The sequence below is a fragment of the Brevundimonas sp. NIBR11 genome, from assembly GCF_027912535.1.
Taxonomy (GTDB): Bacteria; Pseudomonadota; Alphaproteobacteria; order Caulobacterales; family Caulobacteraceae; genus Brevundimonas.
Window position 1 is genome coordinate 101124 of sequence record NZ_CP115465.1, and the last position, 56588, is coordinate 157711.

Consider the following 56588-nt stretch of genomic DNA (forward strand, 5'->3'; position numbering starts at 1 on the left):
GGGACGAGGAGGCGCGGGAGATCTTCGAACAGATGCTGAGCCGCCGGACCCATGCGGGTCTGCTCAGCGAAGACATCTCTCTCGGCGACAACGAACTGTGGGGCAACTACCCCCAGACCTACTCGCTGGTCGGCATCATCAACTGCGCCATCCTGCTCAGCCGTTCGTGGACGGATGTTCGCTGAATGGGAGCCGATGACGGATCGGACGGCGTCAACCCCGTAGAGCTTCACGATGTTGCGTTGCAGCTAAACCCGGGGCTCGGCGTTTTGGGGCAGATGTCTCGACTGATCGTTGTGTCCAACCGTGTTTCGGCGCCCGCCGATCCGGCCGCCGGCTCGGCCGGTGGTCTGGCCATGGCGCTGTCCGCCGCTCTCAGAAAGTACGACGGCCTTTGGTTCGGCTGGTCGGGCGAGACCGTCAGCCAGTTTACCGGGGAACTCAAGATCGAGGATCGGGCCGGCGTCACCGTCGCCTTGGTCGATCTCGAGGCCCAGGACGTCGACGAATACTACAACGGCTACGCCAACAAGACCCTGTGGCCCCTGTTCCACCATCGTGTCGACCTGACCGCCTATGAACGGTCCTACGGCGAGGGCTATGAGCGGGTGAACCGGCGGTTCGCCGAGGTGCTGGCGCCCCTGATCGAGCCGGACGACATCATCTGGATCCACGACTACCACCTGATCCCGATCGCGCGGGACCTGCGGCGGCTCGGGATCAGGAACCGGATCGGCTTCTTCCTGCATACGCCGTGGCCGGCGCGGCAGCTCTTGGTGACCCTGCCGCACCATAGGCGGCTGGTGGAAAGCCTGTTCGCCTACGATCTGATCGGCTTCCAGACCCAGGAATGGCTGGACCTGTTCCGCGACTATGTGATCTCGGAGGCGCGGGGCGAACTGGCAGGCTACGGAGGGTTGGAAGCCTTTGGACGCACAGTGCGCATCGGCACCTTCCCCATCGGCATCGATGTCGAGGGCTTCCTCCAGGCTCGAAACTCGCGCGAGGGCAATCGCACCTACGACCGGATGGCGGCCTCGTCGGCCTTCCGCTCGATGATGGTCGGGGTCGACCGGCTCGACTACTCCAAGGGACTGGAGGAGCGGATGGTCGGCTACGAACAGTTCCTGCACGACAACGCCGAAATGCGCGGCGACGTCTTCCTCGTCCAGGTGACCCCGATCTCGCGCGACGACGTGGACACCTATCAGGACATCCGGGCGCGGCTGGACGCCCTGGCCGGCCGCATCAACGGCGAGTTCGCCGATATGGACTGGCAGCCGATCCGCTATCTGAACCGGTCCTACCGTCGCGATCAGTTGGCCGGCATCTATCGCGCGGCGAGGGTCGGTCTGGTGACGCCGTTGCGTGACGGCATGAACCTGGTGGCCAAGGAGTACGTCGCCGCTCAGAACCCGGACGATCCCGGCGTCCTGATCCTGTCTCGCTTCGCGGGAGCGGCCGAGCAGATGGGCGAGGCCCTGCTGGTCAACCCCTTCAGTCGCGAAGAGGTGGCCGAGGCCATCAAGAAGGCGCTGACCATGCCCAAGGCCGAGCGCGTCCGGAAGTGGCAGGCTCTGATGAAGGTGGTGAAAGACACCGACGTGGGCGTCTGGCGCGACGACTTCGTCGGCGCCCTGAAGGCGGTCGAGATCGTCGGCGACGGCGACGCGCCCTTTCATCAGGGCCACGCCGACGCCGCCTGACGGTCGCTAGGCCGCTTCCAGCACCGCGCTCTCGGCGTCCCTGGCGTCGGCCCGGATGCGGGCCGGCCGCGCGGCCAGCCGTTCGGCATAGCTGTCCAGCAGAGGACTGTCTGGGAGGGCGAACCGCGCCCAGGCCAAAGACGAACCGATCATCACATCAGCCACGGTGAACTGTTCGCCCATCAGCCAGGGCCCTTCCCAGAGCGCTTCCAGAAGCCGGCCTACGGCGGCGTCGTAGCGAGCTTCGGCGGCGGGATCGCGATCCGTCTCGCCGGTCATCTTGCTCCAGATCGCGGGCTCCAGTTCGCCGGCGGCCCAAGCCAGCCAGGTCAACAGCGGTCCGCGCTCCGGGGAGCCGGGCAGGGCGCCGAGACCCGCCTCAGGATGCAGGTCGGCCAGATAGAGCGCCACCGCGGCCGATTCCGTCACCAGCGCTCCGTCGTGGATCAGGGCCGGGACCTTGCCGTCCGGATGGGGGTTCTTCGGGTCCGGTTCCCCAACCTTTCGGCCGTTGCGATAGGCGATCGCGCAGTACTCGATCGTCGCCTCGGCCCCCAACTCCTCGATCAGCCAGACGATGCGCGAGGAGCGCGACTGTGGGGCGTGAAACAGGGTCAGCATCATTTTCTCTCCCATCCGGTGGGTCGGGCGGTGCGCCCTGACCGTGTGAGATTGACTACCGCCACCCTGCTGCCAGCATGCTGTCAGCATCGGTACGCTAGGGTTCCCTTCATGAGACGCGCAGACCGCCTGTTCCAGATCGTCCAGCTCCTGCGGCGCAGTTCACAGCCGGTGACGGCGGAGGCCATCGCGATCGAGCTGGAGACGTCCAAGCGCAGCGTCTATCGCGACATCGCCGCCCTTATGGCTCAGCGCGTTCCGGTCCGGGGCGAGGCGGGCATTGGCTATGTGCTGGATAGCGGCTTCGACATGCCGCCTCTGATGTTGACCTCCGACGAAGTGGAGGCCGCGGTTCTGGGCGCCCAGTGGGTGGCGGGCAGGGGAGACCCGGCCCTGGCCCGAGCCGCACGCGACCTGATCGCCAAGATCGCCGCGACCGTGCCTGAACGGCTGCGTCCGGTGGTGCTTGAACCGGCGTTGGGCGCGCCGAAAAGCTGGAACGTCCTGCCGGAGACCTTGGACATGGCCGCGATGCGTGGGGCCATTCATTCCGCGCGGAAGGTCGCGCTTCATTACAAGGACGAGAAGGACGCCGAAACACGCCGGACCATCTGGCCTTTCCAGGTCGCCTATCGCGAGACGACCCGCATCGTCATCGCCTGGTGCGAGACCCGCGACGACTTCCGCATGTTCCGCACCGACCGGGTGATCGTCGCGGAGGTGCTTGAGGACCGTTATCCGGCCCGGCCAGCTGCGCTACGCGCCAAATGGCGGGCGTATCTGCGGGAGCAGTACGGCGTCGAGGAGCACTGACTCGCCGACGCCTCTTTAGTCTCAGTAAATCTCGAACAGACCGGCCGCGCCTTGCCCGCCGCCGATGCACATGGTCACCACGCCGTATTTCGCGCCGCGACGCTTGCCTTCGATCAGGACGTGACCGGTCATCCGGGCGCCCGACATGCCGTAGGGGTGGCCGATGGAGATGGCGCCGCCGTTCACGTTCAGACGGTCCATGGGGATGCCGAGTTTATCTGCGCAGTAGAGCACCTGCACGGCGAAGGCTTCGTTGAGCTCCCAGATGCCGATATCGTCCATGGTCAGGCCGTGGCGCTTCAGCAGCTTCGGCACGGCGTAGACCGGGCCGATGCCCATCTCGTCGGGCTCGCAGCCCGCGACGACCATGCCGCGATAGGCGCCGAGCGGCTGCAGGCCGTGACGGACGGCTTCACCCGCCTCCATGATCACCGAGGCCGAGGCCCCGTCCGACAGCTGCGACGCATTTCCGGCGGTGATGTATTCGCCCTGCTGGATTTCCTCGCCGCCGCCGAAGACGGGCTTGAGCGATTTCAGGCCCTCCAGCGTCGTGTCGGCGCGGTTGCCCTCGTCCTTCGACAGGGTCACTTCCTTGGCGGAAACCTGGCCGGTGGCCTTGTCCATGACCTGCATGGTCGTGGTCATCGGCACGATCTCGGCGTCGAAGCGGCCGGCTTCCTGGGCGGCGGCGGTGCGCTGCTGCGATTGTAGGGCGTATTCGTCCTGCCGATCACGCGAGATGCCGTAGCGTTTGGCCACCACCTCGGCCGTTTCCAGCATCGACATGTAGATGTGGGGAGAGAGCTTCAGCAGCGCTTCGTCCTTCATCCGATAGAGGTTCATGTGCTGGTTCTGGACCAGCGAGATCGATTCCAGACCGCCGCCGACAGCGACCTTCTGCTGGTCGAACACCACCTGCTTGGCGGCGGTGGCGATGCCCATCAGGCCCGAGGCGCACTGGCGGTCGATGGTCATCCCGGCGACCGAGGCCGGCAGGCCGGCGGCGAGCGCGATCTGACGCGCGACATTGGTCCCGGTGGAACCCTGTTGCAGGGCCGCGCCCAGAACCACGTCCTCCACCTCGGCCGGGTCGATGCCGGCGCGGGCGACGGCGTGTTTCACCGCATGGGCGCCCAGCTGCTGCGCCTGGGTGTCGTTGAACGCCCCACGATAGGCGCGCCCGATCGGGGTCCGGGCGGTCGAGACGATGACGGCTTCACGCATGGTGTTCTCCCTTTGGCGACCTTGGTGTCATCGGTCGCTCGGATTGGTCGGATCTTGGTCAATCTGGCCTACGCGCCTGTCGCCGCGTCAAGGCAAGCGCCCGACGCGGCATTCAGGATCAGGCGTGGGCTTTCTGAGCCTTGGTCAGCTCGATCATGCCCTGGGCCGCGCCCATCTCCGGGACGATCTCGCCGGTGCGGTTGGAGATCGCCTCGAACTGCGCCTGGACCTGTTCGGGGGCGTCGTCGCCGACGATGTGGACTCCCTGCGTCAGGGTCACATAGGCCCGCTCGAAGCCGCCGGCGCCTGCGCCGAGGATGCATCGCGTCGGCGCGTCCTGGCTGACCAGATACAACAGACCCGGCGTCACCAGCTCCGGCCCCAGGGCTTCCAGAGGCAGGGCCGCTCCCAGATCCTCGGTCATGCGGGTGTGGGCGGTCGGCGCCAGGCAGTTGACCCGGATGTCGTTCTTGGCCCCCTCGATGGCCAAGGTCTGCATGAAGCCGACCAAGGCCATCTTGGCCGCGCCGTAGTTGGCCTGGCCGAAGTTCCCATAGAGACCCGAAGACGACGTGGTCATGACGATCCGGCCGTAGTTCCGCTCTCGCATTCCGTCCCACACCGCCTTGGTGCAGTTCACCGCGCCCATGAGATGGACGTCCAAAACGAACTGGAAGTCGGCGATCTCCATCTTGGCGAAGGACTTGTCGCGCAGGACCCCGGCGTTGTTGACCAGAATGTCGACCGAACCCCATTTGGCGGCGGCTTCGGCCACCATGGCCTTCACCGCCTCGAAGTCGGTGACGGACGCCGCATTGGCGATGGCCTCGCCGCCCGCCGCCACGATCTCGGCGACCACGGCCTCGGCCGCGCTGGACGAGGCGCCGGAGCCGTCGCGCGCGCCGCCCAGATCGTTGACCACCACCTTCGCGCCTCGGGCCGCGAGGGCTATCGCGTGCTCTCTACCGAGCCCTCCGCCCGCGCCCGTGACGATCGCCACCTTGCCGTCGAACCGCATTGCCATTGAGGCCTCCCTTATCGCTGTTCACCCTGATAACAGGCTCGGGCGGTTCGCCAAGAGGGGGATATGTGTTGAAACGGCGCCACAGTCGCCGTATTGCGAACCGAAATAAGGAACTCGGGCCCAACTATGCCGTTCGGCCCGGTGAGCGTCGCGTGTAAGCGTGGCCTTTGGGCATTCAAAAATTATGAGGACTGACATGAAGCTGAAACTTCTCGCCAGCGTCGCAGCCGCGGGGCTTTTCGCCGCTGGCGCTGCTTCGGCTGAGCCGGACGGCTGGTACGGCGCGATCGACGCCGGCTACCACAAGATCGACGACATCAACCTGGAAGCGACCGGCAACGGCGTGAACTGGAACGCCGAAGTGAACGACGGCTGGGCCGCGTTCGCGCGTCTGGGCTACCGGTTCAACCCGAACTGGCGCGTCGAACTCGAAGGCGGCTACCGCTCGGGCGACATCGGCCGCATCCGTCACTCGACGGGCTCGGTTCCGTCGGGCGTGTGCAACTTCACCCCGGCCACCGGCGCCTGCTACTCGCCGGACGGCGACATCGAATCCGCCACCCTGATGGCCAATGTCATCTATGACATCGGCGGCGAGTACTGGGGCGTTCGTCCGTTCGTCGGCCTCGGTGTCGGCGTGAACCGCGTCAACACCGAGTTCGTGGGCACCATCCGCGGCCAGCGCGCCGTCTCGATCGTGGCCGACGATTCGTCGACCAAGTTCGCCGCCCAGGCCATTGCCGGCCTGAGCTACGCGATCGGCGACCGCGCCAACATCGACCTGACGTACCGCTACCTGACGGGCGACATGGAAGCCGCCGTCACGACGAGCTCGGCCCTGGCCGTGAACAACTACGGCACGTTCGAAGGCGACTACGACGAGAGCCACACGGTGACCCTGGGCCTGCGTTACGCCTTCGGCGCCGACTCGGCCCCGCCGCCGCCGCCTCCGCCCCCGCCGCCGCCCCCGCCGCCTCCCCCGCCGCCGCCGCCTCCTCCGCCCCCGCCGCCGCCTCCGCCGGCTCCGGTCGCGCGCGAGTTCGTGGTGTACTTCGACTGGGATCGCTCGGACCTGACGGCCGAAGCCCGCTCGGTGGTGACGCAGGCCGCCAACTACGCCAAGTCGGGTCGTCCGACGCGCGTGCTGGTCGTCGGCTACGCCGACACCTCCGGCTCGGCCGCCTACAACGTGGGCCTGTCGAACCGTCGCTCGCGCACCGTGGCTGACGCCCTGGTCGCCCAAGGCGTCGCCGGCGGCGTGATCGCCCTCGACGGCAAGGGTGAGACCAACCTGGCCCGTCCGACCGCCGACGGCGTTCGCGAGCCTCTGAACCGTCGCGCCACCATCGGCATCAACTTCTAAGACGCCTGGACAAGGGCCCCGACCCCCAAAGGATCGGGGCCCGACCAAGCCGAAAAGAAGACGCCGGGGGGCGTCTACGTCACGGAAGGGCGACCTTCCACAGCACGGCGTTCCCCGACGATGACCGTATGTTGAGCCGCCGGTTCTCCGCTCCAGGAGGCCGGCGGTTTAGCGTTTCTCAGCGGCGTTGCCCGAATGTCTCGCTTCAAGCGTCAGGGCCCGGCCCACGGCCTTTTCGAGCCCCTCACCGGGGATCGGCGGGCCTGGATTTCGTCCGATGTCGCTGGAAGAGTTCGCGAATTCCCGCACACGCCACTCGCTTTTTTGGACAAGTCGGTTGATCCGCACGACAGGGCCAGCGACAAGGGCATCCATGTCAGAGTTCCGACCCTCTTGTCTGGCCTTCGACGGAGTCGCCACGCCATCGCGCGTCGTGCGGCCCGTGTCGAAGCTCCGGGCAGGGAACCCCGATCAGGGCGGAGTTCGCAGCGTTTCCATCCGTCTTGAAGACTTCGCGTGAGCCGGTCCTGAGCATGGCGGACGTCCGCATCACTTCCAGACGCGCCTCGGGCGACGGCGAGGGCCAGGCGGTCCGGCGCGCGCCCTCACGCGTGGTCGAGGCGGCCGCCGCGCCTGCTGCGACGCCGGCCGCGCGTCCGCAACCCGGCCAGTCGCTGGCGGGACGACGCTTCCTGATCGTGACCGCTCCGTTCGGCCCGTTCGGCCGTACCCTGGCCGAGCAACTGACGGCCGAAGGCGCCTCGGTGGCGCGTATGCTGTTCAACGCCGGCGACGCCGCCTACTGGCGTCGGTCCGGCGCCCAGCCCTACACCGGCGACGTCCGCCGCTGGCCCGCCCGTTTGGCCAAGATGGTTCAGGACCAGGGCCTTACCGACCTCATCGTCTTCGGCGAGGGGGGGCCCTACAATCAAGGCGTCCTCTCGCAGGCCAAGAAGCTGAAAGCCGCCGCCGCAGTCGAGACCGGGCGCACCCACCCGTTGCGGGTCTGGGTGCTGGAGAACGGATATTTCCGTCCCGACTGGATCACGGTGGAGGAGAACGGCGTCAATGCGTCCTCGGCCCTGCCGCGCGACCGGAAATCCTACGATCCGCCGATCCCCGAGATGCTGCCGACGCGGCCGGTAGGCAAGATCCTGCCCCACCACGTCATCAACATCAGCCTGTATCACGCCATGCAGCCCTTTGGCCGCCTGGTGTTCCGCCGCTACGTCTACCCCTATACCCAGTCCCCGTGGCTGCAGTTCGTGGGCCATGTGCGGCGCTATCTGTCGCTGACCTTCCGCTCCAAGGCCGATACGGACGCCCAGGTCATCCGCGCGCGCGGCCCCTTCTTCTTGGCCATCCTGCAGCGCGAGGGCGACGCCCAGCTTCTGCGCTACAGCCACTACGCCGACAACACCGCCTTCCTGGCCGAGGTCCTGTCTTCATTCGCCAAGAACGCCCCGGCCGATGCGCGACTGGTGGTCAAGAACCATCCGCTGGATCCCGGCCTCGTGGACCTGGCGCGCATGACCCATGTGCTGGCGGTCGAGCGCGGCATCGCCGACCGGGTCGACTTCATCGATGGGGGCAACCTGGCCGCTCTGTGCCGGGCCTCGTCGGGGATGGTCGTCAACAACTCCTCGGCGGCCCTGTCGGCGATGGGCTTCTCCACCCCGGTCAAGGTGCTGGGCGAGGCCTTCTTCGACATCGAGGGCCTGACCGACCGGCAGTCGATCGACACCTTCTGGACGGATCCCGTGCGGCCTGACGAAGACCTGTTCAAGCGGTTCAAGGCTCACGTGATCAACCGCACCCAGGTCAACGGCAACTATCACGAGCCCAAGGCCCTGAAGCCCACCGCCAAGGCGCTGGCCCGCCGGTTCGCCGCCGCCCGCTGAACCCGGCCGTCGCAGTCCGCTCACAACCAGAGCGGGTCATGCGATTCAGGCCAGGAGCGCCGGAAGCGGCGCGGACGTGAACTGCAAAAGTAAGGCAATCGCCAACGGCCATCCCGGCCGATACCGCAGGCAGAAGCCGCGAAGGCGGCATCAGGGCCGGAGCGTGGCCTCCATGACGTCGCAGACCCGGTCGATGTCGGCGTCAGTCAGACCGCTGCCGGAGGGCAGGCACAGTCCGGTGGCGAACAGAACCTCCGCTACCCTGTCGTTGATCATCAGGGCGTCGCGGAACACCGGCTGGAGGTGCATGGGCTTCCAGACCGGCCGGGCCTCGATGTCGGCAGCCTCGAGCGCGAGCCGCAGGTGCTCGGGGCTGACCGTGGTGATCTCGGGGTCCAGAAGCATGACGGTCAACCAGCGGGTGTGGCGACGGCCCGGCGCCTCGGGGGCGAAGGCGACGCCGTCATGGGATCCCAGGCGATCCTGATAGCGAGCGAAAATGGCGCGCCGACGGGCCACCCGGGCCTCCAGCGTCTCCAACTGTGCCAGGCCCACGGCGGCGGCCAGGCTGAGCATCCGATAGTTGAAGCCGACCTCGGCGTGTTCGTAGTGGACAGCCGGCAGGCGGGCGGCCGCCGCCAGATTGCGGGCGCGAGCGATCAGGTCCGCGTCGTCGGAGGCGAGCATCCCGCCGCCCCCCGTCGTGATGATCTTGTTGCCGTTGAAGGAGAAGGCGGCGGCCTGGGCGCCATGGCCTGCATGACGACCGTTGAAGGTGGCGCCCACGGCCTCGGCGGAATCGAGAATGACCGGGACGCCATGAGCGTCGGCGACGGCGCGAATCGCGGCGATGTCGCAGCACTGGCCATAGAGGTCGGCGGGGACGACGGCGCGGACGGTCAGGCCTTCGGCCCCGGCGCGGTCGAAGGCCTGCTCCAGCAGGACCGGGTTCAGGTTCCAGTCCGAGGCCGCGCAGTCCACGAAGATCGGCCGGGCGCCAGCGTGGACGACAGGACTGACGCCGCCGATGAAGGTCAGGGTCGGGCAGATGACGGCGTCGCCTGGCCTGAGGTCAAGCATCGTCAGAGCGACCTGGAGGGCGGCGGTGCCGGACGACATGGCCGTGGCATGGGCGAAGCCGGTCGCCTCTGCGAAGGCGCGTTCGAAGGCCTCGACCACCGGGCCGGCCGAGGAAACCCAGCCGTCGTCGAAGGTCCGGAGCAAACGCGCGCGCTCGGCGGCGCCCATGTCGGGCGCGGAAAGGGGAATGCGGGCGGCCTGGGTCACCGGAGCAGGAGAGGCCGCGTCGCTGCTTTTCGCAAGCGGGCGATCAGTGGCTCGTGCGGATCAGCAGGGCTTCGGACTGAACGGGCGGGGCCGCGCGACGATCGACCACGGTCTGGCCGATGGCGATGACGACGGTGGCGGTCAGGACGGCGGAGACGAGAGCGGCTGCGACCATCCTTGCGCCCTGCGCCAGATGACCGTCGTCGCGATTCCAGACGTCCTGATCCATGCCGCTCCCCCGAGTCGTCAGCATGTGCAGGGACCACACCACGGTCAGCGACGCAAGTCACTGAACCGTGTGCGGTAAGAAGAACGTCCACGGCGCGCCGGGTTGGCCCGGCGCGCCGTGGGAAGGTCGGAGGATCAGCCGGTGAACGGACGGATCAGGATTTCGACGCGGCGGTTCTGCGCCCGGCCTTCAGGGGTGGCGTTGGAGGCGACCGGGACGCGCGAGGACTGGCCGGCGACGAACAGGCGATCACGCAGCACGCCGCGATTGATCAGGGCGTCGGCGACAGCGAGGGCGCGGCGCTCCGACAGGGGCTGGTTGATCGCGTCGCCGCCCGACGAATCCGTGTGGCCCACGATATCGACGAGCGATCGGTCGTACTCCTGGAGCACTGCGGCCACATCGGACAGCACGGCGTCGAAGCGGGGTTCGATGTTGGACTGGTTGGTGGCGAAGGTCACGTCCGAGGGCATGCGCAGGACCAGGTTGTCGCCCTGGCGTGCGACGCCGACGCCGCTGCCCGAAAGTTCGGCCTCGAGAGCGCGCTGCTGACGGTCCATGTAGTTGCCGACGGCCGCGCCGCCCAGCGCGCCGACGCCGGCGCCGATCAGGGCGTTGCGACGGCCCTGCTCACCGTCCGAGGTGTTGGTCAGGTAGCCGAGGACCGCGCCGCCCAGGGCGCCGTAGATGGCGCCGGTGCCGGTGTTGTTCCGCTGGGGCGTGGAGGAATAGGGGTCCATGGTGGTGCAGGCCGCCGTGCCGAGCATGGCGGCGACGCCGAGACCGGTGACCAAAACGTTGATGCGCATTGAAAATCTCCTTGAGTGTACGGGTCCGTATCGGCCGGAAACGTGGTCTCACGGTGAAGGTTCCTGCCTGACCCGGACATGAACGGGCGCGTCGGCGGGCGTTGCGACGTCAATCTGCCAATTTCCGGCGGCAAGGCGTATGAACGTCTCCCCCGGCCGTCCGACGACCGCCGCGCACGAACCGAAAGGCCCGCACCGTGACCTCCACCCTCGACGCCGCCGCCGCCGATTCCGGCCAGACCAAGGGCATCAGGCCGGTGTCCATGTCGCGTTACGACACGGATTTCCAGGGCTTCAGCGATGACCTGGGCGCGTCGTTCAAACGCTATGGGTTCGCGGTGATCGCGGACCACGGTCTGGACGAGGACGTCATCAAGGCCGCCATCGACGACGCCAAGGCCTTCTTCGCCCTGCCGGAGGAGGTGAAGCGCCAGTATCACCAGCCGGGCACCGGCGGGGCGCGCGGCCTGACGCCGTTCGGGGTCGAGGCGGCCAAGGGCGCCGCGGCCGTGGACCTGAAGGAGTTCTGGCATGTCGGGCGTGAGCTGCCGGAGGGCCACCCCTATCGACACTACATGCGCGACAACCTGTGGCCTTCGGAAGTGCCGGGGTTCAAGGCGCACCTCTACGGGATGTTCGAGGCCCTGGATCGGCTAGGCGCCAAGATCCTCAGGGCCATCGCCCACTATCTCGAGCTCGGCGACGACTATTTCGAGGACAAGGTCCAGCTGGGGAACTCCATTCTGCGGATGCTCCACTATCCCCCGGTCGAGGCGGGCGCGGCCGGCGTGCGCGCCGGCGCGCACGAAGACATCAACGTCATCACCCTGCTGCTGGGCGCAGAGGAGCGCGGGCTGCAACTGAAGGACGCGGATGGAGAGTGGCTGGAAGTCGCGCCGCCGCCCGGGGCCCTGGTGGTGAACATCGGCGACATGCTGCAGCGGCTGACCAACCACGTCCTGCCGTCGACGAGCCACCGGGTGGTCAATCCGGCGCCGGAACGGGCCAGTTTCGCGCGCTATTCGACGCCGTTCTTCCTGCACTTCAACCCGGACTTCGTCATCGAGACGTTGCCGTCGACAATCACGGCCGAGAACCCGGATCGCTATGCGGGCAAGTCGATCATGGCCGAGGACTTTTTGACGGAGCGGCTGAAGGAAATCCGGCTGCTGTGACCGACACCGTCATCCTCGGACTTGATCCGAGGATGACGGAGGCTGCGGGCTCAGGCCGCTTGCGCCCGCGCCGCGCTCGGCCCCTCGGCGAACTGGCCCCCGCGACGGTAGCGCCACAGGTAGGAGGGGGCGATGGCTTCCAGGCCGGTCGCTTCGATGCCCAGGGCCGACAGCCCTTCGGCGCCCTCGGCCACGACGTTGTCCGTCTTCAGCATCAGGACCTGATCGCGCGTCAGCACCGGCGCGATGCCGAGAACGGCCGTGATCTCGGCCACGGAGCCGATGGTCTCGGCGGCGAAGAAGGGCAGGGGCGCCAGGAGGCGGCTACGGCCCGTCTCACGCAGGATGTATTCGAGAATCTGCTTGAACGACCAGACCTCGGGTCCGCCCAGCTCGAAGGTGCGGCCGGCCGCGTCGGTGCGCACCACGGCGCGAGCGACGGCCTCGGCCACGTCGCCGACCCAGACGGGCTGGAACTTCGTCTCGCCGCCGCCGATCAGGGGCAGGGCGGGGCTCATGGTCGCCATAGAGGCGAAGCGGTTCAGGAAGCCGTCGCCGTTTCCGAACACGATGGAGGGGCGGACGATGACGGCGTCGGGCTTGATCTGACGCACGGCGACTTCGGCCTCGCCCTTGGTGCGGGCGTATTCGGCGTCCGAATGCGCGTCGGCGCCGATGGCCGACATCTGCACAAGGCGGTCGACGCCGGCAGCGACGCAGGCCTCGGCGACGTTGCGGCCGCCCTCGACGTGCTGGGCCTTGAAGCCGCGACCGGGGGTCTCGAACAGGATGCCGACCAGGTTCACCGCGGCGCTCGACCCCTTCAGGGCGGCGGCCACGTCGGCGGGTTGGGTGATGTCACAACGGACGGGCTGGATCTGGCCCACATCGCCGAGGATGCGCAGGTCCTGGGCGAGGGCCGGGGTGCGGACCGCGACGCGGACGCGCCAGCCCTTGCGAGCCAGGGCGCGCACGACCTGGGTTCCGACGAAACCGGAGCCGCCGAAGACGGTGACCAGGCCGGGGGTGGATTCGGACATCGGGCGTTCCTTGAGCGGCGTCGTGAAAGCCCCGGAGGGCCTTGCAGCGCGGGGATAGACGATGGCCCGCGCCCTCGCAACGCGGGGCTTTGCACGAAGCTGCGAGAAACCGCCGAAAACCGTGTTGACCCGCTCCGTACACTGCCTTAAGGGTCCGCGCCTTCCGGTGAGGCAAGCGTTTCGGCGCGGACCTTCCGGGGCCCAGGTGGCGGAATTGGTAGACGCGCTGGCTTCAGGTGCCAGTGATAGAAATGTCGTGGAGGTTCGAGTCCTCTCCTGGGCACCAGTTTCGAAAGGCGTCGCATCGCAAGATGCGGCGCCTTTGTCTTTTCCACGCCCTATCGCCTCGCGAGCGGCGCTCAGCTACTTGAGGGGCCATGACCGTTTATCTGCATGAAGGCGACCTGCCCGACGGCCTCGATCTAGGCCCCGAGGTCGCCGTCGATTCCGAGACCATGGGGCTGCGCTTCCGCCGAGACCCGCTGTGCGTGGTCCAGCTGTCGGCCGGGGACGGCGACGCCCATGTCGTGCGGCTGAACCGCCCGGCCTACGACTGCCCGAACCTGAAGCGGCTGATGGCCGATCCGGACGTGCTGAAGATCTTTCACTTCGGCCGGTTCGACATCGGCATGGTCGAGCTGCACCTCGGGGTAGAAACGCGGCCGGTCTATTGCACCAAGATCGCCTCCAAGCTGGCCCGGACCTACACCGACCGGCACGGACTGAAGGACGTGGCGCGCGAGATGGCGGGGATCGACCTGTCCAAGGCGCAGCAGTCGTCCGACTGGGGCGCGCCCGAGCTGACGCAGGCGCAGCTGGAGTACGCGGCCTCCGACGTCCTGCATCTGCACGTCATCATGCGCCGGCTGAACGAGATGCTGGTGCGCGAAGGGCGGATGGAGCTGGCCCAGGCCTGTTTCGACTTTCTGCCCGTCCGCGCCCGCCTCGACCTGGCCGGCTGGGACGAGATGGATATCTTCGCGCACACATGACGTTCGAGCCCGGTCAGGACAGGAGGGCCGCCGACGAGGCGCGGCTGGCCGATCAGGCCGGTCGCTGGCGCTCGCGGTCGCGCCGGGTGCACCTCTATCGCCGCCTGCTGCCGATCCTGATCGTCGTGCTGGCGGGCGGGGCCCTGACCTGGACGGTGTTCCGCACCGTCATGTCGGGCGTCGAGCGCGAGGCCAGCGCGGCCAAGGAAATCCGCCTCGACAACCCCATGTTCCATGGTCAGGACGCCGCCGGGCGGTCCTTCATCATCGGGGCCGAGGGGGCGGTGCGCGACCCGGCGACGGGGCGGTTCCGCCTCAATGGCCCGGTGCTGAGGCTCAATCTCGGGGGCACCAAGGTGACCGAGATGACCGCCGACGCCGGCATCTACAACGAGGCCGAACGTACGGTGACCATCGGCCCCAATGTGCGGATTTCCGACGGGGGATCGGGCTTTACCCTGACGACGCCGGAGGCCGTGGTCGATACGGCGACGGGGGTGGTGACGGGCGACAAGGGCGTCGAGGGGCGCGGCCCCCTTGGAACCATCTCGGCAACGTCCTATGCCATCCATGAACAGGGCCAACGGGTCGTGTTCAGCGGTTCCGGCGATAACAAGGTGCGGGGGACCATCGCCCCCGCTTCCGGTGAATGACATGAAGACCAGCCACCTCATCCTGACCGGCGCGACCATCCTGGCCCTGAGCCTCGGCGGCGTCGCGTTCGCGCAAAACCGGGCCAGCGTCAGCAACCAACCGATCGGCTACGGGGCCGACACGGGAGAGCTGACAAACACGGCGGTGTCCCTGCGCGGACGGGCAGAGATCACGCAAGGGCAGACACGCCTGCGCGCCAACGCCATCGAGGGGGCGCGCGACGCCCAGGGCGGTCTCACCCGGATCGAGGCCTCGGGCGAGGTCTATTACGTCACCCCCAACGAGACGATCCGGGGCGACCGGGCCGTCTACACCGTGGCCAACGCCACCGTGGTGGTGACCGGAGACGTCATCCTGACCCAGGGCCAGAACGTCTTGACCGGCGCCAGCCTGACCTACAACGTCGACACCGGCCAGGCGCGGATCCAGGGCGGCACGGGCGCCAACGGCGGCCGGGTCCGCGGCGTCTTCTATCCCGAAGGGTCGAACTGAGGCGGAATGGCCCGCAAGGAACTCTCCGCCCTCAACCTGGAAGACCGCGAGACCGACAAGGTCGCCGCGCCCGAGGTTGCGCCTGAAAAGGGCCTGCGGGTCCGCAACATCGCCCGGGCCTTCGGCCCTCGTCAGGTGGTGTCCGACGTCTCCCTGACAGTCCAGCGTGGCGAGGTCGCGGGTCTGCTGGGCCCCAACGGCGCCGGCAAGACCACCTGCTTCTACATGATCACCGGCCTGATCCCGGCCGACAGCGGGTCGATCTGGCTGGACGGCGAGGAGATCACCTCCCAGCCCATGTACCAGCGCGCCCGCATGGGGCTGGGCTATCTGGCGCAGGAGGCCTCGATCTTCCGCGGCATGACGGTCGAGCAGAACGTCATGTCGGTCGTCGAACTGAACGAGACCGGCAAGGCGATCGAGGTCGAGACCACGCGGCTGCTGGAAGAACTGCATATCGATCATCTGCGTCACGCGCCGGCGACGGCCCTGTCGGGCGGCGAACGCCGTCGGGTGGAGATCGCGCGGTCCCTGGCCGGCAAGCCCAGCTTCATGCTGCTGGACGAACCGTTCGCCGGCATCGACCCCTTGGCCATCGCCGACATCCGCCAGGTGATCCGCTATCTGGCGGGCGAGGGGATCGGGGTCCTGATCACCGACCACAATGTCCGCGAGACCCTGGACATCATCGACCGCGCCTCGATCATCTCGAACGGCAGCGTGCTGTTCGAGGGCACGGCAGACGAGGTCATCCACGACCCCGAGGTCCGCCGCGTGTATCTGGGCGACCTCTACGGCTGACCACGCTCCGCACGGTGCTCGACAGCGATCTTCTTTCGCCCGCGAATCGGACATACCTTTTTTACCGGGCATTCAGAGCGCGAGCAGCGAGTGAGCGACAATTCCGATAAGGATCGCGAAGCTTCGGAAGCCTCGGAACGCCGGCCGATTCCGCTCCTGCGCTTCACCACCGACGATCTGCCGCCCGAGGACCGCTACCGGGCCTGGCATCTGAGGGACTGGCCGCGCACCCAGCCCATCTATCGCACCGACCCGACAGAGCCGTTCGACACGCGCTGGCTGTCGGGGCAGCTGGGGCCGGTCATGTTCGCCCGCGTGGAGATCACCGGCATGCGCTGGGAGCGGCGGCTGGACGACATCCGTGGCTCGGACTTCGATCCCATCATCATCAGCATGATGAAACGCGGAGAAGCCAAGGGCGATTTCGACGGCCGAGCCTTGCACGAAACGCCGGGAACCTTCCATTTCCATGACCTGGCCCGACCTTCGCTGCATGTTTCGAGCGCCAGTCTGACCTACAATCTAGTGTTGCCGCGCGAGCTGGCGGTCGAGCGGTTCGGACCGATCGGAGACCTGCATGGCCTGGTGGTCGCCGAGAAGGACGCGAAGCTCGCCTTCGCCCTGGCCGACCAGGTCAGCGACATGCTGACGGAGATGGATGCGGATCAGGCCGACAGCCTGGGTCGGATCTTTCTGGAGACCCTGGCGGTCGCCCTGGCGGCGGTAAGACCCACGCAGACGGGCCGGGTCTCCGCCCAGGTCAAGCTGCGGCAAGCCGCCGATAAGCTGATCGACTTCCAATTGGCCTCGCGCGACCTGGGCGCCGATGAGATCGCCCGCAACCTGGGCGTATCGCGCAGGCGGTTGTTCGACGCCTTCCGCGACGAGGGCGGGGTGCGCGCCCACCTGCTGACGCGACGTCTGGAACGCGCTCGCGCGGCCCTGTCCGCTCAGGAGCGCGAGGAGCCGATCGGACTGATGGCCCATCGGTTCGGTTTCGCCGACGCCGCCCACCTCAGCCGCGCATTCCGCGCCCGGTTCGGCATGACCCCCAGCCAGTACCGTCGCATGCTTCGCGCCGACCGCGAGATGCTCGCGCCTGAGGCGTAGGGCGCACGCCGGTTCAATTATTGGGCGCGAAGATACAAGAGATCGTCGGCCTTGCCTTGAGCCGTTCTGGCTAGAGTCTCCTGACTGTTCGCGGACCGGGGCCAGCGCCGATCAGTATGCCGCGCCCGCCGGGCGGGCGCGATCGGGTTCAGAGTGGGCGATGATCCTGATCGGCGCGCTTCACCTGGCGGCGACCCCTTGCCGCCCATGCGGCCTGAAGGATTAACTCAATGAAGCGCTTCGAATGCCTGCGGCCACTGATGGTTGCGCTATCCCTGGTGCTCGGCGGCGGCACGGGGGCGATGGCGCAAAGCATCAGCCAGCCGAACGCATCGTTCGCCCCGACCAATGGCGGCCAAGGGCAGTCGTTCACCGCCCTCGTGACCGGAACGGTCACACAGATACAGGTCCGGCCAAGGACGACCACCGGAGTTTTCCAGCTCCGCTTCTATAACGGACCCAACGGCTCGGGCATTCCCTCAAATGTCGGAACGCCCGCCTACTCTCAGCCCGTGGCCTTGGTGGATCAGAACAGTAACTCGTCGGGATTCCAGACGATCGTACTGACAACGCCCTTTCCGGTGACGGCGGGATCGAAATACAGCTTTGTCTTCGACGTGGGCCAGTTAGCCGCCGCGGCGGACGATCCCTATGCGGGCGGCACGATGATCCTGGAGAGCGGTGCGGCGGCCTCCGCCCTGGACGCCGCGTTCGGCGTGACATTCGCCGCCGCCCCAGCCGCCGCACCTGTGCCGACAATGATGGAATGGACGATGATCCTGTTCGGATTCATGCTGGCGAGCGGGGCCGTCGCCATGGTCCAGCGGCGCAGGCGTGGGGCCTGACGCCGCCGTTCTGGAGCCGGGCGCAGCCGGAGCGTCAAAGTTCAATTCTTTGGCACGGACATTCAAGAAATGACGGGATCCACGACCGCTCCGCCGGGCTAGGATTCGATCTGCGGCCTCCTCGTCGTAGGTCGGAGCCATGGGGGCCACAGTGATCAACTCGTTCCGCGCCGGGCGCGCGATCGTTCCCGCAATCTCGCGTCGCTCCAGTCTGCGCCGGTCGCTGACGTGGGTCGTCGGCCTTCTTGCGCTCGCATGGTCAGGTGTCGCCTTGGCCCAGAACGCCTATGTGGCGGGCGTGAACACCAACGACGTCTCCGTCGTGTCCTCGCTCAGCAACTCGGTGCTCACGACCGTGTCGGTGGGAACCAGTCCCTACGGCGTGGCGGTCTCGCCCGACGGAAGCCGCGCCTATGTCGTCAACAACGGCTCCAATAACGTCTCGGTCATCAACACGACCACGAATGGGGTCGTGGCGACGATCAGCGTCGGCGCGGGTCCGCTGGGCATCGCCATCAGCCCGAACGGCGCGCGGGCCTATGTGACGAACGACCAAGCCGGCGCCGTCTCGGTCATCGACACCGCCAGCAACACGGTCGTCGCCACCGTGCCGGTCGGTTCGGGGCCTTATGGGGTGGCCGTCAGCGCGGACGGCAGCCGCGCCTACGTCTCGAATTTCAACAACGGCACCGTTTCGGTGATCAACACCGCGACGAACAGCGTCATCACGACCATCTCCGTCGGCAGCGGCGCGAGCGACGTGGCGACGAGCTTGGACGGAACGCGGGTCTATGTCGCGAACGCCGGCAACGCTGGGGGCAACAGCGTGTCGGTCATCAACACCGCGACCAACACCGTGGTGTCGACGATCTTGACCGCGAATCCCGTCGCGGTGGCTGTCAGCCCGAACAGCAGCCGGGTGTATGTCGCCAACCAGAGTTCCAATGCCGTTTCAGTATTCAACGCCGCCACGAACGCCTTGGTCGCGACCATTCCGCTAGCCATCAGCTCGGCCCCCTCTGGGCTTTCCCTCACACCTGACGGCCTGCGGCTTTACGTGGTCAATCAGGGCACATCCAAAGTCGATGTCATCGACACCGCGACCAACCTGATCGTCGCGACCGCCACGCTGGCCCCCGGGTCGGGGCCGTCCACTTTCGGCCAGTTCGTTCGACCGGCCGCCCCGACCGTGGCCGTCGCCGTTCCGACCCTGTCGGAATGGGCGATGATCCTGCTGGGTCTGATGCTGGCGGGTGGAGCGGCCTTGATGATCCAGCGCCGCCGGCTCGCCTAGCGGCTCTGCGCCTCCGCGGCTGAGGCGGGCATTAACCTTCGCCGTAAGCGGGGTCTCAATCCTCGGGGCCGAAGCTCCGGGTCATGCTGGCGGTTCTCGACTACTGCATCACCGCGCCCGGGCGGCTGGCCGTCTGGCTGCGCTGGGCGATGCCGACGTCGCGCTATTTCCACGACGACGAGGCCCGGGACGATCCGTGGTGGCGATGGAGTCTGTCGGGGACCTTCTATGCCGGTCTGTACGGCGCGGCGGATGCGGGCCTGTTCGAGGGCCTCTGGGCGCACATCGCTCTGGCGTTCGCCTCGCGTTAACCGCTCCGCGCGATGTTGGCCCCTAGCAAGTTCCGGGCCATGACGGCCCACGGGGGAGCGTCCGGGTGATCGGTCAAAGGCTTGAGGTTCGGCAGGGGCAGGGGCTGGTCATCACGCCCCAGCTGCAGCAGGCGATCAAGCTTCTGCAACTGTCCAACCAGGAGCTGGACGAATACGTCGAGGCCGAGCTCGAGAAAAACCCGCTCCTCCAGCGCGAAGAGGCGGAGGGCGGGGTGGAGGCCACCCGGGATGCGCCCGCGGACGCCGCCGAGCTGAGCTTCTCCGAGGCCGAGGCCTCGGACCGATCCTCCACCGTCGATGCGCGTGAGGACGACGTCTATGGCGACGCCACCCCGGGTGAGCGCACCTCGGATCGGCTGTCCGACGAGGCGGCCGAACAACCGGGGCTGTCGGACTGGTCGGCCGCCGGGAAGGGCGGGTCCTTCAATGACGGCGACGGCGGCGAGCGCCCGGAACGTCATGATCCCACCCTGTGGGAGCATCTGCAGGAACAGGCGTCCTCGGCCGGGTTCTCCGCCACCGACCACGCCATCGCGCTGAGCCTGATCGACGGAGTGGACGAGGGCGGCTATCTGCGCGGCGAACTGGGGGAGATCGCCGACCGTCTGGGCTGCGGTCTGGAGCGGGTCGAGGCGGTGCTGGCCGTCTGTCACGGGTTCGAGCCGACGGGCGTCATGGCGCGGTCGGTGCCGGAGTGTCTGAAGCTGCAGCTGGTCGAGCGGAACCGGTTCGATCCGGCCATGGGAGCCCTGCTCGACAACCTGGATCTGCTGGCCAAACGCGATCTGGCGGGTTTGCGCCAGGTCTGCGGCGTCGACGCCGAGGATCTGGCCGAGATGATCTCCGAGCTGAAGGCCCTGACGCCCCGGCCGGGCGCAGGCTTCGCCGGCGAGATCGCCCAGACCATCATTCCCGACGTGCACGTCCGGCCCGATCCCGCCGGCGGCTGGCGGGTGGAGCTGAACGCCGACACCCTGCCGCGTCTGCTGGTCGACAAACGCTACCACGCCTCGGTTTCGGCCGGCGCGCGGACCGAGACGGAAAAGGCCTTCGTCGCCGACTGCGCGGCCCAGGCCAACTGGTTGGTCAAGTCGCTGGATCAGCGGGCCAAGACCATCCTCAAGGTCGGCTCCGAGATCGTGCGCCAGCAGGACGCCTTCCTGGCCTTCGGGGTGGAATTCCTGCGCCCGCTCAACCTGAAGACCGTGGCCGATGCGATCGGCATGCACGAATCGACGGTCAGCCGGGTGACCTCGAACAAATACGTCTCGACCCCGCGCGGGGTGTTCGAGCTGAAATTCTTCTTCACCGCCGCGATCCAGGCGACCGACGGCGGGGCGACCCACTCCGCCGAGGCCGTCCGTCACCGGATCAAGTCGATGATCGACCACGAAGCCCGCGACGGCGACGTTTTGTCCGACGACCGGATCGTCGAAATCCTCAAGGAAGCCGGCATCGACATCGCCCGGCGCACGGTCGCCAAGTATCGGGAAGCGCTGAGGATTCCGTCCTCCGTCGAGCGTCGCCGGATGCTCAAGACCGCCTGATCGAACAACAAAGCGTGACCGTAAATTTGGTGTTCTCCGTTGACACCTTTCGCGGTCGGTCGCGTTCTATCGACATGCAAGTCCAAGTGAGCGGCAAGCAAGTGGATGTCGGCGAAGCGTTAGGCTCGCGCATCTCCCAGGAACTCGAAGACGGAGTCGGAAAATACTTCGAACGCGGCGGCCAGGACGCCGAGGTCGTGGTGTCGAAGGACGGCCACGGCTTCAAGGTGGACTGTTGGGTCCGCCTCGCGTCGGGCCAGTCCCTCGTGACGACCGGGCTGGGCGGCGACGCCCATGCCGCCTTCACCGACAGTCTCGAAAAGCTCGAGAAGCGGGTGCGTCGCTACAAGCGCCGGCTCAAGGATCACCACATCGGTCCCAAGGGCCTGTCGCCCGAGAAGACCGAGATGGCCGCCGCCTCCGTGGCGCGCAGCATCGTGCTTCGCAATCCCGACGATGATGTCGAGGATTCACTGTTCGACACCGCCGGCGCCGACGACGGCCCGCCTCCGGTCGGGATGGTCATCGCCGAAAGCGTTTCGGAAATCCGCACGATTACGGTCGGTCGCGCGGTGCTGGAACTCGACATGACCGGCTATCCGGTCGTGTTCTTCAAGAACGCGGCGCATGGCGGACTGTCGGTGGTCTATCGCCGGCCGGACGGCAATGTGGGGTGGATCGATCCGGAACGCACCGCGTCGTTGAATGGACACGGTTCTGTAAACGGTTCTGGCGCATAAGACTTCCCAGAGGCGCGCGAACCGTCTAGACGGCGCGCGCCTCTAAAGGGGCCAGCCCACAACCTCGAGTATGAGTCGGGAAGATCATGGATATCGGGGAACTGCTGGTTCGGGACGGGATCGTCCTGAAATCCGGCGCGTCTTCCAAAAGACAGGCGCTGCACGTCGTGGCGAGCGCCGCCGCCCACGCCATGGGCCAGGATGAGATTCGCGTCTTCGACGCCCTGATGGAGCGGGAAGCTCTGGGTTCGACCGGCCTCGGTTCGGGCGTTGCGGTGCCGCATGCGCGCGTGCCCGGTCTGGAGACCGTCAAGGCGGTCTTCGTGCGTCTGGATACGCCGGTGGCCTATGACGCCGTCGACGACCGTCCGGTCGATCTGATGTTCGCCCTGTTCGCCCCGCCCAAGGCTGGAGCCGAACATCTGCGCGCCCTGGCGGCGGTCTCCAGGGCCCTGCGTTCGCCCGAACTGCGCGAGCAACTCCGTCAGGCCCGGACGATCGACGCCATCCACGCCCTGTTCGTCCGCGATGCGGATGTGCCGACGGCAGCCTGAAATCATTGCTCAGTGGTGAGTGACGCGTGGCGAGCCTTCTCGCCGCCACGCATACGCCTGACGCTCATGACCTGACAGGCAAGCGGCGAACCCGCCACTGGCGCCGCGATACTCACCATTCCAGTCAGTGCACCGACACCGGCGCCAGTTCGTGGGCCACGGCGGCGGCGAAGGCTGTCTCGCGATCCATCATCACGGCCAGACGCTCGCCGTCGGCGCCGTGCACCGCATAGAGGGTCTGTTCGGGATCGATGACGAGGCCCTTGGCGTCTTCCAGCGGCGTGTCGGTCAGGGCGTCCGCCATCACGTCGGCGGCGGTGATCTCGCGCACATAAACCAGGTCGGGCGCGCCCAGGCCTGCAAAATCCTTGTTGGTCATGATCGGCGTCATGAAGACCGCCTCCTTCTCAGAGAATGACAACGCCCGGACGCGCCGCGAGTTCGCGACCGCGTCACAGGACGTCCACGTAATTCGAGATCAGCCGACGCTGATGGGGATGCGCCGGATCGGCTCCAGCCTCTCGGGCCGGGTCAGGTCGACATGCAGCAGACCGTGCTCCAGCCGGGCCCCGTCCACTTCCAGACCGTCGGCCAGCACGAAGCTGCGGACGAAGCCGCGCGCCGCGATGCCCCGGTGCAGGAAGGCCTGATCCGGCGCGGCGCCTTCGCGCTTACCGGCAATGGTGAGCTGTCGCCCCTCCAAGGTGATCGCCAGATCGTCGGGCGCGAATCCGGCGACGGCCAGAGAAATGCGCACCGCGCTCTCGCCCAATTGCTCGACGTTGTAGGGTGGATAGCTCTCGGCCGCGGCCTTCGCGGCGCGGTCGATCAAGGCGCGGGTCTGGTCGAAGCCCAAGAGGAAGGGGCTGTCGAACATCACGGTTCGGGTGGTCATGGATTCAGTCCTCGACAAGCGACTGGGTCCGAGAGAGCCCCCCGGGATCGGCGAGGCCTGGACCGGAGGTGGATATGGGCAGGCCGAGCGGTGCGGGCAAGGCCGTCCGCCTATTGCTCCGTGCCCGAGCGCCAGAGGTTTCGCGTCAGAGGCTCGATCAGATACGAAAGGGCGGTCCGCTTTCTCAGCAGCACCACCACCTCCACCGGGAAGCCCGGCCGGATTTCGCGCGCCGCCGCGCCAAGCCGCTCCATCTCCTGCGGCGGGACCGAGATTTCCGCGCGATAGTGGCTGGCGCCCGTGGCCTGGTCGGTGAAGGTGTCGGCCGAGAGCTGTGTCACGCGCCCATGGATGATCGGCGGATCGCGCTCGCGCAGACCGGGGAATTTCACTTCCGTCTCCAGGCCCACGCGAACGTTGTCGATATCGGCCGGGTTGATCCGCGCGACGATGACCTGCGACGCCTGCGCGGGAACCACCTCCATCAGCACCTGGCCGGGCTGGATGACCCCGCCCTGGGTGAAGACGGCCAGACCCACGACCTGGCCCGTGACCGGGCTGCGGATCTGGCTGCGTTCGATCTGGTCCCGCAAGGAGGCGAGCCGGGGCTGGGTCTCGTTCAGTTGCACCTCGATGGCGCGCAGTTGCTCGGAGACGTCCTCGTTCATTCCCGTGCCGATGCTGAGCATCTGCAGGCGGGTCTCGCCGATCTGCTGCTGGGTGCCAGCGACCTCGGCGCGAAGCGAGCCCAGCTGGCCGTCCAGACCGGCCGCATCACGCTCCAGCGCCCTGACGCGGGTCTGGGGCGCATAGCCCTGAGCCGCGAGCGCGCGCAGGCCCTCCAGCTCCTCGCCGATCAGGCGGCGCTGTTCGATGTTGCTTTCGATCTGGCGCGTGTAGCCCTGGATCCGCTCTTCCAGCTGGCCGATGCGCTGGCGCAGGACCCCGACCTCGGTCGAGCGGCCGGCGCTGCGGGCTCCATACTGCAGACGCTGCAGCCGCATGGCCTCGTCGGCCAGGGCGCGGTTCTCCGGCGACAGGGCGGCGAACTCGGCCGGGACCGGGATGGTCGCCAGCTTGTCCCGCTCTGCGATCAGACGGGCGCGCTGAGCCATCAGCGCATAGACCTGACCCGCCAGGCCGCGCTCGGCGGCGGTCAGCTCTCCGGTCGAGAGTTCGACCAGGACCTGACCCTGACGCACGGTGTCGCCCTCGGCGACATGCAGGGCCGTGACCGTGCCGCCCTCGCGGTGCTGGACCGCCTGACGGTTGCCCGTCACCGCAACCTGCCCGGGCGCGTAGGCGCCGGAATCCAGAGGGGCGATCGCCGCCCAGCCTAGGAACAAGACGAAAAACAGAACGATGATGATCCCGCCCAGGATCAGCTCGCGACGCGGCGACGCGGTCTGGGGCTCGACGTGCGCGGCAGCGGTCGCGGGCGGTGCAGTGAGAGGGGCTTCGACGCTCATCCCGCCTTGACCTCGTGCAGGCCGGCCGGACGCGGGCCGCGCAGCCGGGCGAGGACCTCCTCCCTTGGGCCTTCGACCTGGACCATGCCGTCGCGCAGCGCCAGAAGGCGGTCGGCCTTGGCCAGAACACCGGCGCGGTGGGCGATGATGACCACGGCCGCTCCCCGGGCTGCGGCGCCCTCGACCGCAGCGATCAGGGCCGTCTCGCCATCCTGGTCGAGGCTGGCGTTCGGCTCGTCCAGCACCAGCAGGACGGGGTCCCCATAAAGGGCGCGGGCGAGGCCGATGCGCTGCGACTGGCCCGCCGACAAACCGGCCCCCTGCGGGCCGAGCGGGGTATCGTAGCCGCCGGGCAGGCGCTGGATCAGGTCGTGCACCCCCGCAGCCTGGGCCGCGCGCACCGCTGCCGCGTCGACCTCGAGGGAGGGGTCGGCGAAGCGTGAGATGTTTTCCTTGATCGTGCCGGCGAACAGGGTCGGGCTCTGCGGCAGATAGCCGATATGGCGGGCCAGGGCGTCGCTGTCGCGCGCGCCGTAATCCGCTCCGTCCAGGCGCATCGAGCCGGTGTCGGGCGAGAGGGCGCCGGCCATGACCCGCGCCAGGGTGGTCTTGCCCGATCCGCTGGCGCCGATGACGCCCAGCACCTGACCGGGCTCGAGGGTCACCGACACGCCGCGCAGCTGGGGCGTCTGCGTGTTCGGGAGGCGCACGCCGATCGTCTCGGCCGAGACCCGCCCCCGGGGCGCGGGCAGGGCGGTGCGCGGCTGCCCGTGGCCGGCGGTCTTGGTGAAAAGGTCGATCAGCCCCTTCCAGGCGGTCCGCGCCTGAACCAGGGCGGGCCAGGCGCCGACCAGCTGTTCGATCGGCATGACCGCGCGGCTGAGCAGGACCGAGGAGGCTATGATGGAGCCAGGCGACATCTCGCCCTTCACCACCAGGAAGGCGGCCAGACCGAGGGCGGCCGACTGCAGGGCCAGACGGACGAATTTGATCGCCCCGGAATAGCGGCCGCCCGTCAGCTGGGCCTCGGCCTGGGCGTCGGTGGCGGCGTTGCGACCCTGCACCTGGCGGGCGATGATGGCGCGGCGCATGCCCAGGGCCTGAACCACCTCGGACTGGCCTGTCAGGGCCTCCTGGGCGGCGTAGGCCGCGTTGCCGGCCTTTGAGGCGCGACCCAGACGCGGACGGGTGTCGCGCTCGTTCAGCCAGGCCAGGACCGCCAGGATCGCGCCGCCGACGAAGGTCAGCACCCCGATGGCGGGATGCAGCAAGAAGCAGCAGGCCAGATAGATCGGCGTCCACGGCGCATCGAACAGGGCCAGCGTCCCCTGGCCCGAGATCGCGCCGCGCAGGGCGTCGAAGTCGCGCAGGGCCTGAACCCCTTGTGATCGCCCCCCTGCCTCGGTCACCCGCGCCAGGATGGTTCCGGCCAGATCGCGGTCCAGCTGGATTCCCGCGCGGACCAGGATGCGGGTCCGAAGCCAGTCCAGCGCGGCCAGGGACCCCAGAGCGAAGATGGCCACGGCGCTGACCAGGACCAGGGTCGTCAGGCCGGCCGTCGGCACGACCCGGTCATAGACCTGCATCATGTAGAGGGTCGGGGTCAGGTACAGCAGGTTGACCAGGGCGCTGAACAGCGCCGCCCCGACGAAGTGGACGCGGCACTGCCGCAGAGCCGCGAACAGCGGCTCCGATCCCGGGCGTTTGCCTAGAAGGGCGTCCAACACGGCTGATGGTTCTCCCTGACCCGCCGGTGCGACCGGACACGCCGGGCTCAGCTATAGGCTCTAACGCCCCGACGACAAAGGCGATGCTCGGCAAGTGCGAGGCCGAAAAGCAAAGGGGGCCGACAGCGAACTGTCGGCCCCCAGGAATTTGGTGGAGCTTAGCGGAGTCGAACCGCTGACCTCTTGCATGCCATGCAAGCGCTCTACCAGCTGAGCTAAAGCCCCGAACCTTCCGGACGCTGGGTCCTTGGGTCTGGTCCGCCGGGTGTTTGTGCCCCCGGCGAGGCGGCGGAACCTATGTCGGGTCGATTTTCAGATCAACCCGGTTCTGCCATTTATTTTCGCATTCTTTCGTTCAACCCCCGGCGAGCCGAAACTCGCCGGGAAATCAGACGATTAGGGCGATCAATCGTCGTCTTTCGAGCCCTTGGCGATGTCTTCGTCGAAGGCGTCGTCGTCTTCATCCTCGATGAAGGGCACCGAGTCGTCATCGTCGTCGTCGGCCAGGACGTCGTCGTCGTCGCCGTCAGTCGTGCCCATGCCGGCTTCGTCCTCAGGGCCGCCAGGCGCATCGTCTTCGTCGTCGTCGGGCGTCAGGATCGGCTCGTGGCCTTCTTCGTCGATTTCGGGGGTGACGACTTCCTCTTCTTCGTCCTCGTCGCCGTCGACCTTCTTGTCGGGGACCTGATCCTCGGCGTCGTCGGAGGCGTAGCCGCCCGGCCGGCCGCGGCGGCTGCGCAGCTTGATGGCTTCTTCGGGATCGAATTCGGTGTCGCACTTGGGGCAGTGAGCCGGGCGGCGGCCCAGATCGTAGAATTTGGCCTGGCAGTTCGGGCAGACCTGCTTGGCGCCGAGTTTGGGATCAGCCACGGATATGGAGACCTTTGATAGGAGGAGGGGATTTCGGCCGCGTCCCTTGCCACCATGGGGGGCCGCTGTCAAAAGCCGTCTTTGGCGTGGCCGTGGCCCGCACCCTCCCGCACTGCATCCTACGGAGCCGTTCGTGGCCTCCAACGCCTCCCATCTGACCGCGCGTCCCGGCCATCACCTGCGAGGGAGCGTGCGGGCGCCGGGCGACAAATCCATCTCCCACCGCTCGATGATCCTGGGGGCCATGGCCTCCGGCGTGACCGAGGTCGACGGCCTGCTCGAAGGCGACGACGTCCTGGCCACCGCCCGCGCGGCCGAGGCCTTCGGCGCGACGGTCCAGAAGCTGGGCGGCGGCCGCTGGCGGGTGACCGGTCGCGGCGGCTTCCAGACCCCGACAGGCGTCATCGATTGTGGCAACGCCGGCACGGGCGTGCGTCTTCTGATGGGGGCGGCCGCCGGTTATCCGATCTCGGCGACCTTCGACGGCGACCCCTCGCTGCGCAGCCGTCCGATGGGCCGGGTCACTGATCACCTCACGCGGATGGGGGCGAGCTTCGACTGGTCGGGCAAGCCAGGCCTGTTGCCCGCGACCCTGACCGGCGGGACGCTCCAAGCCATCGACCAGGTCCAGACCGTCGCTTCGGCCCAGGTGAAATCGGCGGTTCTGCTGGCCGGACTGAACGCGAAGGGCGTTACCTCCGTCACCGAGCCGGAGAAGAGCCGCGACCACACCGAACGGATGCTGCGGGCCTTCGGGGCCGTGGTGGACGTCGAGGAAGACGGCGAAGGCTGGATCATTCGTCTTCAGGGCGGCCAGCCCCTGACCGGGACCGCCGTCTCCGTGCCGGGCGACCCCTCGTCGGCGGCTTTCCCGCTGGCGGCCGGGCTGATCGTTCCGGGCTCGGAAGTCACCGTCGAAGGCGTGATGCTGAACCCCTTGCGCACCGGCCTGTTCGACACCTGGATCGAGATGGGCGCCGACCTGACCATCGCGAACCGCCGCGTCTCGGGCGGCGAGGAGGTCGGCGACATCACCGCACGCCACTCGGCGCTGAAGGGCGTCCTCGTGCCGGAAAGCCGCGCCGCCTCCATGATCGACGAATATCCGATCCTGGCCGCCACCGCCGCCTTCGCCGAGGGCCGGACCGTGATGCGTGGCGTCGGTGAGATGCGGGTCAAGGAGAGCGACCGCATCCGCCTGATGGTCGACGGCCTGCGCGCCTGCGGCGTGGCAGTCGAAGAGGAGTCCGAGGGTTTCATCGTCACCGGCGGCGCGGTCCCCGGCGGAGCCACGGTCCACACCGCCCACGATCACCGCATCGCCATGAGCCATCTGGTGCTGGGTCTGGCCGCCGCGAACCCTGTCACCGTTGACGAACCCGACATGATCGCCACCTCCTTCCCCGGCTTCGTCGAGATGATGCAGGGGCTGGGCGGAGACGTCGGCGGGTGATCCTGCGGTTCGCGAAGGGGTCCGAGGGCGATCCCATGCGGCTGATCCTCGCCTTGATCGTCACCCCGGTGCTCGGCTGGTGGTTCTACGCGGTCAACGCCGCCGGCGAGATCTCCATTCGCGCGGGCCCCCGAGGGGCGAAGGGCGCCTTCACGGCGGACCGGTTGACGGACCCGGACCAGTTCCATCTGGCCCTCGGCTTCATCGGCCTGCTGTTCCTCGTGTCGTTCGCCGGACTGTTTTCCACCGCATGGGACATTGTGGTCGGGGCCGAACGTGGTAGCGATCAGCCCTGATGACCACGCCGTTCGTTATCGCCGTCGATGGACCCGCCGCCTCGGGCAAGGGGACGATCGCCTCGCGCCTGGCCGCGCACTACGGCCTGCCGTTCCTCGACACGGGCCTGCTGTACCGCGCCGTGGGCCTCGACGTCCTGACCGGCGGTGGTGATCTCGGCGATGCGCAGGCGGCCGAAGCGGCGGCCCGCGCCCTCGATACCGGCCGGCTTTCGGACGACGCGGCCCTGACCTCTGGCGATGCGGGCGAGGCCGCCAGCCGGGTCGCCGGCTATCCCGGCGTGCGCGCGGCCCTTCTGGACCTGCAACAGGCCTTCGCGCGTCAGGCGGGCGGAGCGGTGCTGGACGGGCGCGATATCGGCACCGTCATCGCCCCGGACGCCCAGGCCAAGCTGTTCGTGACCGCCACCCCCGAAACCCGCGCGCGCCGCCGCTGGCTGCAGCTGACGGGGCGGGGCGACACCATCAGCTACGAGGCCATGCTGGCCGATATCCAGCGCCGCGACGAACGCGACGCCGGCCGGGGCGCCGCCCCCATGGTCCAGGCCGCCGACGCCGTCTTGCTGGACACGACCGATATGGATATAGAAGCCGCCTTCGATGCGGCCCGCCGTATCGTCGAGGCTGCGCGAGCTCGCTAAGAGCAAATCCAACGCGTCAATCTCGGCTTCCGCGGGTGCTCTGGCTCAAGATCGCCTCGCTTCGACACGTTTGACTTTCCATCTTCTCCTTCACCTCGCGCGGGGCCATTCGGTCACGCGCCATAGCCCTATCGGACACACCAGAGCTTCATGGCTGACACCCTCAACCCCACCCGCGACGATTTCTCCGCACTGCTCGACGAGCAGCTGCAAGGCCGCGACCTCGGCGAAGGCCAGGTCGTCCACGGCCGCGTCGTCGGCATCGAAAAAGACATCATCATCATCGACGTCGGTCTGAAGACCGAAGGCCGCATCCCCGCCCGCGAGTTCGGTCAGGGCGAAGGCGCCGTCATCCCGAAGGTCGGCGATGACGTCGAAGTCTACCTGGAGCGCGTCGAGAACGCCCTGGGCGAGGCCGTCATCAGCCGCGACAAGGCTCGCCGCGAAGAAGCCTGGACCCGCCTGGAAGTCGTGTTCGCCGAAGGTCACCCGGTCAACGGCGCCATCGTCGGTCGCGTCAAGGGCGGCTTCACCGTCGACCTGGGCGGCGCCTCGGCCTTCCTGCCGGGCTCGCAAGTCGACATCCGTCCGGTCCGCGACGTCGGCCCGCTGATGGGCAAGGAACAGCCGTTCCAGATCCTCAAGATGGACCGCCCGCGCGGCAACATCGTCGTCTCGCGTCGTGCGATCCTGGAAGAAGCCCGCGCCGAACAGCGCACCGAGCTGGTCGGCCAGCTGCAAGAGGGTGAAGTCCGCGACGGCGTCGTCAAGAACATCACCGACTACGGCGCGTTCGTGGACCTGGGCGGCATCGACGGCCTGCTGCACGTCACCGACATGTCGTGGAAGCGCGTTTCCCACCCGTCGCAGGTGCTCGCCGTCGGCGACACCGTCCAGGTGCAGATCGTCAAGATCAACCCGGACACGCAACGCATCTCGCTGGGCATGAAGCAGCTGCAGTCGGACCCGTGGGACGGCGTCGAAGCGAAATACCCGCCGGGCGCCAAATACACGGGCCGCATCACCAACATCACCGACTACGGCGCCTTCGTGGAGCTGGAAGCCGGCGTCGAGGGCCTGGTGCACGTCTCGGAAATGTCCTGGACCAAGAAGAACGTCCACCCCGGCAAAATCGTCTCGACTTCGCAGGAAGTCGACGTGGTCGTGCTGGACGTCGACGCCTCCAAGCGCCGCATCTCGCTGGGCCTGAAGCAGGCTCAGGACAACCCGTGGGACGCCTTCGTGGCCGCTCACCCCGTCGGTTCGACCGTCGAGGGCGAAGTCAAGAACGCCACCGAGTTCGGCCTGTTCATCGGCCTGGACAACGATATCGACGGCATGGTGCACCTGTCCGACCTCGACTGGTCGGTCTCGGGTGAGGAAGCCATCCAGCGCTACCGCAAGGGCGAGATGGTCAAGGCCAAGGTCCTGGACGTCGACGTCGAGAAGGAACGCGTCTCGCTCGGCATCAAGCAGCTGGGCGGCGATCCGGTCGGCGACGGCGACACCTACAAGAAGGGCCAGACCGTCACCCTGACCGTCACGGCCGTCGAGTCGGGCGGCATCGAGGTCAAGTTCGGCGAAGACGACGCGCCCGTCACCTCGTTCGTGCGGAAGTCGGACATCAGCCGCGACCGCAACGAGCAGCGGCCCGAGAAGTTCGCCGTCGGCGACCGCGTCGACGCCCAGATCACCGGCATCGACAAGGCCACGCGCCGCGTCTCGGTCTCGATCAAGGCCCTGGAAATGGCCGACGAGAAGGAAGCCATCGATCAGTTCGGGTCCTCTGACTCGGGCGCCTCGCTGGGCGACATCCTGGGCGCCGCCCTGCGTGAGAAGGCCGGCAAGGAGTAGTTCTTCCGAAGCGGGACGGAGCCTCGAGCCGCGAAGGTCGCTGACCTGAGTGTCGGGCTCCAGCAATGAAGGGCGGCCGGAGCGATCCGGCCGCCCTTTGTCTTGACCGACCGAGGATTTCGACCAGGCTGTTGAAAACGATTACAGACCGGCCGGTATTCGGCGGTCCGTGTACGGTTACGGGCTTTTAACCTCGCTTCCTGACGAAATCTGACAATCAGGCCTTTTTCGCTCGCCGGGCGAAGGCTAAGGTGCCCCCGCAACTGGGTTGAAGTTGCGCCCGTATTTGCTCCAAGCTGAGCAGGAAGAGGGGCGGGGCCTGTCGATGATCAAGTCTGAGCTGATCGAGAAATTGGCGGCTGAAAACACGCATCTGACCCATGCCGAGGTCGAGCGTGTGGTCAACGTCGTGCTCGGGCGAATGACCGAGGCCATGGCCTCCGGCGGTCGTGTCGAGTTGCGCGGCTTCGGCGCCTTTTCGGTGCGCGCGCGTCCTGCCCGGGCCGGACGCAACCCGCGCACGGGCGAGACCGTGGACGTTCCGGCCAAGTCGGTGCCCTTCTTCAAGAGCGGCAAGGAGCTGCGCGAGCGATTGAACGCGTCCGGCGACGCCTGATACGCTTTGGGCCATGCCTGATCCGACGCGCCTTAAGGGAAATGCCGTGGGCCTGCTGACCGAGTTCAAGGAGTTCGCCGCGCGCGGCAACGTCGTCGACTTGGCGGTGGGGGTCATCATCGGCGCCGCCTTCGGCAAGATCGTCACCAGCCTGGTCGAACAGGTGGTGATGCCGCCGATCGGCCTGTTGCTCGGTCGGGTCGACTTTTCCGAGCTGAAGTGGGTTTTGTCGCCCGAGGATCCGACCACGGAAGCGATCGAGGAGGTCGCCATCCAGTATGGGGCCTTTATCAACACCGTGATCCAGTTCCTGATCGTGGCCTTCGTGGTCTTCCTGATGGTCAAGGGCATCAACAAACTGCGTCGCGACCAGGCCGCCGAGCCTGCGCCCGCTGCCCCGCCGGCCCCCACGCCGACCGAGGCCCTGCTGGCCGAGATCAGAGACGAGCTGAAGGCCAGGTCGTAGGGCCTGGTGAATAGGGCTTAGGTCTTAGAAAGACTCCGGCCCATCAGCGACGAAGCTCGAAGCCCTAAGCGCCAAGCCCTCCCGCTACGCCGCCTTCCGCATCCCCGCCGCCACCGGGACGGGCCTCAGGCAGAAGCCGTAGTCGCCATCGAAGGGCGTCGGCGACCAGATGGCGGCGCCGGGCGCGCAGGCGGCGAACTTTACGTGACAGTGACCCCAGCCGCCTTCGTGGTGGGCGCTGTCGGCCAACGGGCCCAGGCGGCGCAGAAGATCAGGGCTGATCGTCTGTATACGGAGCTTGGCCGCGCCCAGACTGCGGGCGTTGGCCAAAAGGGCGCGGATCAGGGTCGGAATGGCATCCTGTTCGCCTTCGAGCGCCACCAGATCGATGATCTCCAGCATGGGCGGTTCGATCGGATTGCCCTTTGACATCATCGCCATGGCGTAGCCGCCGATGGCCTTGCCGCGATTGAAGGTCAGCAGCAGGGGGCGCAGGGTCAGATCGGGGTCGGCCAGTCGCCAGCGCAGGATCGCCGGACTGCGATCCGCCACCAGCCGCCCTTCGCCCTTCAGGGCCTGCCAGAAGTCAGCGAACCGCGAACGATCCGAAAGGTCGGTCAACACCGCCACTCCGGCCGGCAGCTCCAGCCTGTGCGGCTCGTGCAGGCGCGAGTTCAGCAGACGCTCGTGGCGAGCCTGGGTCAGGCGGGGGGCGCGGCGGTCGATCTCGCGCCAGACCCGGCCTTCGGCGCAGGCCAGGGTGTCGACGCGCCAGGACAGTTTGAGATCGTTCGTGCCTTGGGGCCAGGCGACCATGCCATGGCGCTTGTACAGCGGCGCCGAGGTCGGATTGGCGTTGAAGGTGTAGTGGGCGAACATCCCGGGCTGGGCGGTGAACGTGTTCAGCAGCTTGCGGCTGCTGCCCCGCGCCCGGGGCGTGACGATGATCGAAAAGCCGGTGGCTGCATAATGGATCGCGTCGCCTTGGTGGAACCGCTGGACGAAGTTTCCGGTGAAGCCGGCGGGCTCGCCCTCCGGGGTTTCCAGCAGCCATCCGGCCGCCGCCCTCGTCTCCAGCCGCGCCGGATTGTTTTCGAGCCAGGTCCAGCCGGCCTGCGAACGTTCAGGCCAGCCGACGAACCGATGCAGGGCGTTGATCGCGCCGTGATCGTTCGCATCGATGGGTCGAATGGAAATGCTCATCCGTCAGGTTCCAAAGCGATACAGACAACCCCCGCGTCACGCGTCCTTGCACAAGGCGGGCCAGTGACGACACGCATAGGTGGAATTGACTGGGAATCCCTTAAGCGTCGCGATTCCGGTTTGACTCTCTCGAGGCCGGAACAAATAATGAACATGGAGTCTTTTTCAGCCATGTTCGCCCATCCCTCGCCAGAGCCACAGCCTGTCCCGCCGCCTCTCTCTCCCCTGTCCGAGGGGCTGGAGGAGGTATGCGCCAGCCGTGTGCGCGACATGACGGGGGCCTTAGCCTTCGCGCTCGGCCGGGCGGCGACGGGGACGGGTCGTGGCGTGGTCATGAGCGCGACGCGGGCTTGGCTGGGCGAGAACGGCCGTCCCTATGGGCCCGGTCTGGCGGGATTTGGGGCGCGTGACGGCTTTCTTCTGGTCGAGACGAAGACGGAAGGCCTGGCGCTCTGGGTGATGGAGCAGGCGTTGCGATCCGGCGGCGCGGCCCTTGTGATCGGCACGGTCGACGGCGCCGAACTGGCCCAGACCCGTCGGCTGGAATTCGCCGCGCGGGACGGGGGCTGTTCCGGCCTTCTGCTGCGCGCCCGTTGCGGCGACCTCAGTGCGGCGCGACGACGCTGGCGCATCACAACCCTGGCGAGTGACGGAGATGTCTTCGACGAGCGCGCGCCGGGACGGATGACGATCCGTGCCGAAATGACCCGCAGCCGGATGGAGCGGCCGGGCGTCTGGATGTTGGAGCAGGATGATGAGACGCATCGTCTCCGTCTGGCTGATCGACTGGCCGGTGACGGTCTGGGCCCGATCGGTCGGACCCAATACGCCTGATCCGTTCGCCCCCGATGCGGGGCCGCTGGCCCTTATCCTGCGCACGGCGCGGGGACAGATCATCCATGCCCTGAATCCGGCCGCGCGGGCGGCCAACCTGTCGCGCGGCCAGACCCAGGCCGACGCCCTGGCCATGATCCCGCGCCTGACCTGTCATCCTGCCGATCCTGCCGCCGACCAGCGCGCGCTGGAAGCCCTGGCGATCTGGGCAGAGCGCTGGTCGCCCTCGGTGACGATCGATCCGTCCGAAGGGGGGCTGGAGGGGCTGTTCCTGGACCTGACCGGGGCGACCCATCTGTTCGGCGGCGAGGCCGAGACCTTGATCCGCATCCAGTCGCGGCTGAAGGCGGCGGGCATTCGCGCCCGCGCCGCCATGGCCCCGACCCCCGGCGCCGCCTGGGCCTTGGCCCGCTGGGGCGACGCCAAGCGGATCGCCACGGATGCCGACGTGCGCGCGGTCCTGGCCCCCCTGCCGATCGAATCCCTGCGCATCACCGACGCCGCCCTGAAACAGTCCAAGCGGTTCGGGCTGAAGCGGATCGGCGACCTCTATCCCATGCCGCGCGCCGGCCTGGCCCGCCGCTTCCGCGACGGCGCGGGGGTCGGTCTGGTGCGTCGCCTGGATCAGGCGATCGGCGCCGCCAACGAGGCCCTGATCCCCACCCGCGCCCCGCCCCGCTATCGCGGGTGGGAGGCCTATGCCGATCCCTTGGGCGACACCGCCGGGATCGAGGCGCGTTTGCCCGAACTCATGGACCAACTGGCCCAGGCCATGGAGTCGGACAGCCAGGGGGCGCGCGCCCTGACCCTGACCGGCTTTCGCGTCGACGGTCGGACCAGCGCGATCTCCGTTCGCATGGGCCGGGCGCTGCGTGATGTCGGAATCTGGATGCGGCTGTTCCGCGAGGCGGGGATCGAGCGCATCGACCCCGGCTTCGGCATCGACGCCCTGATGCTGACCGCCGACGTCACGGAGCCCGTCGTCGCCCTCCAGGTCGCCATGGGCGACGAGGACCAGGCCCGCCACGCCGAGGGTCTGGCCGCCCTGATCGATCGTCTCTCGGCCCGGCTGGGCGAGGGGGCGGTGCGGGTCGCCGACCCTTACGGCTCATGGTTGCCCGAACGCGCCGAACGCTGGCGGCCGGCTCTGGCCAGACGGCCCCCGCCTGAAGAGGGCGCCGGCGACCCGCACCGCGCCCGTCCCCTGATGTTGCTGGATCCGCCCGAGCCGGTCGAGACGATCGCCGACCTGCCCCATGGTGCGCCGGCCCAGTTCATCTGGCGTCGGGTGCCGCGAAAGGTCGCCCGCGCCGACGGCCCCGAACGTCTGTCCCCGGAATGGTGGCGGCCGCGTCCGGATGACCGCCTGACCCGCACCCGCGACTACTACCGCGTCGAGGACGACCAGGGCCTGCGCTACTGGCTGTTCCGCGAGGGGCTGTACGGATCCGAGTACACCGGCGCGAAGGGCGAACGCCCGCCGTCGTGGTGGATGCACGGGATGTTCCCGTGAGCGCCCGCTCCGACTGGGACGGCGAATACGCCGAGCTCGGCGCCATCACCAATTTCAGCTTCCTGGAGGGCGCGTCGCATCCTTGGGAAATGATGATGCAGGCGAAGGCCCTGGGGTTGGCCGCCGTCGGCGTCGCCGACCGCAACACCCTGGCCGGGATGGTTCGGGCCGCGATGGGGGCGGAGGACTACGACATCCGGCTGGTCGTCGGAGTTCGGCTGGCCTTTCTCGACGGGACCGAATTGATCGTCTTCCCCCGTAACCGCGCCGCCTATGGCCGCCTGTGCCGACTGCTGACGCTCGGCAAGAGCGAGGTGTTGGACGACGACCCGTCACCCTCGCCCCATCCGCATCTCCGCCTCGTCGAGCCGGAACACCAGGAGGACCGGCCCGATCGCATCTCCAAGGGCGAGACCCGCCTGACCTTCTCACAAGCCGCGGCCCACGGAGAAGGGATGATGGCCCTGGCGGTCGCGCCCGAGGTTCCCGACGCGGCCTTCGAGGCCCGCCTTCTGAAGTGGCGTCGCGCCTGGCCCGACGTGCTTTATCTGGCCGTTGCGCCCCTGTGGCGCGGCGACGACCGGGCGCGGCTGAATCGTCTGGCGGCCATGGCCAGCCGCACCGGCGCGCCCATGATCGCGACCAATGCGGCGATGTACCACCACCGCGACCGCCGTGCGATGCAGGACGTCCTGACCTGCATCCGCGAGGGAACCACCGTCGACAAGGCGGGCCTGCGTCTCCAGGCCAACGCCGAACGCCACCTGAAGCCGCCGGCGGAAATGGCTCGCCTGTTCCGGGGGCACGAAGCCGCGCTGTCACGGACGATGGAGGTCGTCAGGGGGTGTTCCTTCTCCCTCAAGGAGTTGCAGTACCAGTACCCCGAAGAGCCGATCCCTCCCGGCTGGACCGCCCAGCGTCGCCTGATCCGTCTGACCTTCAAGGGGATCAGAAAACACTGGCCCGACGGCGTGCCGGCCAAGGTGCTGGACGGGATCGTCGCCGAGCTGAAGCTGATCAAGCAGCTCGACTATCCGAACTATTTTCTGACCGTCCACGACATCGTCCAGCACGCGCGCGACAAGGGTATCCTGTGTCAGGGGCGCGGCTCGGCCGCCAACTCCTCGGTCTGCTTCTGCCTGGGCGTCACTAATGTGAACCCGGCCGAACAGGACGTGCTGATCGAGCGGTTCATCTCCGCCGACCGGTCCGAACCACCCGACATCGACGTCGATTTCGAGCACGAGCGGCGCGAGGAGGTGATGCAGTATGTCTACCGCCGGTACGGTCGCGACCGGGCGGGGATCGTCGCGACCATCATCCATTATCGCCCTCGTTCGGCGATCCGCGATGTGGGCAAGGCCCTGGGCCTCACCGAGGACGTGACGGCGCGTCTGGCCGACACCGTCTGGGGTTCGTGGGGGTCGGAAGTGAAGGACGACCATGTCGATCGCACCGGCGTCAGCCGCGACGACGCCCGCATGGACCTGGCGCTCACGCTGACGAAGGAACTGATCAAGTTCCCCCGCCACCTGTCCCAGCACGTCGGCGGCTATGTGCTCAGTCGCGGGCCTCTGGTGGAGATCGTGCCCGTCGGCAATGCGGCCATGCCGGACCGGACCTTCATCGAGTGGGATAAGGACGACATCGATTTCCTGAAGCTGATGAAGGTCGATGTCCTGGCGCTGGGCATGCTGACGGCGATGCGTCGGGCCTTCGACCTGATCGCCGACAGCTATGGGGACCGGTTCGAACTGCACACGGTCCCGGCCGAGGTCCCGGCCGTCTACGACATGCTGTGCAGGGGCGAATCCCTGGGCGTCTTCCAGGTGGAGAGCCGGGCGCAGATGGCCATGCTGCCGCGTCTGCAGCCCCGCGTCTTCTACGATCTGGTCGTGGAGGTCGCCATCGTCCGCCCCGGCCCGATCCAGGGAGACATGGTCCATCCCTATCTGAAGCGTCGGGCCGAACGCCGCGCCGCCCAGAAGGCGAACCTTCCCTTCGTCATCGACTATCCGCACCCACATCCGGACTTTGGCCCGAAGGACGAACTGAAGCGGGTCCTCGACAAGACCCTGGGCGTCCCGCTGTTTCAGGAGCAGGCGATGAAGATCGCCATGGACGCGGCGAAATTCTCTCCCGCCGAAGCCAACGGCCTGCGGCGCGCCATGGCCACCTTCCGGCACATGGGCACCATCGGAACCTATGAGGAAATTTTCGTCGGCCGGCTGAAGGACCGCGGATACGATCCGGTTTTCGCCCAGAAATGCTTCGATCAGATCAAGGGCTTCGGCGAGTACGGCTTCCCGGAGAGCCACGCCTGTTCGTTCGCCTTCCTCGTCTACATTTCCGCCTGGGTGAAATGCTTCTACCCGGACGCCTTCGCCGCCTGCCTGTTGAACAGCCAGCCGATGGGGTTCTACGCGCCTGCCCAGATCGTCCGGGACGCACAGGAGAACGGCGTCGAGGTCCGACATCCCGATGTGAACGCCAGCGACTGGGACGCCACGCTGGAGCCGGGCCGGGGGCAGGAACGCCGCGCCCTGCGCCTCGGCTTCCGATCCATCGACGGGTTCAAGAAGGACTGGGCGCTGAAGATCGTGCAAGAGCGGGCTCTCGCCCCTTTCCGCGATCTGGAGGACCTTCGGATCCGCGCCGACCTGTCGCCGTCCGCCCTCGACAGGCTGGCCGAGGCCGACGCCTACGGTTCGCTTGATCTCAGTCGCCGTCAGGGCATGTGGGTGGCCAAGGGGGCGGCGCCGGCGTCCAGCGCGCCCCTGTTCGCGGCCATGGGGCTGGACGAGGCGGACGGAGCGCCGCCGGCGGCCCTGCCGCGGCTGACCGAGGCGGAAGAGGTGGTCGGCGACTATCAGACCATCCGCCTGTCGCTGAAGGGTCACCCGGTGTCCTTCCTGCGCGAGCGGCTGACGAAGGCGGGGGCTGTGACGACCGCGGCCTGCAAGACGTTGAAGGACGGGCGTCGCGTGCGGGTCGGCGGGGTCGTGCTGGTGCGCCAGCGCCCGGGCTCGGCCAAGGGCGTGGTGTTCCTGACCATCGAGGACGAGACGGCGGTGGCCAACCTGGTCGTCTGGCCCGATGTGTTCGAGCGGCTGCGCCCCGTCGCCATGGGCGCGCGGATGGTGCTGGCGGTCGGCAAGATTCAGCGGTCGGAGGAGGGGGTGACCCACTTGGTGGTCGAAGACCTGGTCGACTGGACCCCGATGCTCGGCCACCTGTCCACGGACCCGACCCCGGGTTCGGGTCATTCGCCGACGCGCGGACGGCATCCCAGAGATGTGCGAATCCTCCCGGGATCTCGGGATTTTCACTGAAATTCCGACGGGGAATTCGAGGACGGATTTTGAGGACAAAGCGAAGACAAGACAGAGACAGGAAGGACATCCCCGCCAGTTCACCTGCGGTTCATCGCCGCCCTGTGACGGTTCGATTATCCATAAGGCTTGTCCGGTCTTGCCCGGCGTGCTGCTTATGCCGGCTTGAGCGCGCCCTGTTCGGCGCGGCGTTAGGGAGTGGGCGGTTGATCCAGACCGAAAAGGGAGCCGGAAACAGGCTCAGGAAATCACAGGCAACGGGGGCAAACCGATGAATCTCGTCATCATCCTCGGCGTCATCGTCACATTGGTCACCGGCCTGCCGGTGCTGATGCAGATCCTGAAGAACCACCCGAAGGGGCTGATCACCTGCTTCTTCGCCGAGATGTGGGAGCGGTTCTCCTTCTACGGCATGCGCGGACTGCTGATCTTCTACCTGACCCAGCATTTCCTGTTCGACGACAAGTTCGCAACCGGCCAGTACGGCACCTATGGCTCTCTGGTCTACCTGCTGCCGCTGCTCGGCGGCATCGTCGCGGACCGCTACATCGGCACGCGCAAGGCCATCATCTTCGGCGCCGTCCTACTGGTCATGGGCCACGGCCTGATGGCGTACGAAGGCAATCCGGCGCGTCAGACCCTGGCCATCGGCGGCGAGAACTATGCCGTCCAGGTCGAGGGCCGCGGCGCCGAACGGATCACCGAAATCAACATCGGCGGCCAGGAATATGCCTACACCGAGGGAGAAACCGGCCTGAGCATCGCCGGCCTGCCCGCCGATTCCGTCGTCCCGGCGACCGTTCCGACCGGCCAGTACGAAATGCAGATCGAACGCGACCCGATGGGCGTCAACGCCTTCTACCTGGCGCTGTCGCTGATCATCATGGGCGTGGGCTTCCTGAAGCCGAACATCTCCACCCTGGTGGGTCAGCTCTATACCCAAGGCGACCCGCGGCGGGATTCCGGCTTCACCCTCTACTACTACGGCATCAATCTGGGTTCGTTCTGGGCGGCCGTGCTGTGCGGCTATCTGGGCCAGACCTTCGGCTGGGGTTGGGGCTTCGGTCTCGCGGGCCTGGGCATGCTGGCCGGTCTGGTGGTTTTCATCCTCGGCAAGGGCCTGCTTCAGGGCAAGGGCGAGAGCCCCTTCCCCGAGCTGATAAAGAAGCCGGTCGTGGGGCCGATCAACCGCGAATGGCTGGTCTACATCTTCGGCGCCCTGGCGGTGATCCCGATGATGTTCATCGCCCGCAGCCACGAGTTCGTCGGCTGGGGCCTGATCGCCTCGACCCTGGCGGCTCTCGCCTTCGTTCTCTACGTCATCGTGGTCAAACTCCAGCACGACAAGGTGGGCCGCGAGCGCATGATGCTGGCCATGGTGCTGGTGTTCGGTTCGGCGGTCTTCTTCACCCTGTTCGAACAGGCCGGTTCGTCGCTGAACCTGTTCGCGGAGCGGAACGTCGACCTGGCCGTGACCTCATCGGCCGGGACCTTCCTGGGGATCCCCTATGGTTCTCCGGAGCAGCTGGCCGCCGCCGGCATCGTCCCGGGCGCCTGGTGGAGCTGGATCGACACATCCCTGACGGCGTCGCAGACCCAGTCGTTCAACGCGGGCTTCATCCTGATCTTCGCGCCGGTCTTCGCGGCCCTCTGGGTCTTCCTGGCCAAGCGCAAGATGGACCCGAACCCGGTCGTGAAGTTCGGCCTCGGCATCATCCAGGTCGGCCTGGGCTTCCTGGTCGTGGTCTGGGGCGCCAACTCCGGCATGGTCGATGACGCCTTCCGCACGCCTCTGGTGCTCTTGGCCATCCTCTATCTGCTGCACACCCTGGGCGAACTCTTCCTGTCGCCCGTGGGCCTGTCGGAGATCACCAAGCTTTCGGTGCCTTCGATCGTCAGCTTCATGATGGCGGTGTGGTTCATGGCCTCGTCCATCGCCCACTTCGTCGGCGGCATCATCGCCGGCCTCGCCGGCACCGAGACGGTCGGCGGCGAAGTGACCAATCCGGCGGCCGCGCTGCAGAGCTCGCTGGATTCGTTCAACACCATCGGCTGGATCGGCGTCGGCATCGGCGTCGCCTTCATCCTGGTCAGCTTCGTGATCTCGAAATGGTCGAACGGGGTCAACGACCCCAACAACCACCCGGGACCGACCCTCACCGAAGGCGGACACGAGGACGGCAACGTCGCGCGTCCGGAGGCCTCGACGGCCGGCTGATCGCCGATCGTCAGTGAAGAGAAAGGCGGCGTCCGCGGGCGCCGCCTTTTTCGTGTCTCAGAGCGTCTTTCTGAGCTGCAAGAAGACCCAGGGCGTCGCGCTCTGCCCGCGTTCCTCGCGGAACGACAGGGGGGCGACGTTGCGAGGGCCTGAATAGACGAACCGCTCGCGACGTCTTTCGCGATCGGTCGCATTGCCGACATCGACACGCAGCGTCAGGTCCGGGCGCGGCTTCCACTGGGCGTGGACGAGAACGAACGGCTCGTCCTCGACATAGCGCACCTCCCGGATGCGGTACTGGATCGGGTCGTCGACGTTGCAGCCGTGCTCGAAGCCCCAGGACCAGCGGCCGCCGCGAAGGTCCTGATTGAACTCCACACCGCAGCCGAACGGCAGCCGCCCGCCGATGCGGCGTTCCTCTCCGGTCAGAGGATCGGTGACGCGGGACTGGTCGAAGCTGACACGCCCCGAGAGGCGGGCGTTGGACAGGCCCAGCCGGTCCATGGGCAGGGTCAGGACGACCTGCTGCTGGTTCGACCAGCCGTCGCCGATATTGCCGACCGCCTCGAAACCCCCTGTCAAAGGGATGATGTCAATGATGTCTTCCAGCTGATGACGACGCAGGGTCACGGTCAGGGCTCCCTCGCCCCAGAAGCGGCGTTCGTAGACCGCTTCGTAGGTCCAGACCTTGCCGGGCTCCAGCTCCGGATTGCCGCCCTCGACCTGATTCAGATCGACGTCGGCCGAGGCGACGAAGTCGCCGAAGTCCAGCTGACCCACCTCGCGCTCGATCCGCAGGCGCAGCTGGTGGTCGGCGATAGGGGTCCAGGTCAGCTGTACGCGCGGCTTAGGATAGACGAAGGTCTCGGTCAGGTCGCTGTCGCCCGATTGGCTGATCTCGGACACCTCGACACGCAGGGCGGCCTCGACGGTCAGTCGGGGGCTGGGCCGCCAGGTCGTCTGGCCGAAGACCTCGCCGCGCAGTTCCTCCACCTTGACCGAGGCCGAGGGCAGGGGGATGGGTACGCCGTTCTCGGCATAGGTCGTCGTGCTGTCGAGATAGTTGTAGGCCGCCTCGCCGCCGCCCTCGAAGGCCCAGCGGTCCGATCGGCGGAAGCGCAAGACGGCCCGGCCGATCGTCTCGCCCTCGGTCGAATCGCCGCCGAAGACGGTGGTGTTCGGGCCCGAGATCGACCGCGACTGATCGTCGTCGGCCTCATAGCGTTGCAGGGCGGTCAGTTCCAGTTCGGTTCGTTCGCCGAGCGGCCGCGACCAGTTGGCCCCCAGCTCGGCCTCGACCTCCTCGCCGTCATTCTCGGACCGTTCGTCGCGACCCGTCCCGGCGCGAATCAGGGTGTCGATCGAGTTGATGGTCTCGCCCCAGCCCAGCACGCCGTTAACCCTGAGCAGGCCGCCGGCGCGCCGACCCTGCCAGACGGCCGTGCCGCTGACGTTGCGGTATCGGTCGTAGCGGTCGAGCTGTGCATCCTGGATCAGGGCGCCGGCCGCATTGTAGCGGCGGCGATAGCCGTCGCCGGTTCCGTCGGTGCGATCGGTGGTGGCGCTGAACGAGGCCTCGAGCTGGTCCTCGCCTTCGCGACGCGACCATGACGCCCTCAGCAGCGGACCCAGATAGCCGTCGGGATAGGTGTAGACGTTGGCCTCCAGCACCGTCTGGACCTGGACCGTGCGCTTCAGGACGACGTTGGCGACGACCGATCGGCCCCGCATGTCGATGCCGGGCGCGCCGCCTCGGATCAGTTCGATCCGTTCGACGCTGGCCGCCGAGATGCGCTGAAGGATTTGGTCGAGGCTGTCGGACTTGGAGGACGGCCGATCGCCGTCGATCAGGACGTTGCCGGCCGCTCCGGCGAAACCGCGCGTGCTGGAGTTGCCCGTGTCCAGCCCGAAGCCCGGCAGGCGGGCGATCATGTCTAGGGCGGTGTCTGGGCTGGAGCCGGCGAAGAAGACGGGTTCAAAGACGAGGACGCCCTGCTGGGCCGTGTCCACCTCGGGCGCCTGGGTGGCGGGGCCGGTGGCGACGGGCGCCTGCGCCGCCGACGCCGGCGCCGCGCTCTGTGCGGCGGCGGTGAACGGAGCGGCGACGAGGATGGTCGTCGCCAGCAAGAGCGCCTTGGTCATATGGAATTTCCTCTCCCTCAGAGGACCCATAAGGCCGGCTTCGTTCACCGCCAGTTACAAGCCGGACAGGTGGATCGCATCGCCGAAGGATCGCGGCGATGCAGCCCCCCGCTCAGAAGGTCTTGCGGACGCGGATCTGCCAGAAGGTCCGCGGGTCGATGGGGCGGAGCTCCACATAGTCGATCGGACGCGCCGGGGTGCGGTTGGCGAAGACGGTCCGCTCGACCAGGAAGTCGTTCCAGATATTGACCTTGACCATGACCGACAGGGTCGGCGTGGGCTTGTACTCGACGAAGCCCTCGAAATAGTCGCTGCCAGTGAAGCCCGAGGTCTGGTCCGGGTCGTAGGAGAACTGGCGCAGGCTGGCGAGGTAGGTGGCCGACCAGTTGATCTTCCAGCTGGTGATGTCCTGGGAGAGGGTGAAGCCGGGCTGCGACGGGCGGACCTGGGAGATGGGGCGTATCTCGCCGGTGGTCGGGTCGCGGACCTCGGTCTTGTTCCAGGTGTTGCGGAACTGGAACTGGCCGCCGGAGAAGCCGCTCCAGTCCAGCGGCACCACGACATTGACCGCCAGCTGGTCCAGGGTTCCGTCGCCGATGTTGCCGGTCGCCGACAGGTTGCCGGGCAGGGGCAGACGGTCGATCACGTCGATGATCTCGTCGTGGCGATAGCCGATGGAAACGATGCCGTCGCCGAGGAAGCGGCGCTCGTAGACGAGTTCGGAGATCCAGCGCTGTTCCGGCTCCAGGTCGACGTTGCCGCCGAACACCTGGTCGTCGCTGAGCTCGGCGGAGGCGGCGAAGTCGCCGAAATCAAGCTGGCCCAGCTCGCGCTCGAAGCGGAAGCGGACCTGGTTCTGGGGCATGGGGGTCCAGGTGACCTGGACGCGCGGCTTGGCGAAGAAGAAGCTCTTCTCCAGATCGGCGTCGCCGGACTGGCTGATGGTCGAGGCCTCCAGACGCAGGCCCCCTTCGACGGTTAGGTTGGGACGCACGCGCCAGGTGGCCTTGCCGAAGGCCTCGCCGCGCGTCTCCTCGACGGTGATCGAGGCGGACGGAAGCGGCACGTTGACCCCGCCCTGCAGGAAGGCCTGATCGACCGACAGCATGTTGTAGGCGACCTCGCCGCCGGCCTCGACGGTCATCGACGACGACCGCTCCCAGCGCAGGAGCGAGCGCAGGATGGTCTCGGAGGACTCGCCGGTGGATTCGAACCGCTGCTCGGGGCTGATGACGGCGCCGACCCGGTTGTTGGAGATCGAGGCGTTCTCGAACTCGCTCCATTCGTGGATGAAGCGCGTTTCCGAGGTCAGGCCGGTTCGGACCGGGCGGGTGAAGACCGCGCCGAGTTCGCCGCTGGTCCCTTCTTCATCGAAGGAGTTCTCACGCAGGATGTTGGGGCCGTCCTGGCGGCTCCACTGGCTGTAGTCGTTCTGGCCGATGCGGGCGGTCAGGTCGATCTTGCCGCCCAGGAAGGCGTTGGCGTAGTTGCCGCGAATGCCCTGGCCGCCGCCGTGCTGGTCGTTGAAATAGCCTTCGTCGCGCAGGATCGTCCCGTCGGGACGGCGGCGGATGACGCGGCCCACGCCGTTGGCGTCGCTGATCGAGACGCCGTCCGACAGGGTGAAGCCCATGATCCGGTCACCGTCGCGGGCGGTGAACTGGTAGGAGCCGTTCGCTGCGTCGCGGCCGCCCTCGAACAGGAAGGCCGTTCCGGTGACGATCGACTCGCGGCTGGACTGGGTCTTGGTGATGACGTTCACGACCACCGAATAGCCCTGCATGTCGATGCCCGGGGCGCCGCCGCGGACGAGTTCGATGCGCTCGACCTGGGCGACCAGGGTCCGGCCGAGGACCGAGGAGCCGGTGTCGTTCTTGGACGCCGGACGGGCGCCGTTGATCAGGATGTTGCCGACCGCGCCTTCGAAGCCGCGCGAACCGTCCCCGTCCTGAACCGAGAAGCCGGGGACCCGGTTGACCATATCGAGGGCCGTGTTCGGGCGCTGGGCGGCGAAGAAGTCCGGGGTGAAGACCAGGACACCCTGCTGGCTGGCCTCGGCCGTCGGTTGCGGCGCCGGCGCGGTCTGGGCGACAGCCCCGCCGGCGGTGAACAGAATGGCCGTCGTGGCCAGAAGAATGGTCTTGGTCATCGCCTGGGGTTCCCCTCGTTGCTGGTGAGAGGTGTGACGACCCGACGTATTCATCTCCAGTTACAAGCTGGACAGGTGGATTACATCTTCGACAGCATTACAGCGGCGCAATCTTCGTGGCTTATTCCGACGAATACTGAACAGTCGAACTGACGTCATTCACGGGCGCGACGGCTGCACTTCGGGCCTCTTCGGCCTGCAGTTGCTTCCAGCGTTCGGCGCGCTCGGCGGCGTAATCGCGGCGGGGGCCGTCGAAGCCGAAGGAGCGAGAGCCGTCGCCGAGCGGATCGCGAGGCGGCGTCGACCTGGTGACCTCGACGACGCGCGTATCGCTGACCGGGGTGGGCATAGGCATGCGCGGGGTCGGGTCGCCCAGGGATTCGTCGCCGATCCAGGCCGGGGGCGGGAGGGTGTCGTCCATGCGCGTCTCGGGAACCCGCTCCAGCACAGCCCGATCGAAGCCGTCGTTGAGCATCCCGACCTCCATGGTCGAGCCGGGATCGACGGTCGGCTCCACCGGGGGCACGAGGGCGATGGAGAGGGTGTCACCCAAGGCGTGACTGGTCCTGGACCCCCCGAATGCGAAGGCCCCGGCGCCCAGAACGCCGACCGCGGCGACGACGGCGAGGCCGAAACGGACGTCGGTGCGGTTGAACGGGTGGGCCATGTCGGAGACCTTGTGACGGAGGACGTGACGGAAACACAGGGGCATGCGCGCCGGTTCCGCCCTGCCGCCACGGTTGAGCCACATCGCCTTCTGATGGTGGAGTGAGTGGAGAGGGAATCGAACATGCGGACATGGCTGACGGGACTGGCGCTGATCACGGCGCTGGCGGGGACGACCCCGGTCTGGGCCCAGGAGACGCAGGAAGATCGGGTCGAGGATATCGTCGTCACCGCCCGTCGCGCCGGTGCGCCGATGTGGACGGTGGAGCGGGGCTCTTCGACCGTCATCCTCGTGGGGGCGATCCGTGGCGTGCCCGAGGGGACGCCCTGGGATCCGGCCGCGCTGGAGGCCGCCACCGCGCGGTCCCAGCACGTGATGGCCGGCACCGGCGTTCGCGGGTCCGTGAGCGATCTGTTCCGCGTCATCTGGCGGATGCGGAGCCTCACGAGCCTGCCGAACGGGACCACCTCGGCGGACTATCTCGAGCCGGAGTGGCAGGCGCGGCTGGACGCCATCGAAGCGCGCACGGGCAAGGACTACAGCCGCCGAAGCTTCCTTCTGGCGCCCGGTGATCTGCTTCGCGACGCCGCCGGGTTCGGAGAGGACACGACGGACGATCCGACGGCGGTCGTGCGCCGGGCGGCGCGGTCGGCTCGGACGCCCGTGCGCCCAGTGGAGCCCGAGACGCGTGGGAACCAGCTGATCGAAGACCTTCTGAACGCCCCGCCCGCAACGCGGCTCGTCTGCATGCACGCTGCGATCCAGGCGGCGGAGGCCGGGCCGGAGGCGGTGTTGGCGCGAGGGCGAGCCTGGACCCGGCTCCAGGTCGCCGAGGTGATGGCGTCTCCGATCCAGCAGGCGCTGGAACAGTGCTGGCCTTGGGGCGACCCGGCCCTCGGCCCGCCAATGAGAGCGGCCTGGGTCGGGGCCATCGACACGGCGCTCAGCGAGCCCGGGGTGGCCATGGCGGTCGCGCCCTTGGGCCTTCTGGCCGAGCCGGGCGGGGTGCTGGACCAGTTGGAGGCGGATGGGCTGGACGTGCGCGGGCCGGACTGGAAGGCGGAAAACTGAGCGGACCGAAAACTCCGTCCTACCCGGTGAACCTCATCGGATGTCGAAGACTGCAACCCCGGAGCCTGGACGCACGTGGCGTCAGCGTCGGTCACAGGTCGGTCGGCGCTTGCCGAATGATGCGGAGCGGTGTCCGGTTTCGGGCTGAACCCTCACGTCCGCTCTCGACCCATGGTAGACATTGGGCAGGTCTGCTTGCAGGCAGCCTCGACTGATCGCACCTCGCGGAGAGCCGCACAGAGTGGGCGACCCATGCAGTGCAAGGGGCCGACGTGAAAGCCGTCGCCCCCCTCGGACCAGCCTTCGCTCGCCCAGACTAGAGACCTTTGGCTGACAGGCTCGTGCACCAAAGTTTCGAGGCGCAGAACTCTTTCAACTGCTGCTAATCCCGCCTAGTAACGGCGTTTTACTAGGGGGAGTGAGATGGGAAACGGAAGATTCTTGAAGGGGGTGCATCTGGCGAGGAAAAGCCGTGCTTTCATCGCTTTCGGTCTCGCGGCGATGGCCGTGTTTGGTGCCGGTGGAGTGGAGGCACAGACCATCAGTGAGTTCCGCCTCCGCGGACCTGGCGGCGCCAACGACGAGTACGTTCGGGTTTCGAATGAAACAACTACGCCCATTACGGTAGTGGCTTCATCTGGTACCGGCTGGGCGATTGCTGCGTCTGATGGCGTGGTCCGCTGCACCATACCAAACGGTACTGTTCTCCCGGCGGGTGGTTCATTCTTGTGCGCTAATTCGGGTGCGTTCTCTCTCGCCGCAAATCCTTCGGGATCGCCAGATGCGACCTTCACCACGGACATCGTGGACAACGCCGGGATCGCTCTTTTCAACAACGACACTGGCGGTGGAAGCTTTACGTTAGCCAACCGCATGGACGCGGTCGGATCCACGTCAGAAGCGAACACACTGTATCGGGAAGGCGCCGGCTACTCAGCCCTCACGCCGTTCTCGATAGACTATGCCCTTACACGCGACCGCTGCGGTAAGCAGGGTTCGATCACTAGCTTCGCTGCGTGTACGTCTCCCGGTAGAGCCATGGACACCGGCAACAACAGCACCGATTTTATCTTTGTCGACACCAACGGCACCTCAGCCGGTGCAGGGCAACGCTTGGGTGCTCCTGGTCCGTCGAACCTGGCTGCCCCTGTCGCCGCCGGGGCACCGTTTTCCAATGCGCTGATCGACAGCTGCAGCGCTCTGAATGCGTCTCCCAATCTTGTCACTGATCCAACGTCGACGCCTGCCCAAAACTCGACCTTTGGCACGCTGGACATTCGTCGCACATTCACGAACACGTCGGGCCAACCCATCACGCGGCTCCGGTTTCGGGTGATTGATTTGACCACGTTCCCCGCGCCAGCCGGGATCGCTGATCTCCGACCAAGAACATCCAGCGATCTGGTGGTTACCGTCGATCGTGCCCCATGCGGTGCCGGCACTACCAACATTACGGTGTTCGGAACCACACTCGACCAGCCACCATCCCAGCCCAATGGCGGCGGTTTCAACACTACCTTGTCAGTGCCCTCGGTGACTGTGGGGACTCCGCTCGCCCCCGGGGCTTCCATTGACGTCCGCTTCCTCCTCGGAGTTCAACAGTCTGGTGCATCTCGTTTCGCAGTCGTCGCTGAAGGTTTCCCTGCTGGCGGTGGGATTTTCGAGTTCTGCGATGGCGCAGGCTGCGCGGCGCCGACCGTCCCTGCCCCCGTCCCGACCATGACGGAGTGGGCGATGTTCCTGTTCGGTTTGATCCTGGCGGGCGGGGCAGCGCTTCTTATCCAGCGTCGACGCCTCATCGCCTAACAATCTAAACCTGACCTGAGCGGCCCTGCTCGTGACGGCGGGGCCGTTTTTATGTCTGCCTTCCACCCATCTCAGACCCGCGAAGAATCTGCTGTCGAGAATGGGCAGGGGGTCGTTTCAGACCGCCGTGCCGCCGACCGTCAGGCCGCCGATCTTGAGCGAGGGCTGGCCGATGCCGACCGGGACGCCTTGCCCCGCCTTGCCGCAGACGCCCACGCCGGGGTCGAAGGCGAAGTCGTCGCCGATCATGGAGACATTGGTCAGGGCCGTGGCGCCGTCGCCGATCAGGGTCGCGCCACGCACCGGGGCGGTGATCTTGCCGTCCTCGATCAGATAGGCCTCGGTGCACTGGAAGACGAATTTGCCGTTGGTGATGTCCACCTGTCCGCCGCCGAAATTCGCCGCATAGAGGCCGCGCTTCGTCGAGGCGATCATGTCGGCCTTCGAATCCTTGCCGCCCTCCATGAAGGTGTTGGTCATGCGGGGCATGGGCTGGTGGGCGAAGGACTGGCGACGGCCGTTGCCGGTGGCGCGCTGGCCCAGCTGACGCGCCGAGAGACGGTCGTTCATCAGGCCCACCATGATGCCGTCCTCGATCAGGACGGTGCGGGAGGTCGGTGTGCCCTCGTCATCCACGCTGAGCGAGCCTCTGCGGCCGGCGATGGAGCCGTCGTCGACGATGGTGACACCGGGGGCGGCGACGCGCTGGCCCATCATCCCGGTGAAGACGGATGAGCCCTTACGGTGGAAGTCGCCTTCGAAGCCGTGGCCGATGGCTTCGTGCAGCAGGACGCCGGGCCAGCCGGCGGCGAGGACCACGTCCATCTCTCCGGCGGGGCAGTCGACGGCTTCGAGGTTGACCAGGGCGCCGCGCAGGGCCTCGTCCACCTGGGCCTGCCAGCGTTCGGGCTGGATCCAGGTCTCGAACCCGGCCCGGCCGCCGGCGCCCGAGGACATGGTCTCGCGACGGCCGTCCTTCTCCACCGTGATGGAGACATTGAAGCGGACGAGTGGGCGGACGTCCTGAACCTTGAGCGCGTCGGCGCGCAGGATTTCGATGGCGCGGCGCTCGCCGACGATGGAGGCCGAGACCTGGACCACGCGGGGATCGCGGGCGCGGGCCCAGGCGTCGATCTCCTGCAGCAGCGCGATCTTGTCGGAGAAGGCGGGCGAGGCGAGGGGATCGACCGCGTCGTAGAGCTTCTGGTTGGTGGCGCGGGGGCCTTCGGCGGTGACGCCCGCATGGCCGGACTTGGCGAGGGCGGCCGAGTCGGCGGCGCGGCGGAGGGCGGCGGCCGAAATCTCGTTGGCGTGGGCGTAGCCGGCGGTCTCTCCGGCGACGACGCGCAGGCCGAAGCCCTCGGTGGCGTCATAGGCGGCGGATTTCAGGCGGCCGTCGTCGAAGACGAGCGATTCGGATTCGGAGCGTTCGAGGAAGAGCTCGCCGTCGTCCGCCCCGCGCAGGGCTCTCTGGAGGATGGAGAGGGCTTCGTCGGGATCGACGCCGGACGTTTCGAGGAGCGGCGGCGGGGGCGTGTGCAGGGTCATGGGACACAGGTAGGCGCTTGGGCCTCGCGCGCCAATCCTCCCCCGAGGGGGAGGGGGACCACGAAGTGGTGGAGGGGGCCGGCCGCAGACACCGTGTCTGAGGCGAGCCCCCTCCGTCGCTACGCTTCGCTTCGCGCCACCTCCCCCGGTGGGCGAGGATCTGTTGATAGCGGCATTACTCGCTCGAAGGACGTTCCGCAGCGGGGTAGTCCACGTCGCCCGAGCCCGAGATGTCGGAGTTCACCGTCGCGGGGCGGGTGGTCAGATCCACGTCGCCGGAGCCCGAGATCGAGATATCGGCCTTGCCGGTCGGGGCGACGGTGGCGTCTCCCGACCCTGCGATGGCGACATTGGCGTCGGTGGTGACGAGCGAACCGAGATCGGCGTCGCCTGATCCCGAGATGTCGACTTCCAGGGCGCGGGTGCGGCCGGTGGCCGAGACCTCGCCCGAACCCGAGATGTCGATCGACAGGGTGTCCTGGTCGTAGTTCCGCAGGTGGACGTTGGCCGAACCCTCGACGTTGAAGCTGTTCACGTTCGGGGCGGTGACGACGATCTTCACCTCTTCCGAATGGACCCAGATGCCGCGGCCGCCGTTGCGCCGTCCGAAGACGACGGTCTCGTGGTTCGGGCCGTCGCGGTCCTCCCAGGTCAGGCGGCCGTCCACGAGGCGGACGCGCTCGACCAAGTTGGCCGGGCCGGTGACGGTGACGCTCGCGGTGTCGCCCTGGACGTAGTCGACGTCGGCCGAGAGATCGACGGTCAGGGTCTGGCCCCCGCTCCATTCGATCGTGCGGGTGGTGTCGGGGCCGCGCGTGCCGTCGTCGCGTTCGAAGCGGACGGTGTCGCCGTCACGGTCGTGGAAGGTCCACTCCCAGCCGTGGCGGGCCATGTCGCGGCCTCCGAGGGCGAAGGCGCCGGCGAGGGAGGCCGTGGCCAGGACAAGCCCGGCGACGGTGATGATGAGCAGGGTCCGGATCATGCGCGATCTCCCAGGGCGACGGCGTTGTGTTCAGGCTCGAGCGCGGGCTTGAGCAGGCGATAGTGAAGGCGGGCGAACCAGACGATGGCGTTGACCAGGCCGATGGTGGCGATGGCCAGGACCGCACCGGCCGAGGCGGCGCCGGCCATCAGGCCGAGACCGGTCAGGATCGCGGCGCCGGCGCCGCCCGGGACGTCCAGGAAGGGGCCGCCGACCATGATGCCGCCGCCAGTGATGAAGACGGCGATGACGGCGATGCCGATGCCGAACATGGCCCCGATCACCCCCATCAGGATGGGCAGGAGGATCAGGATGTCGATCGCGCCCAGACCCAGGACCGCGAAGACGGCGGCGGCGGCGGCGGACGGGTTCTTCTCCTGGCGCCAACGCTGCGCACTTGTTTCGGCGCGGAGTTCACGGGCCAGACGGGTCGGATCGCCGAGAGCGGCGGCCACTTCGGCCTCCGAACGACCGGCGGCGGCGCCGTCTTCGAAATGGGTCTCGTAGTCGGAGACGATCTCGGCGGCGACCGACATCGGCAGGCCGACGAGGCCCTGTCTCAGGCGACTGAGGAATTCTGTGCGGGTCATGCGGGCTCTCCAGGCTCGGCGACGGCGGAAACGGCAGGCAGGGGGGGCGCATCGGAGACGATGGCGTCCACGGCCCGGGTGAAATGGGTCCACTCCGCCGACTGGGCGGCCAGGGCGTCGCGACCGGCCGGGCTGAGCCGGTAGTATTTGCGCGACGGGCCCGACGATGATTCGACCAGATAGGTCTCGACCAGGCCGTCGGTCTGCATCCGGCGCATGAGCGGGTAGATGGTGCCCTCGCCCATGTCGATCGCGTCCGACAGCCGGCTGGCGATCTCGTAGGCATAGCTGTCGGCGCGGGCCAACAGAGCCAGGACGCAAAGCCCCAGCACCCCCTTCTTCAACTGAATCTCTATGGTTTCCGGCATTCCGAACACCTCCTTTGATAATCGGAGGCTATGGCAAGGTATCTTGCGGCGCAAGGTAGCTGGTCAAACATGACAGCGATTTAAGGAACGGGGTTCGCCGCAGCTTCGCCACGAAATCGCACATGCGGCGCCTGATCGCTTGGCAACCGCGAGAGGGGGAGATATGGACCGGCGCTGAAACGCCGTGTCTCCAGAGAGTCCGGCCAAGACTTTGCGAGTGGATCGCAACGACTTGATGCAGATGACTTTGATGAGGATTTCTCGCATGGGACTGGGCACCCGAGCCCTGAGCAAGATGGGCGGCGCTTTCGCCACCGCGTCGCTCGCCGTCTTCTTCGCCACGCCGACGTGGGCGCAGGACCTGATGGGTCAGCCGACGCCGGGCGGCATCGCGCTGCAGCCGGCCGCCTCGCCGCTGAAGCACGAGGCGCACATGTTCCACGATGCCATCCTGCTGCCGATCATCACCGCCATCTGCGTGCTGGTGCTGGGCCTGCTGGTCTGGATCGTGATCCGCTACAACGCCAAGGCCAATCCAGTCCCGGCCAAGTGGAGCCACAACACCCTGATCGAGATCATCTGGACGGTCGTCCCGGTGATGATCCTGGTGGGCATCTCGCTGTTCTCGTTCCGCCTGCTGTTCGCCTATCACGACATGCCGACGCCGGACCTGACGGTGAAGGCCACGGGCAACCAGTGGAACTGGGCCTATGAGTACCCGGACCAGGGCATCGCCGAATACATCTCGGCCATGCTGCCGGAAGACGAGGCCCGCGCTCAAAACGTTCCGTACCGCCTGGCCGCCGACGAGCCGATCGTGGTGCCGGTCGGCAAGACCGTCCGCGTGCTGGTGACGGCCGCCGACGTGATCCACGCCTTCGCCCTGCCGGCCTTCGGTCTGAAGACCGACGCCGTCCCGGGCCGCGTCAACGAAACCTGGTTCCGCGCCGAACGCACCGGCGTCTTCTACGGCCAGTGCTCGGAACTCTGCGGCGTCGACCACGCCTTCATGCCGATCCAGATCAATGTCGTGACCGAGGCCGAGTTCGCCGCCTGGGTCGCCTCCAAGGGCGGCTCCATGACGCCGAAGACGGCCGAGGCCGCTCCGGGCGGCACGACCGCCCAGGTCGCCGCCGGCACGACCGGTGCGGCCACGGCGACCGACGCCGCCGCTGCCGCGACGGGCGCGGGCGAAATCCCGACGGCCCAGACCGCCACGACCCCCACCGCTCCTGCTGCGACGGCTCCGGCCGCCGCTCCGGCCGCCCAGTAACCGCGAGCCAGAGACCGACATGGCCACCGACATCACCGCAGACACCCACGCAACGCCGGGCCACGACGCCCACGCCGAGCACGACCACAAGCCGGGCTTCTTCACCCGCTGGTTCCTGTCCACCAACCACAAGGACATCGGCACGCTCTATCTGCTGTTCGCCATCATGGCGGGCATCGTGGGCGGCTTCCTGTCGGGCCTGATCCGTCTGGAACTGGCCGAGCCGGGCATCCAGTATTTCGTCGAAGGCGGCCTGATCCAGCAACTGGGCATCGTCGAGGCGTCCAAGCACGGCTACAACGTCACCGTCACGGCCCACGCCCTGATCATGATCTTCTTCATGGTCATGCCCGCCATGATCGGCGGCTTCGGCAACTGGTTCGTGCCGATCATGATCGGCGCGCCGGACATGGCCTTCCCGCGCATGAACAACATCTCCTTCTGGCTGCTGGTCGCGGCCTGGGTGCTGCTGTGCCTATCGATGTTCGTCGACGGCGGTCCGGGCAAGGGCTTCGGCGGCGGCTGGACCATCTATCCGCCGCTCTCCACCGTCGGCCACACCGGTCCGGCCATGGACCTGGCGATCTTTTCGCTGCACGTCGCGGGCGCCTCGTCGATCCTGGGCGCGATCAACTTCATCACGACCATCTTCAACATGCGTGCGCCGGGCATGACGCTTCACCGCATGCCGCTGTTCGCCTGGTCGGTGCTGATCACCGCCTTCCTGCTCTTGCTGTCGCTGCCCGTTCTGGCCGGCGCCATCACCATGCTGCTGACGGACCGCAACTTCGGCACCCACTTCTTTGACCCGGCCGGCGGCGGCGACCCCGTGATGTTCCAGCACCTGTTCTGGTTCTTCGGTCACCCCGAGGTGTACATCCTGATCTTGCCCGGCTTCGGCATCATCTCGCACATCGTCTCGACCTTCTCGAAGAAGCCCGTCTTCGGCTACCTCGCCATGGCCTACGCCATGGTCGCCATCGGCTTCGTCGGCTTCATCGTGTGGGCGCACCACATGTATACGGTCGGCATGAGCGTGAACCTGCGCGCCTACTTCATCGCCGCCACCATGATCATCGCCGTGCCCACGGGCGTGAAGATCTTCAGCTGGATCGCGACGATGTGGGGCGGCTCGATCAGCTTCAAGACGCCCATGCTGTGGGCCATCGGCTTCATCTTCCTGTTCACCGTCGGCGGCGTGACCGGCGTGGTCCTGTCGAACGCCGGCATCGATTACAGCCTGCACGACACCTATTACGTGGTCGCCCACTTCCACTACGTGCTGTCGCTGGGCGCCGTGTTCGCGATCTTCGCCGGCTTCTACTACTGGTTCGAGAAGATGTTCGGCGTGAAGTACAACGAGTTCCTGGGCGCCACGCACTTCTGGATCATGTTCGTCGGCGTCAACATCGTCTTCTTCCCCCAGCACTTCCTGGGCCTGCAGGGCATGCCGCGCCGCTACATCGACTATCCGGAAGCCTATTCGCTGTGGAACCACGTTTCCTCGGTCGGCTATGCGATCACCGTCGTTGGCGTCGGCGTCTTCCTGATCATGCTTCTGGAAGCCGCCATCCGTCGCCGCCCGGGCGTCGCCAACCCCTGGGGTGAAGGCGCCACGACGCTGGAGTGGACCCTGTCCTCGCCGCCGCCGCACCACCAGTTCAACGAACTGCCGGTGGTGAAGGGCGACGATCACTAAGCCGCCAACGTCCTTGCACAAGGATCAGGGCCGCCTCCCGACCCCGGGAGGCGGCCCCTCTCATTTGATGACCCAAGCTGAAGCTCAGACCCCGTCCACCACCCAGCCGGAAGACTTCTTCCAGCTTCTGAAGCCGCGCGTCATGTCGCTGGTGGTGTTCACGGCCGCGACGGGCCTCGTCGTCGCGCCGGGCGCGATCAACCCGATCGTGGCCGCCATCGCCATCCTGTGCATCGCCATCGGCGCGGGCGCAGCGGGCGCGCTCAACATGGCCATCGAGGGCGAGACCGACGCCTTGATGCGGCGCACGCGGGGTCGTCCCGTCGCCGCCGGTCGGCTGAAGCGCAACGACG

The 56588-nt window shown here is 67.4% G+C and carries 52 protein-coding genes and 2 tRNA genes (2 of these 54 cut by a window edge); 33 read left to right on the plus strand and 21 right to left on the minus strand.

Going from position 1 to position 56588, the window contains the following annotated elements; genetic code table 11:
- Nucleotides 1–185 carry the final stretch of a glycoside hydrolase family 15 protein gene (locus tag O5O43_RS00485; RefSeq protein ID WP_271084969.1) on the plus strand. 1615 nt of this gene lie to the left of the window's left edge, so 185 of the gene's 1800 nt are visible here — the last part of the coding sequence; the start codon falls outside the window, past its left edge; its stop codon occupies nt 183–185.
- 93 nt (nt 186–278) lie between these two features.
- Nucleotides 279–1706 (plus strand): trehalose-6-phosphate synthase, encoded by a 1428-nt coding sequence (locus tag O5O43_RS00490; protein WP_271084970.1) that lies wholly within the window; start codon nt 279–281, stop codon nt 1704–1706.
- 6 nt (nt 1707–1712) lie between these two features.
- Here O5O43_RS00490 and O5O43_RS00495 read toward each other — a convergent pair whose 3' ends face one another.
- Nucleotides 1713–2330, minus strand: coding sequence for a glutathione S-transferase family protein (locus O5O43_RS00495; protein WP_271084971.1), 618 nt, complete (start codon nt 2328–2330; stop codon nt 1713–1715).
- A gap of 108 nt (nt 2331–2438) precedes the next feature.
- Here O5O43_RS00495 and O5O43_RS00500 point away from each other — a divergent pair, with 108 nt between their 5' ends.
- Nucleotides 2439–3140, plus strand: coding sequence for a YafY family protein (locus O5O43_RS00500; protein ID WP_271084972.1), 702 nt, complete (start codon nt 2439–2441; stop codon nt 3138–3140).
- A 21-nt stretch (nt 3141–3161) separates the two neighbouring features.
- Here O5O43_RS00500 and O5O43_RS00505 read toward each other — a convergent pair whose 3' ends face one another.
- Together O5O43_RS00505 and O5O43_RS00510 are read right to left on the minus strand one after the other, a co-directional pair.
- Nucleotides 3162–4364, minus strand: a complete 1203-nt coding sequence (locus tag O5O43_RS00505; protein ID WP_271084973.1) for an acetyl-CoA C-acyltransferase — start codon at nt 4362–4364, stop codon at nt 3162–3164.
- Nucleotides 4365–4482: 118 nt separating this feature from the next.
- Entirely contained in the window at nt 4483–5388 is a 906-nt protein-coding gene (locus O5O43_RS00510) for an SDR family NAD(P)-dependent oxidoreductase (protein WP_271084974.1), read from the minus strand.
- 196 nt (nt 5389–5584) lie between these two features.
- On the opposite strand from O5O43_RS00510, the gene O5O43_RS00515 reads away from it, so the two are divergent.
- Together O5O43_RS00515 and O5O43_RS00520 are read left to right on the plus strand one after the other, a co-directional pair.
- Nucleotides 5585–6751 (plus strand): outer membrane beta-barrel protein, encoded by a 1167-nt coding sequence (locus O5O43_RS00515; protein ID WP_271084975.1) that lies wholly within the window; start codon nt 5585–5587, stop codon nt 6749–6751.
- A 533-nt stretch (nt 6752–7284) separates the two neighbouring features.
- Complete coding sequence (locus O5O43_RS00520) at nt 7285–8652, plus strand: capsular biosynthesis protein (protein ID WP_271084976.1); 1368 nt, start codon at nt 7285–7287, stop codon at nt 8650–8652.
- 150 nt (nt 8653–8802) lie between these two features.
- On the opposite strand, the gene O5O43_RS00525 is transcribed toward O5O43_RS00520, so the two are convergent.
- The 3 genes from O5O43_RS00525 to O5O43_RS00535 all read right to left on the minus strand — a co-directional run bounded on the left by O5O43_RS00525 (nt 8803) and on the right by O5O43_RS00535 (nt 10977).
- A complete protein-coding gene (locus O5O43_RS00525; RefSeq protein WP_271084977.1) occupies nt 8803–9939 on the minus strand; it encodes an aminotransferase class I/II-fold pyridoxal phosphate-dependent enzyme in 1137 nt (378 codons plus the stop codon).
- A 43-nt stretch (nt 9940–9982) separates the two neighbouring features.
- The gene (locus O5O43_RS00530) at nt 9983–10168 is read right to left on the minus strand and encodes a hypothetical protein (RefSeq protein ID WP_271084978.1); all 186 of its coding nucleotides are present in this window, start codon (nt 10166–10168) and stop codon (nt 9983–9985) included.
- A 134-nt stretch (nt 10169–10302) separates the two neighbouring features.
- On the minus strand, nt 10303–10977 hold the full coding sequence (locus tag O5O43_RS00535; protein WP_271084979.1) for an OmpA family protein: 675 nt from the start codon (nt 10975–10977) through the stop codon (nt 10303–10305).
- 263 nt (nt 10978–11240) lie between these two features.
- On the opposite strand from O5O43_RS00535, the gene O5O43_RS00540 reads away from it, so the two are divergent.
- Entirely contained in the window at nt 11241–12152 is a 912-nt protein-coding gene (locus O5O43_RS00540) for a 2-oxoglutarate and iron-dependent oxygenase domain-containing protein (protein WP_271086355.1), read from the plus strand.
- A 50-nt stretch (nt 12153–12202) separates the two neighbouring features.
- Here the strand turns inward: O5O43_RS00540 and O5O43_RS00545 are convergent, their stop codons facing one another.
- Complete coding sequence (locus O5O43_RS00545; RefSeq protein WP_271084980.1) at nt 12203–13192, minus strand: complex I NDUFA9 subunit family protein; 990 nt, start codon at nt 13190–13192, stop codon at nt 12203–12205.
- A gap of 199 nt (nt 13193–13391) precedes the next feature.
- Between O5O43_RS00545 and O5O43_RS00550 the strand changes: the two genes are divergently transcribed.
- The 12 genes from O5O43_RS00550 (at nt 13392) to ptsN (ending at nt 22553) form a co-directional block, all read left to right on the plus strand.
- Nucleotides 13392–13478 (plus strand) — tRNA-Leu (locus O5O43_RS00550).
- A 91-nt stretch (nt 13479–13569) separates the two neighbouring features.
- A complete protein-coding gene (locus tag O5O43_RS00555; RefSeq protein ID WP_271084981.1) occupies nt 13570–14184 on the plus strand; it encodes a ribonuclease D in 615 nt (204 codons plus the stop codon).
- Complete coding sequence (gene lptC, locus O5O43_RS00560) at nt 14181–14837, plus strand: LPS export ABC transporter periplasmic protein LptC (RefSeq protein WP_271084982.1); 657 nt, start codon at nt 14181–14183, stop codon at nt 14835–14837. Before O5O43_RS00555 ends, lptC begins: the two co-directional genes overlap by 4 nt.
- 1 nt (nt 14838) lies before the next feature.
- Nucleotides 14839–15330, plus strand: a complete 492-nt coding sequence (locus tag O5O43_RS00565; protein WP_271084983.1) for an LptA/OstA family protein — start codon at nt 14839–14841, stop codon at nt 15328–15330.
- Between the two features lie 6 nt (nt 15331–15336).
- A complete protein-coding gene (gene lptB / locus O5O43_RS00570; protein ID WP_271084984.1) occupies nt 15337–16131 on the plus strand; it encodes an LPS export ABC transporter ATP-binding protein in 795 nt (264 codons plus the stop codon).
- 90 nt (nt 16132–16221) lie between these two features.
- Nucleotides 16222–17241 (plus strand): helix-turn-helix domain-containing protein, encoded by a 1020-nt coding sequence (locus O5O43_RS00575; protein WP_271084985.1) that lies wholly within the window; start codon nt 16222–16224, stop codon nt 17239–17241.
- Between the two features lie 230 nt (nt 17242–17471).
- Nucleotides 17472–18086 carry a hypothetical protein gene (locus O5O43_RS00580; protein WP_271084986.1) on the plus strand — a complete coding sequence of 205 codons (615 nt, stop codon included), beginning with the start codon at nt 17472–17474 and terminating at the stop codon, nt 18084–18086.
- A 139-nt stretch (nt 18087–18225) separates the two neighbouring features.
- Nucleotides 18226–19380, plus strand: a complete 1155-nt coding sequence (locus O5O43_RS00585; RefSeq protein WP_271084987.1) for an IPTL-CTERM sorting domain-containing protein — start codon at nt 18226–18228, stop codon at nt 19378–19380.
- Nucleotides 19381–19463: 83 nt separating this feature from the next.
- The gene (locus O5O43_RS00590; protein WP_271084988.1) at nt 19464–19691 is read left to right on the plus strand and encodes a hypothetical protein; all 228 of its coding nucleotides are present in this window, start codon (nt 19464–19466) and stop codon (nt 19689–19691) included.
- 65 nt (nt 19692–19756) lie between these two features.
- Complete coding sequence (gene rpoN, locus O5O43_RS00595) at nt 19757–21259, plus strand: RNA polymerase factor sigma-54 (protein ID WP_271084989.1); 1503 nt, start codon at nt 19757–19759, stop codon at nt 21257–21259.
- Between the two features lie 74 nt (nt 21260–21333).
- A complete protein-coding gene (gene raiA, locus O5O43_RS00600; protein WP_271084990.1) occupies nt 21334–21999 on the plus strand; it encodes a ribosome-associated translation inhibitor RaiA in 666 nt (221 codons plus the stop codon).
- Between the two features lie 86 nt (nt 22000–22085).
- Complete coding sequence (gene ptsN / locus O5O43_RS00605) at nt 22086–22553, plus strand: PTS IIA-like nitrogen regulatory protein PtsN (protein WP_271084991.1); 468 nt, start codon at nt 22086–22088, stop codon at nt 22551–22553.
- 124 nt (nt 22554–22677) lie between these two features.
- Here ptsN and O5O43_RS00610 read toward each other — a convergent pair whose 3' ends face one another.
- The 6 genes from O5O43_RS00610 to O5O43_RS00635 all read right to left on the minus strand — a co-directional run bounded on the left by O5O43_RS00610 (nt 22678) and on the right by O5O43_RS00635 (nt 27514).
- Nucleotides 22678–22944, minus strand: coding sequence for a DUF1150 family protein (locus tag O5O43_RS00610; protein WP_271084992.1), 267 nt, complete (start codon nt 22942–22944; stop codon nt 22678–22680).
- 87 nt (nt 22945–23031) lie between these two features.
- Nucleotides 23032–23448 carry an Hsp20 family protein gene (locus tag O5O43_RS00615; RefSeq protein ID WP_271084993.1) on the minus strand — a complete coding sequence of 139 codons (417 nt, stop codon included), beginning with the start codon at nt 23446–23448 and terminating at the stop codon, nt 23032–23034.
- Nucleotides 23449–23558: 110 nt separating this feature from the next.
- Nucleotides 23559–24917, minus strand: coding sequence for an HlyD family type I secretion periplasmic adaptor subunit (locus O5O43_RS00620; RefSeq protein WP_271084994.1), 1359 nt, complete (start codon nt 24915–24917; stop codon nt 23559–23561).
- Nucleotides 24914–26644 carry a type I secretion system permease/ATPase gene (locus O5O43_RS00625; RefSeq protein ID WP_271084995.1) on the minus strand — a complete coding sequence of 577 codons (1731 nt, stop codon included), beginning with the start codon at nt 26642–26644 and terminating at the stop codon, nt 24914–24916. Before O5O43_RS00625 ends, O5O43_RS00620 begins: the two co-directional genes overlap by 4 nt.
- A gap of 149 nt (nt 26645–26793) precedes the next feature.
- Nucleotides 26794–26869: transfer RNA gene (locus O5O43_RS00630), tRNA-Ala, on the minus strand.
- A gap of 180 nt (nt 26870–27049) precedes the next feature.
- Entirely contained in the window at nt 27050–27514 is a 465-nt protein-coding gene (locus O5O43_RS00635) for a TIGR02300 family protein (RefSeq protein WP_271084996.1), read from the minus strand.
- 154 nt (nt 27515–27668) lie between these two features.
- Between O5O43_RS00635 and aroA the strand changes: the two genes are divergently transcribed.
- From aroA to mscL, 6 genes are all read left to right on the plus strand, one after another.
- On the plus strand, nt 27669–28967 hold the full coding sequence (gene aroA / locus O5O43_RS00640) for a 3-phosphoshikimate 1-carboxyvinyltransferase (RefSeq protein WP_271086356.1): 1299 nt from the start codon (nt 27669–27671) through the stop codon (nt 28965–28967).
- Nucleotides 28964–29263, plus strand: a complete 300-nt coding sequence (locus O5O43_RS00645; protein ID WP_271084997.1) for a hypothetical protein — start codon at nt 28964–28966, stop codon at nt 29261–29263. Before aroA ends, O5O43_RS00645 begins: the two co-directional genes overlap by 4 nt.
- The gene (gene cmk / locus O5O43_RS00650) at nt 29263–29904 is read left to right on the plus strand and encodes a (d)CMP kinase (protein WP_271084998.1); all 642 of its coding nucleotides are present in this window, start codon (nt 29263–29265) and stop codon (nt 29902–29904) included. Before O5O43_RS00645 ends, cmk begins: the two co-directional genes overlap by 1 nt.
- Before the next feature lie 150 nt (nt 29905–30054).
- A complete protein-coding gene (gene rpsA / locus O5O43_RS00655; RefSeq protein WP_271084999.1) occupies nt 30055–31758 on the plus strand; it encodes a 30S ribosomal protein S1 in 1704 nt (567 codons plus the stop codon).
- Between the two features lie 325 nt (nt 31759–32083).
- Complete coding sequence (locus O5O43_RS00660; protein WP_271085000.1) at nt 32084–32374, plus strand: integration host factor subunit beta; 291 nt, start codon at nt 32084–32086, stop codon at nt 32372–32374.
- Between the two features lie 46 nt (nt 32375–32420).
- Nucleotides 32421–32840, plus strand: coding sequence for a large-conductance mechanosensitive channel protein MscL (mscL, locus tag O5O43_RS00665; RefSeq protein ID WP_271085001.1), 420 nt, complete (start codon nt 32421–32423; stop codon nt 32838–32840).
- Nucleotides 32841–32924: 84 nt separating this feature from the next.
- On the opposite strand, the gene O5O43_RS00670 is transcribed toward mscL, so the two are convergent.
- A complete protein-coding gene (locus tag O5O43_RS00670) occupies nt 32925–34043 on the minus strand; it encodes an N-acetyltransferase (RefSeq protein WP_271085002.1) in 1119 nt (372 codons plus the stop codon).
- Between the two features lie 171 nt (nt 34044–34214).
- Between O5O43_RS00670 and O5O43_RS00675 the strand changes: the two genes are divergently transcribed.
- From O5O43_RS00675 to O5O43_RS00690, 4 genes are all read left to right on the plus strand, one after another.
- Entirely contained in the window at nt 34215–34877 is a 663-nt protein-coding gene (locus O5O43_RS00675; protein WP_271085003.1) for a hypothetical protein, read from the plus strand.
- Complete coding sequence (locus O5O43_RS00680; protein ID WP_271085004.1) at nt 34798–36390, plus strand: DNA polymerase Y family protein; 1593 nt, start codon at nt 34798–34800, stop codon at nt 36388–36390. Before O5O43_RS00675 ends, O5O43_RS00680 begins: the two co-directional genes overlap by 80 nt.
- On the plus strand, nt 36387–39722 hold the full coding sequence (locus O5O43_RS00685) for an error-prone DNA polymerase (protein WP_271085005.1): 3336 nt from the start codon (nt 36387–36389) through the stop codon (nt 39720–39722). Before O5O43_RS00680 ends, O5O43_RS00685 begins: the two co-directional genes overlap by 4 nt.
- A gap of 271 nt (nt 39723–39993) precedes the next feature.
- A complete protein-coding gene (locus tag O5O43_RS00690) occupies nt 39994–41940 on the plus strand; it encodes an oligopeptide:H+ symporter (protein ID WP_271085006.1) in 1947 nt (648 codons plus the stop codon).
- A gap of 57 nt (nt 41941–41997) precedes the next feature.
- On the opposite strand, the gene O5O43_RS00695 is transcribed toward O5O43_RS00690, so the two are convergent.
- The 3 genes from O5O43_RS00695 to O5O43_RS00705 all read right to left on the minus strand — a co-directional run bounded on the left by O5O43_RS00695 (nt 41998) and on the right by O5O43_RS00705 (nt 46943).
- Nucleotides 41998–44082 carry a TonB-dependent receptor gene (locus O5O43_RS00695; protein ID WP_271085007.1) on the minus strand — a complete coding sequence of 695 codons (2085 nt, stop codon included), beginning with the start codon at nt 44080–44082 and terminating at the stop codon, nt 41998–42000.
- Between the two features lie 112 nt (nt 44083–44194).
- Nucleotides 44195–46231 carry a TonB-dependent receptor gene (locus O5O43_RS00700; protein ID WP_271085008.1) on the minus strand — a complete coding sequence of 679 codons (2037 nt, stop codon included), beginning with the start codon at nt 46229–46231 and terminating at the stop codon, nt 44195–44197.
- Between the two features lie 121 nt (nt 46232–46352).
- A complete protein-coding gene (locus O5O43_RS00705; RefSeq protein WP_271085009.1) occupies nt 46353–46943 on the minus strand; it encodes a hypothetical protein in 591 nt (196 codons plus the stop codon).
- Nucleotides 46944–47021: 78 nt separating this feature from the next.
- Here O5O43_RS00705 and O5O43_RS00710 point away from each other — a divergent pair, with 78 nt between their 5' ends.
- Together O5O43_RS00710 and O5O43_RS00715 are read left to right on the plus strand one after the other, a co-directional pair.
- Nucleotides 47022–47969 (plus strand): TraB/GumN family protein, encoded by a 948-nt coding sequence (locus O5O43_RS00710; RefSeq protein ID WP_271085010.1) that lies wholly within the window; start codon nt 47022–47024, stop codon nt 47967–47969.
- Between the two features lie 441 nt (nt 47970–48410).
- Complete coding sequence (locus O5O43_RS00715) at nt 48411–49775, plus strand: hypothetical protein (RefSeq protein WP_271085011.1); 1365 nt, start codon at nt 48411–48413, stop codon at nt 49773–49775.
- A gap of 117 nt (nt 49776–49892) precedes the next feature.
- On the opposite strand, the gene tldD is transcribed toward O5O43_RS00715, so the two are convergent.
- From tldD to O5O43_RS00735, 4 genes are all read right to left on the minus strand, one after another.
- Nucleotides 49893–51323 carry a metalloprotease TldD gene (tldD, locus tag O5O43_RS00720; RefSeq protein WP_271085012.1) on the minus strand — a complete coding sequence of 477 codons (1431 nt, stop codon included), beginning with the start codon at nt 51321–51323 and terminating at the stop codon, nt 49893–49895.
- A gap of 175 nt (nt 51324–51498) precedes the next feature.
- A complete protein-coding gene (locus O5O43_RS00725; protein ID WP_271085013.1) occupies nt 51499–52305 on the minus strand; it encodes a DUF2807 domain-containing protein in 807 nt (268 codons plus the stop codon).
- On the minus strand, nt 52302–52895 hold the full coding sequence (locus O5O43_RS00730; protein WP_271085014.1) for a DUF1700 domain-containing protein: 594 nt from the start codon (nt 52893–52895) through the stop codon (nt 52302–52304). The genes O5O43_RS00725 and O5O43_RS00730 overlap by 4 nt, the downstream gene beginning before the upstream one ends.
- Nucleotides 52892–53263: a PadR family transcriptional regulator gene (locus O5O43_RS00735; protein ID WP_271085015.1), complete on the minus strand. Its 372-nt coding sequence runs from the start codon at nt 53261–53263 to the stop codon at nt 52892–52894. Before O5O43_RS00735 ends, O5O43_RS00730 begins: the two co-directional genes overlap by 4 nt.
- 265 nt (nt 53264–53528) lie before the next feature.
- Here O5O43_RS00735 and coxB point away from each other — a divergent pair, with 265 nt between their 5' ends.
- From coxB to cyoE, 3 genes are all read left to right on the plus strand, one after another.
- On the plus strand, nt 53529–54536 hold the full coding sequence (gene coxB / locus O5O43_RS00740; protein WP_271085016.1) for a cytochrome c oxidase subunit II: 1008 nt from the start codon (nt 53529–53531) through the stop codon (nt 54534–54536).
- A gap of 19 nt (nt 54537–54555) precedes the next feature.
- Complete coding sequence (gene ctaD / locus O5O43_RS00745; protein ID WP_271085017.1) at nt 54556–56235, plus strand: cytochrome c oxidase subunit I; 1680 nt, start codon at nt 54556–54558, stop codon at nt 56233–56235.
- A 67-nt stretch (nt 56236–56302) separates the two neighbouring features.
- Nucleotides 56303–56588: the start of a heme o synthase gene (gene cyoE / locus O5O43_RS00750; RefSeq protein WP_271085018.1), read on the plus strand. The gene runs 677 nt beyond the window's last position; only the first 286 of its 963 coding nucleotides appear in the window; the start codon lies at nt 56303–56305; its stop codon lies beyond the right edge, outside the window.

Excerpts from the sequence above, each read along its gene's own strand:
- O5O43_RS00535 (WP_271084979.1), bottom strand. The coding sequence starts at position 10,977 with ATGCGCATCAACGTTTTGGTCACCGGTCTCGGCGTCGCCGCCATGCTC.
- O5O43_RS00690 (WP_271085006.1), top strand. The coding sequence starts at position 39,994 with ATGAATCTCGTCATCATCCTCGGCGTCATCGTCACATTGGTCACCGGC.
- ctaD (WP_271085017.1), top strand. The coding sequence starts at position 54,556 with ATGGCCACCGACATCACCGCAGACACCCACGCAACGCCGGGCCACGAC.
- O5O43_RS00610 (WP_271084992.1), bottom strand. The coding sequence starts at position 22,944 with ATGACGCCGATCATGACCAACAAGGATTTTGCAGGCCTGGGCGCGCCC.
- coxB (WP_271085016.1), top strand. The coding sequence starts at position 53,529 with ATGGGACTGGGCACCCGAGCCCTGAGCAAGATGGGCGGCGCTTTCGCC.
- O5O43_RS00500 (WP_271084972.1), top strand. The coding sequence starts at position 2,439 with ATGAGACGCGCAGACCGCCTGTTCCAGATCGTCCAGCTCCTGCGGCGC.
- O5O43_RS00705 (WP_271085009.1), bottom strand. The coding sequence starts at position 46,943 with ATGCCCCTGTGTTTCCGTCACGTCCTCCGTCACAAGGTCTCCGACATG.
- tldD (WP_271085012.1), bottom strand. The coding sequence starts at position 51,323 with ATGACCCTGCACACGCCCCCGCCGCCGCTCCTCGAAACGTCCGGCGTC.
- O5O43_RS00695 (WP_271085007.1), bottom strand. The coding sequence starts at position 44,082 with ATGACCAAGGCGCTCTTGCTGGCGACGACCATCCTCGTCGCCGCTCCG.
- O5O43_RS00520 (WP_271084976.1), top strand. The coding sequence starts at position 7,285 with ATGGCGGACGTCCGCATCACTTCCAGACGCGCCTCGGGCGACGGCGAG.
- O5O43_RS00725 (WP_271085013.1), bottom strand. The coding sequence starts at position 52,305 with ATGATCCGGACCCTGCTCATCATCACCGTCGCCGGGCTTGTCCTGGCC.
- ptsN (WP_271084991.1), top strand. The coding sequence starts at position 22,086 with ATGGATATCGGGGAACTGCTGGTTCGGGACGGGATCGTCCTGAAATCC.
- O5O43_RS00530 (WP_271084978.1), bottom strand. The coding sequence starts at position 10,168 with ATGGATCAGGACGTCTGGAATCGCGACGACGGTCATCTGGCGCAGGGC.
- raiA (WP_271084990.1), top strand. The coding sequence starts at position 21,334 with ATGCAAGTCCAAGTGAGCGGCAAGCAAGTGGATGTCGGCGAAGCGTTA.
- O5O43_RS00615 (WP_271084993.1), bottom strand. The coding sequence starts at position 23,448 with ATGACCACCCGAACCGTGATGTTCGACAGCCCCTTCCTCTTGGGCTTC.
- O5O43_RS00545 (WP_271084980.1), bottom strand. The coding sequence starts at position 13,192 with ATGTCCGAATCCACCCCCGGCCTGGTCACCGTCTTCGGCGGCTCCGGT.
- O5O43_RS00710 (WP_271085010.1), top strand. The coding sequence starts at position 47,022 with ATGCGGACATGGCTGACGGGACTGGCGCTGATCACGGCGCTGGCGGGG.
- O5O43_RS00565 (WP_271084983.1), top strand. The coding sequence starts at position 14,839 with ATGAAGACCAGCCACCTCATCCTGACCGGCGCGACCATCCTGGCCCTG.
- cmk (WP_271084998.1), top strand. The coding sequence starts at position 29,263 with ATGACCACGCCGTTCGTTATCGCCGTCGATGGACCCGCCGCCTCGGGC.
- O5O43_RS00555 (WP_271084981.1), top strand. The coding sequence starts at position 13,570 with ATGACCGTTTATCTGCATGAAGGCGACCTGCCCGACGGCCTCGATCTA.
- rpsA (WP_271084999.1), top strand. The coding sequence starts at position 30,055 with ATGGCTGACACCCTCAACCCCACCCGCGACGATTTCTCCGCACTGCTC.
- O5O43_RS00730 (WP_271085014.1), bottom strand. The coding sequence starts at position 52,895 with ATGACCCGCACAGAATTCCTCAGTCGCCTGAGACAGGGCCTCGTCGGC.
- O5O43_RS00680 (WP_271085004.1), top strand. The coding sequence starts at position 34,798 with ATGAGACGCATCGTCTCCGTCTGGCTGATCGACTGGCCGGTGACGGTC.
- O5O43_RS00585 (WP_271084987.1), top strand. The coding sequence starts at position 18,226 with ATGGGGGCCACAGTGATCAACTCGTTCCGCGCCGGGCGCGCGATCGTT.
- O5O43_RS00495 (WP_271084971.1), bottom strand. The coding sequence starts at position 2,330 with ATGATGCTGACCCTGTTTCACGCCCCACAGTCGCGCTCCTCGCGCATC.
- O5O43_RS00660 (WP_271085000.1), top strand. The coding sequence starts at position 32,084 with ATGATCAAGTCTGAGCTGATCGAGAAATTGGCGGCTGAAAACACGCAT.
- O5O43_RS00670 (WP_271085002.1), bottom strand. The coding sequence starts at position 34,043 with ATGAGCATTTCCATTCGACCCATCGATGCGAACGATCACGGCGCGATC.
- O5O43_RS00700 (WP_271085008.1), bottom strand. The coding sequence starts at position 46,231 with ATGACCAAGACCATTCTTCTGGCCACGACGGCCATTCTGTTCACCGCC.
- O5O43_RS00675 (WP_271085003.1), top strand. The coding sequence starts at position 34,215 with ATGTTCGCCCATCCCTCGCCAGAGCCACAGCCTGTCCCGCCGCCTCTC.
- O5O43_RS00510 (WP_271084974.1), bottom strand. The coding sequence starts at position 5,388 with ATGGCAATGCGGTTCGACGGCAAGGTGGCGATCGTCACGGGCGCGGGC.
- O5O43_RS00515 (WP_271084975.1), top strand. The coding sequence starts at position 5,585 with ATGAAGCTGAAACTTCTCGCCAGCGTCGCAGCCGCGGGGCTTTTCGCC.
- O5O43_RS00540 (WP_271086355.1), top strand. The coding sequence starts at position 11,241 with ATGTCGCGTTACGACACGGATTTCCAGGGCTTCAGCGATGACCTGGGC.
- O5O43_RS00735 (WP_271085015.1), bottom strand. The coding sequence starts at position 53,263 with ATGCCGGAAACCATAGAGATTCAGTTGAAGAAGGGGGTGCTGGGGCTT.
- O5O43_RS00580 (WP_271084986.1), top strand. The coding sequence starts at position 17,472 with ATGAAGCGCTTCGAATGCCTGCGGCCACTGATGGTTGCGCTATCCCTG.
- O5O43_RS00620 (WP_271084994.1), bottom strand. The coding sequence starts at position 24,917 with ATGAGCGTCGAAGCCCCTCTCACTGCACCGCCCGCGACCGCTGCCGCG.
- O5O43_RS00505 (WP_271084973.1), bottom strand. The coding sequence starts at position 4,364 with ATGCGTGAAGCCGTCATCGTCTCGACCGCCCGGACCCCGATCGGGCGC.
- O5O43_RS00590 (WP_271084988.1), top strand. The coding sequence starts at position 19,464 with ATGCTGGCGGTTCTCGACTACTGCATCACCGCGCCCGGGCGGCTGGCC.
- O5O43_RS00490 (WP_271084970.1), top strand. The coding sequence starts at position 279 with ATGTCTCGACTGATCGTTGTGTCCAACCGTGTTTCGGCGCCCGCCGAT.
- lptB (WP_271084984.1), top strand. The coding sequence starts at position 15,337 with ATGGCCCGCAAGGAACTCTCCGCCCTCAACCTGGAAGACCGCGAGACC.
- lptC (WP_271084982.1), top strand. The coding sequence starts at position 14,181 with ATGACGTTCGAGCCCGGTCAGGACAGGAGGGCCGCCGACGAGGCGCGG.